The sequence below is a fragment of the Mycobacterium sp. 1165196.3 genome, from assembly GCF_001673415.1.
Lineage (GTDB): Bacteria > Actinomycetota > Actinomycetes > Mycobacteriales > Mycobacteriaceae > Mycobacterium > Mycobacterium europaeum_A.
Map to the genome: position 1 here is coordinate 56,487 of NZ_LZLU01000062.1, position 57,671 is coordinate 114,157.

General features: G+C 68.1%; 48 protein-coding genes, 1 tRNA gene and 1 pseudogene (2 of these 50 cut by a window edge). 31 read left to right on the forward strand and 19 right to left on the reverse strand.

The annotated features are described in order from the left end of the window. The 9 genes from hisD to A5659_RS06125 form a co-directional block, all read left to right on the forward strand. On the forward strand, positions 1-168 hold the 3' end of the coding sequence (gene hisD, locus A5659_RS06085; RefSeq protein WP_067179790.1) for a histidinol dehydrogenase. The gene continues 1,179 nt to the left of window position 1, outside the view; only the last 168 of its 1,347 coding nucleotides appear in the window; its start codon lies off the left edge, out of view; the stop codon is at positions 166-168. Continuing rightward, positions 165-1,364, forward strand: a complete 1,200-nt coding sequence (locus A5659_RS06090; protein WP_067179794.1) for a histidinol-phosphate transaminase — start codon at positions 165-167, stop codon at positions 1,362-1,364. The genes hisD and A5659_RS06090 overlap by 4 nt, the downstream gene beginning before the upstream one ends. After that, positions 1,361-1,978 (forward strand): imidazoleglycerol-phosphate dehydratase HisB, encoded by a 618-nt coding sequence (gene hisB / locus A5659_RS06095; protein WP_066864107.1) that lies wholly within the window; start codon positions 1,361-1,363, stop codon positions 1,976-1,978. Before A5659_RS06090 ends, hisB begins: the two co-directional genes overlap by 4 nt. Next, positions 1,975-2,598, forward strand: a complete 624-nt coding sequence (gene hisH / locus A5659_RS06100; RefSeq protein ID WP_066864106.1) for an imidazole glycerol phosphate synthase subunit HisH — start codon at positions 1,975-1,977, stop codon at positions 2,596-2,598. The genes hisB and hisH overlap by 4 nt, the downstream gene beginning before the upstream one ends. 82 nt (positions 2,599-2,680) lie before the next feature. After that, positions 2,681-3,412, forward strand: coding sequence for a bifunctional 1-(5-phosphoribosyl)-5-((5-phosphoribosylamino)methylideneamino)imidazole-4-carboxamide isomerase/phosphoribosylanthranilate isomerase PriA (gene priA, locus A5659_RS06105; RefSeq protein WP_066877325.1), 732 nt, complete (start codon positions 2,681-2,683; stop codon positions 3,410-3,412). A gap of 6 nt (positions 3,413-3,418) precedes the next feature. Then, positions 3,419-4,219: an inositol monophosphatase gene (locus A5659_RS06110; RefSeq protein WP_066877327.1), complete on the forward strand. Its 801-nt coding sequence runs from the start codon at positions 3,419-3,421 to the stop codon at positions 4,217-4,219. 1 nt (position 4,220) lies between these two features. Beyond that, positions 4,221-5,018 (forward strand): imidazole glycerol phosphate synthase subunit HisF, encoded by a 798-nt coding sequence (gene hisF / locus A5659_RS06115; RefSeq protein WP_067179797.1) that lies wholly within the window; start codon positions 4,221-4,223, stop codon positions 5,016-5,018. Next, the gene (hisI, locus tag A5659_RS06120; RefSeq protein WP_067137847.1) at positions 5,015-5,362 is read left to right on the forward strand and encodes a phosphoribosyl-AMP cyclohydrolase; all 348 of its coding nucleotides are present in this window, start codon (positions 5,015-5,017) and stop codon (positions 5,360-5,362) included. The genes hisF and hisI overlap by 4 nt, the downstream gene beginning before the upstream one ends. Positions 5,363-5,463: 101 nt before the next feature. Then, entirely contained in the window at positions 5,464-6,555 is a 1,092-nt protein-coding gene (locus tag A5659_RS06125) for a calcium:proton antiporter (RefSeq protein WP_066864094.1), read from the forward strand. Between the two features lie 3 nt (positions 6,556-6,558). On the opposite strand, the gene A5659_RS06130 is transcribed toward A5659_RS06125, so the two are convergent. Further along, positions 6,559-7,017: a peroxiredoxin gene (locus A5659_RS06130; RefSeq protein ID WP_066864091.1), complete on the reverse strand. Its 459-nt coding sequence runs from the start codon at positions 7,015-7,017 to the stop codon at positions 6,559-6,561. 63 nt (positions 7,018-7,080) lie between these two features. Here A5659_RS06130 and A5659_RS06135 point away from each other — a divergent pair, with 63 nt between their 5' ends. The 11 genes from A5659_RS06135 (at position 7,081) to A5659_RS06185 (ending at position 19,277) form a co-directional block, all read left to right on the forward strand. Beyond that, positions 7,081-8,613: an anthranilate synthase component I gene (locus tag A5659_RS06135; RefSeq protein WP_066877335.1), complete on the forward strand. Its 1,533-nt coding sequence runs from the start codon at positions 7,081-7,083 to the stop codon at positions 8,611-8,613. Then, on the forward strand, positions 8,606-9,292 hold the full coding sequence (locus A5659_RS06140; protein WP_067179801.1) for a TIGR02234 family membrane protein: 687 nt from the start codon (positions 8,606-8,608) through the stop codon (positions 9,290-9,292). Before A5659_RS06135 ends, A5659_RS06140 begins: the two co-directional genes overlap by 8 nt. A gap of 113 nt (positions 9,293-9,405) precedes the next feature. Next, on the forward strand, positions 9,406-10,224 hold the full coding sequence (gene trpC, locus A5659_RS06145) for an indole-3-glycerol phosphate synthase TrpC (protein WP_066864082.1): 819 nt from the start codon (positions 9,406-9,408) through the stop codon (positions 10,222-10,224). A 70-nt stretch (positions 10,225-10,294) separates the two neighbouring features. Then, positions 10,295-11,557 carry a tryptophan synthase subunit beta gene (gene trpB, locus A5659_RS06150; RefSeq protein ID WP_197497931.1) on the forward strand — a complete coding sequence of 421 codons (1,263 nt, stop codon included), beginning with the start codon at positions 10,295-10,297 and terminating at the stop codon, positions 11,555-11,557. Continuing rightward, on the forward strand, positions 11,554-12,369 hold the full coding sequence (gene trpA / locus A5659_RS06155) for a tryptophan synthase subunit alpha (protein ID WP_067179808.1): 816 nt from the start codon (positions 11,554-11,556) through the stop codon (positions 12,367-12,369). The genes trpB and trpA overlap by 4 nt, the downstream gene beginning before the upstream one ends. Then, positions 12,366-13,907: a prolipoprotein diacylglyceryl transferase gene (locus tag A5659_RS06160; RefSeq protein WP_067179811.1), complete on the forward strand. Its 1,542-nt coding sequence runs from the start codon at positions 12,366-12,368 to the stop codon at positions 13,905-13,907. The genes trpA and A5659_RS06160 overlap by 4 nt, the downstream gene beginning before the upstream one ends. 140 nt (positions 13,908-14,047) lie before the next feature. Further along, positions 14,048-14,440 (forward strand): DUF2752 domain-containing protein, encoded by a 393-nt coding sequence (locus A5659_RS06165; RefSeq protein WP_231997753.1) that lies wholly within the window; start codon positions 14,048-14,050, stop codon positions 14,438-14,440. Positions 14,441-14,506: 66 nt separating this feature from the next. Then, positions 14,507-15,925 carry a pyruvate kinase gene (pyk, locus tag A5659_RS06170; RefSeq protein ID WP_067179824.1) on the forward strand — a complete coding sequence of 473 codons (1,419 nt, stop codon included), beginning with the start codon at positions 14,507-14,509 and terminating at the stop codon, positions 15,923-15,925. A 65-nt stretch (positions 15,926-15,990) separates the two neighbouring features. Further along, entirely contained in the window at positions 15,991-16,866 is an 876-nt protein-coding gene (locus A5659_RS06175) for an acyl-CoA thioesterase II (protein ID WP_156748861.1), read from the forward strand. Between the two features lie 144 nt (positions 16,867-17,010). Then, the gene (locus A5659_RS06180) at positions 17,011-18,411 is read left to right on the forward strand and encodes a bifunctional lysylphosphatidylglycerol flippase/synthetase MprF (RefSeq protein ID WP_067179827.1); all 1,401 of its coding nucleotides are present in this window, start codon (positions 17,011-17,013) and stop codon (positions 18,409-18,411) included. A 128-nt stretch (positions 18,412-18,539) separates the two neighbouring features. After that, positions 18,540-19,277 carry a maleylpyruvate isomerase N-terminal domain-containing protein gene (locus A5659_RS06185; protein ID WP_197497932.1) on the forward strand — a complete coding sequence of 246 codons (738 nt, stop codon included), beginning with the start codon at positions 18,540-18,542 and terminating at the stop codon, positions 19,275-19,277. On the opposite strand, the gene cydC is transcribed toward A5659_RS06185, so the two are convergent. The 7 genes from cydC to A5659_RS06225 form a co-directional block, all read right to left on the reverse strand. After that, positions 19,173-20,900, reverse strand: a complete 1,728-nt coding sequence (cydC, locus tag A5659_RS06190; RefSeq protein WP_067179833.1) for a thiol reductant ABC exporter subunit CydC — start codon at positions 20,898-20,900, stop codon at positions 19,173-19,175. The genes A5659_RS06185 and cydC overlap by 105 nt on opposite strands. After that, positions 20,887-22,500 (reverse strand): thiol reductant ABC exporter subunit CydD, encoded by a 1,614-nt coding sequence (cydD, locus tag A5659_RS06195; RefSeq protein ID WP_067179836.1) that lies wholly within the window; start codon positions 22,498-22,500, stop codon positions 20,887-20,889. The genes cydC and cydD overlap by 14 nt, the downstream gene beginning before the upstream one ends. 62 nt (positions 22,501-22,562) lie before the next feature. Beyond that, a complete protein-coding gene (gene cydB / locus A5659_RS06200; protein WP_067179839.1) occupies positions 22,563-23,603 on the reverse strand; it encodes a cytochrome d ubiquinol oxidase subunit II in 1,041 nt (346 codons plus the stop codon). 33 nt (positions 23,604-23,636) lie between these two features. Continuing rightward, positions 23,637-25,109 (reverse strand): cytochrome ubiquinol oxidase subunit I, encoded by a 1,473-nt coding sequence (locus A5659_RS06205; RefSeq protein WP_066875892.1) that lies wholly within the window; start codon positions 25,107-25,109, stop codon positions 23,637-23,639. 90 nt (positions 25,110-25,199) lie between these two features. Continuing rightward, positions 25,200-25,805, reverse strand: a complete 606-nt coding sequence (locus tag A5659_RS06210) for an HdeD family acid-resistance protein (protein WP_369829361.1) — start codon at positions 25,803-25,805, stop codon at positions 25,200-25,202. Between the two features lie 27 nt (positions 25,806-25,832). Beyond that, on the reverse strand, positions 25,833-27,164 hold the full coding sequence (locus A5659_RS06215; protein ID WP_066866933.1) for an adenylate/guanylate cyclase domain-containing protein: 1,332 nt from the start codon (positions 27,162-27,164) through the stop codon (positions 25,833-25,835). 791 nt (positions 27,165-27,955) lie between these two features. Next, positions 27,956-28,029: transfer RNA gene (locus tag A5659_RS06225), tRNA-Leu, on the reverse strand. A 112-nt stretch (positions 28,030-28,141) separates the two neighbouring features. Between A5659_RS06225 and A5659_RS06230 the strand changes: the two genes are divergently transcribed. After that, a complete protein-coding gene (locus A5659_RS06230; protein ID WP_066866931.1) occupies positions 28,142-28,756 on the forward strand; it encodes an ANTAR domain-containing response regulator in 615 nt (204 codons plus the stop codon). A gap of 125 nt (positions 28,757-28,881) precedes the next feature. Here A5659_RS06230 and A5659_RS06235 read toward each other — a convergent pair whose 3' ends face one another. Both A5659_RS06235 and A5659_RS06240 read right to left on the reverse strand, forming a co-directional pair. Further along, a complete protein-coding gene (locus tag A5659_RS06235; RefSeq protein ID WP_067144506.1) occupies positions 28,882-30,081 on the reverse strand; it encodes a lipid-transfer protein in 1,200 nt (399 codons plus the stop codon). Continuing rightward, a complete protein-coding gene (locus A5659_RS06240; RefSeq protein ID WP_066875901.1) occupies positions 30,078-30,521 on the reverse strand; it encodes a Zn-ribbon domain-containing OB-fold protein in 444 nt (147 codons plus the stop codon). Before A5659_RS06240 ends, A5659_RS06235 begins: the two co-directional genes overlap by 4 nt. A gap of 163 nt (positions 30,522-30,684) precedes the next feature. Here A5659_RS06240 and polA point away from each other — a divergent pair, with 163 nt between their 5' ends. The 3 genes from polA to coaE all read left to right on the forward strand — a co-directional run bounded on the left by polA (position 30,685) and on the right by coaE (position 36,244). Continuing rightward, entirely contained in the window at positions 30,685-33,345 is a 2,661-nt protein-coding gene (gene polA, locus A5659_RS06245; protein WP_197497935.1) for a DNA polymerase I, read from the forward strand. Between the two features lie 228 nt (positions 33,346-33,573). Then, on the forward strand, positions 33,574-35,010 hold the full coding sequence (rpsA, locus tag A5659_RS06250; RefSeq protein WP_066866923.1) for a 30S ribosomal protein S1: 1,437 nt from the start codon (positions 33,574-33,576) through the stop codon (positions 35,008-35,010). A gap of 19 nt (positions 35,011-35,029) precedes the next feature. Then, positions 35,030-36,244 (forward strand): dephospho-CoA kinase, encoded by a 1,215-nt coding sequence (gene coaE / locus A5659_RS06255; protein WP_067143033.1) that lies wholly within the window; start codon positions 35,030-35,032, stop codon positions 36,242-36,244. Positions 36,245-36,251: 7 nt separating this feature from the next. On the opposite strand, the gene A5659_RS06260 is transcribed toward coaE, so the two are convergent. From A5659_RS06260 to A5659_RS06280, 5 genes are all read right to left on the reverse strand, one after another. Beyond that, positions 36,252-36,656, reverse strand: a complete 405-nt coding sequence (locus A5659_RS06260) for a hypothetical protein (RefSeq protein WP_066866919.1) — start codon at positions 36,654-36,656, stop codon at positions 36,252-36,254. A 48-nt stretch (positions 36,657-36,704) separates the two neighbouring features. Then, positions 36,705-37,490 carry an Fpg/Nei family DNA glycosylase gene (locus tag A5659_RS06265; RefSeq protein WP_067025577.1) on the reverse strand — a complete coding sequence of 262 codons (786 nt, stop codon included), beginning with the start codon at positions 37,488-37,490 and terminating at the stop codon, positions 36,705-36,707. 12 nt (positions 37,491-37,502) lie between these two features. After that, positions 37,503-38,501, reverse strand: a complete 999-nt coding sequence (gene ligD, locus A5659_RS06270) for a non-homologous end-joining DNA ligase (RefSeq protein ID WP_067179846.1) — start codon at positions 38,499-38,501, stop codon at positions 37,503-37,505. Then, positions 38,498-38,962, reverse strand: a complete 465-nt coding sequence (locus tag A5659_RS06275) for a DUF402 domain-containing protein (protein ID WP_067179879.1) — start codon at positions 38,960-38,962, stop codon at positions 38,498-38,500. The genes ligD and A5659_RS06275 overlap by 4 nt, the downstream gene beginning before the upstream one ends. Positions 38,963-39,059: 97 nt before the next feature. Then, on the reverse strand, positions 39,060-41,819 hold the full coding sequence (locus A5659_RS06280; protein WP_197497933.1) for an FHA domain-containing protein: 2,760 nt from the start codon (positions 41,817-41,819) through the stop codon (positions 39,060-39,062). A gap of 306 nt (positions 41,820-42,125) precedes the next feature. Here A5659_RS06280 and A5659_RS06285 point away from each other — a divergent pair, with 306 nt between their 5' ends. From A5659_RS06285 to A5659_RS06295, 3 genes and pseudogenes are all read left to right on the forward strand, one after another. Next, positions 42,126-44,201 (forward strand): serine/threonine-protein kinase, encoded by a 2,076-nt coding sequence (locus A5659_RS06285; RefSeq protein WP_067179853.1) that lies wholly within the window; start codon positions 42,126-42,128, stop codon positions 44,199-44,201. Positions 44,202-44,397: 196 nt separating this feature from the next. After that, the gene (uvrB, locus tag A5659_RS06290) at positions 44,398-46,569 is read left to right on the forward strand and encodes an excinuclease ABC subunit UvrB (RefSeq protein WP_066875913.1); all 2,172 of its coding nucleotides are present in this window, start codon (positions 44,398-44,400) and stop codon (positions 46,567-46,569) included. 57 nt (positions 46,570-46,626) lie between these two features. Beyond that, positions 46,627-48,046: pseudogene (locus A5659_RS06295) on the forward strand (MFS transporter). Between the two features lie 18 nt (positions 48,047-48,064). Here the strand turns inward: A5659_RS06295 and A5659_RS06300 are convergent. Continuing rightward, positions 48,065-49,648 (reverse strand): glycosyltransferase family 39 protein, encoded by a 1,584-nt coding sequence (locus A5659_RS06300; protein WP_067179856.1) that lies wholly within the window; start codon positions 49,646-49,648, stop codon positions 48,065-48,067. Between the two features lie 284 nt (positions 49,649-49,932). Here A5659_RS06300 and A5659_RS06305 point away from each other — a divergent pair, with 284 nt between their 5' ends. After that, the gene (locus tag A5659_RS06305) at positions 49,933-50,376 is read left to right on the forward strand and encodes a universal stress protein (RefSeq protein ID WP_066861503.1); all 444 of its coding nucleotides are present in this window, start codon (positions 49,933-49,935) and stop codon (positions 50,374-50,376) included. 26 nt (positions 50,377-50,402) lie between these two features. Here the strand turns inward: A5659_RS06305 and A5659_RS06310 are convergent, their stop codons facing one another. Further along, entirely contained in the window at positions 50,403-51,080 is a 678-nt protein-coding gene (locus tag A5659_RS06310) for an MBL fold metallo-hydrolase (RefSeq protein ID WP_067179859.1), read from the reverse strand. Between the two features lie 142 nt (positions 51,081-51,222). Here A5659_RS06310 and uvrA point away from each other — a divergent pair, with 142 nt between their 5' ends. Beyond that, positions 51,223-54,135 (forward strand): excinuclease ABC subunit UvrA, encoded by a 2,913-nt coding sequence (gene uvrA / locus A5659_RS06315; protein ID WP_066877183.1) that lies wholly within the window; start codon positions 51,223-51,225, stop codon positions 54,133-54,135. Positions 54,136-54,144: 9 nt separating this feature from the next. Here uvrA and A5659_RS06320 read toward each other — a convergent pair whose 3' ends face one another. After that, positions 54,145-54,393 (reverse strand): hypothetical protein, encoded by a 249-nt coding sequence (locus A5659_RS06320; protein WP_067179862.1) that lies wholly within the window; start codon positions 54,391-54,393, stop codon positions 54,145-54,147. Between the two features lie 279 nt (positions 54,394-54,672). Here A5659_RS06320 and A5659_RS06325 point away from each other — a divergent pair, with 279 nt between their 5' ends. Then, positions 54,673-55,389, forward strand: coding sequence for a hypothetical protein (locus A5659_RS06325; RefSeq protein ID WP_067179865.1), 717 nt, complete (start codon positions 54,673-54,675; stop codon positions 55,387-55,389). Positions 55,390-55,514: 125 nt separating this feature from the next. Beyond that, the gene (locus A5659_RS06330; RefSeq protein ID WP_067179869.1) at positions 55,515-56,117 is read left to right on the forward strand and encodes a bifunctional 2-polyprenyl-6-hydroxyphenol methylase/3-demethylubiquinol 3-O-methyltransferase UbiG; all 603 of its coding nucleotides are present in this window, start codon (positions 55,515-55,517) and stop codon (positions 56,115-56,117) included. 21 nt (positions 56,118-56,138) lie between these two features. On the opposite strand, the gene A5659_RS06335 is transcribed toward A5659_RS06330, so the two are convergent. Then, on the reverse strand, positions 56,139-57,671 hold the 3' portion of the coding sequence (locus A5659_RS06335) for a bifunctional diguanylate cyclase/phosphodiesterase (RefSeq protein WP_066861485.1). It continues 333 nt past the right edge of the window; only the last 1,533 of its 1,866 coding nucleotides appear in the window; its start codon lies beyond the right edge, outside the window — the gene reads right to left on this strand; its stop codon occupies positions 56,139-56,141.

Here is a 57,671-nt window from a genome sequence, read left to right on the forward strand (position 1 = left end):
GCCCGGCATTCCAGCGGACTGTCCGTGCAGACCTTCCTGCGCGGCATCCACGTCGTCGACTACACCGAGGCGGCCCTGAAGGACGTGTCCGGACACGTGATCGCGCTGGCCGAGGCCGAAGACCTGCCGTCACACGGCGAAGCGGTGCGGCGGAGGTTCGAGCGATGAGCATCGAGAAGCCCGCGCGCCAACCGACACTGGACGACCTGCCGCTGCGCGAGGACCTGCGCGGCAAATCGCCCTACGGCGCACCGCAATTGGATGTCCCGGTGCGGTTGAACACCAACGAGAACCCGCATCCGCCCAGCACGGCGCTCGTCGACGACGTGGTGCGCTCGGTGGGCCAGGCGGCCGCCGATCTGCACCGCTATCCCGATCGCGACGCGGTGGCCCTGCGCACCGACCTGGCCGCCTACCTGAGCGCCCAGACCGGTGTCGCGCTAGGTGTGGAAAACCTCTGGGCGGCAAACGGTTCCAACGAGATTTTGCAGCAGCTGCTGCAGGCGTTCGGCGGCCCCGGGCGCAGTGCCATCGGGTTCGTCCCGTCCTACTCGATGCACCCGATCATCTCTGACGGCACCCGCACCGAATGGCTGCATGCCGCCCGCGCCGACGACTTCAGCCTAGACGTGGATACCGCCGTGGCCGCGATCACCGACCGCCGGCCCGACGTGGTGTTCGTCGCCAGCCCGAATAACCCGTCCGGACAGAGCGTTTCGCTGCCGGACCTGCGGCGGCTGCTCGACGTGGTGCCCGGCATCCTGATCGTCGACGAGGCCTACGGCGAATTCTCCTCGCAACCCAGCGCGGTCGCGCTGGTGGCGGAGTATCCGACCAAGCTCATCGTCTCGCGCACCATGAGCAAGGCGTTCGCGTTCGCCGGCGGCCGGCTGGGCTACCTGATCGCCACCCCGGCGGTGATCGACGCGATGCTGCTGGTGCGGCTGCCGTATCACCTGTCGGTGCTCACCCAGGCCGCCGCGCGGGCCGCCCTGCGGCACGCCGACGACACGCTGGGCAGCGTGGCGACCCTGATCGCCGAACGCGAACGCGTCTCGACGGCCTTGACCGGCATGGGTTTTCGGGTGATTCCCAGCGACGCCAACTTCGTGCTGTTCGGTGAATTCGCCGACGCGCCGGCCACCTGGCAACGCTATCTGGACGCCGGAGTGCTGATCCGCGACGTCGGAATCCCCGGCTACCTGCGCGCCACCACCGGGCTGGCCGAGGAGAACGACGCCTTCCTGCAAGCCAGCGCCCAGATCGCCGCCACCAAACTGGCCCCAGCCACCTCAGTAGGAGCGATCGCAAGCGCGGCCAAGCCGCGTGCGGCGGGTCGCGACCATGTGTTAGGAGCCCCGTGAGCACCGAAACCCGCCGCGCCCGCATCGAGCGCCGCACCAAGGAATCCGACATCGTCGTCGAACTCGACCTCGACGGCACCGGCCGGGTCGACATCGACACCGGTGTGCCGTTCTACGACCACATGCTGACGGCCCTGGGCAGCCACGCCAGCTTCGACCTGACCGTGCGCACCAAGGGCGATGTCGAGATCGAGGGACACCACACCATCGAGGACACCGCGATCGCACTCGGCCAGGCGCTCGCGAAGGCCCTGGGTGACAAACGGGGCATCCGCCGGTTCGGTGACGCCTTCATCCCGATGGACGAGACGCTGGCCCACGCGGCGGTCGACGTGTCCGGCCGGCCCTACTGCGTGCACAGCGGGGAACCGGATCACTTGCAGCACACCACCATTGCCGGCAACTCGGTGCCCTATCACACCGTCATCAACCGGCACGTGTTCGAATCGCTGGCCATGAACGCGCGCATCGCGCTGCACGTGCGCGTGCTGTACGGGCGCGACCCGCACCACATCACCGAGGCGCAGTACAAGGCGGTTGCCCGCGCGCTGCGCCAGGCGGTCGAGTCCGACCCCCGCGTCTCGGACGTGCCGTCCACCAAAGGGGTGCTGTGACGGCGCACAAGAAGGTCGTCGTCCTCGACTACGGCTCGGGCAACCTGCGGTCGGCTCAGCGCGCGCTCGAGCGGGTCGGCGCGTCGGTCGAGGTGACCGCCGACGCCGCCGCCGCGGCCGCCGCCGACGGGCTGGTGGTGCCCGGCGTCGGTGCGTACGAGGCCTGCATGACGGGACTGCGCGGCATCGGCGGCGACCGCATCATCGCCGACCGGGTGGCCGCCGGGCGCCCGGTACTGGGCGTCTGTGTTGGGATGCAGATCCTGTTCGCCCACGGCGTCGAATTCAGCGTGGAGACCGCGGGCTGCGGGCAGTGGCCGGGATACGTCACGCGACTGCAAGCTCCCGTCATCCCGCACATGGGCTGGAACGTCGTCGAATCCGGGCCCGGCACAGTGCTGTTCAAGGGACTCGACGCCGACACCCGGTTCTACTTCGTGCACTCCTATGCCGCCCAGCAGTGGGAAGGTTCGCCGGATGCGGTGCTGACGTGGGCCACCCACGAGGGCCCGTTTCTGGCCGCGGTCGAGGACGGGCCGCTGTCGGCCACCCAATTCCACCCGGAGAAGAGCGGGGATGCCGGCGCGGCCTTGTTGAGCAATTGGGTCCGGGGATTGTGACGGACCTCGCGCCGGCGCTTTGTGTCAAGCAACCGCCGCGGACGCACGTCACCCGTCGCGTGCCCGGCACACAGGAGGAAATGTGTTGATCTTGTTGCCCGCGGTCGACGTGGTCGACGGCCGCGCCGTGCGTCTGGTGCAGGGCAAGGCGGGCAGTGAAACCGAATACGGCTCGGCGCTGGACGCCGCGCTGACCTGGCAGCGCGACGGCGCCGAATGGATCCATCTGGTGGATCTGGACGCGGCGTTCGGGCGCGGTTCCAACCGCGAACTGCTGGCCGAGGTGGTCGGCAAGCTCGACGTGCGGGTGGAGCTGTCCGGCGGCATCCGCGACGACGACTCGCTGGCCGCCGCCCTGGCCACCGGCTGCGCTCGGGTCAACCTGGGCACGGCGGCCCTGGAAAACCCGCAGTGGTGCGCCCGCGCGATCAGCGAGCACGGCGACCGGGTGGCCGTGGGCCTGGACGTGCAGATCGTCGACGGCGAGCACCGGCTGCGCGGGCGGGGCTGGGAGACCGACGGCGGTGACCTGTGGGAGGTGCTGGAACGCCTTGACGGGCAAGGCTGTTCGCGGTTCGTGGTCACCGACGTGACCAAGGACGGCACCCTGGGCGGGCCCAATCTGGACCTGCTGGCGTCGGTCGCCGAGCGCACCGACGCCCCGGTGATCGCCTCCGGCGGCGTGTCCAGCCTCGACGACCTGCGCGCGATCGCCACCCTCACCGGCCGCGGTGTCGAGGGCGCCATCGTGGGCAAGGCCCTCTACGCCGGGCGGTTCACCTTGCCGCAGGCGCTGGCCGCGGTGGCGGAGTAGCGCCGCATGGACGTGCACACGTTGGTGGCCCAGGCGTCGGCGATCCTCGACGACGCGGCCGAGCCGTTTCTGTCCGGGCACCGCGCCGATTCCGCGGTCCGCAAGAAGGGCAACGACTTTGCCACCGACGTCGACCTCGCGATCGAGCGTCAGGTGGTCGCCGCGCTCGTCGAGGCCACCGGGATCGGGGTGCACGGCGAGGAGTTCGGCGGTTCGGCCGTCGACTCCCCGTGGGTGTGGGTGTTGGACCCCGTCGACGGCACCTTCAACTACGCGGCCGGATCGCCGATGGCCGGGATCTTGTTGGGCCTGCTGCACCACGGCGACCCGGTGGCCGGGCTGACCTGGCTGCCGTTCTTCGACCAGCGCTACACCGCGGTGACGGGCGGACCGTTGCGCAAGAACGGGGTGCCGCAGCCGCCGCTGACCTCCATCGACCTGGCCGACGCGCTGGTCGGGGCCGGGTCGTTCAGCGCGGACGCGCGGGGCCGGTTCCCGGGACGCTACCGGATCGCGTTGCTGGAGAACCTGAGTCGGGTCTCGTCGCGATTGCGCATGCACGGCTCCACCGGACTCGACCTCGCGTTCGTCGCCGACGGAATATTAGGCGCGGCAGTAAGTTTCGGCGGCCACGTGTGGGATCACGCCGCCGGGGTCGCGCTGGTGCGAGCCGCCGGCGGTGTCGTCACCGACCTGGCCGGGCAGCCGTGGACCCCCTCGTCGGATTCCGCGCTGGCGGCGGGTCCCGACGCCCACGCCGAGATCCTGGAAATCCTGCGCGCCACCGGCCGACCGGAAGATTACTGAGATGCCCCCGCGTCCCAAGGGCCTGGCGGTGCGGGTGATCCCGTGCCTGGACGTCGACGGCGGCCGCGTGGTCAAGGGCGTCAACTTCGAAAACCTCCGGGACGCGGGCGATCCCGTGGAGCTGGCGTCCGCCTATGACGCCGAAGGCGCCGACGAGCTCACCTTCCTCGACGTGACGGCGTCGTCGTCGGGACGGGCGACCATGCTCGACGTGGTGCGCCGCACGGCCGAGCAGGTTTTCATCCCGCTGACCGTCGGCGGCGGCGTGCGCACGGTGGCCGACGTCGACGTCCTGCTGCGTGCGGGCGCCGACAAGGTCTCCATCAACACCGCCGCGATCGCCCGGCCCGAGCTGCTGGCCGAGATGGCACGGCAGTTCGGTTCCCAGTGCATCGTGCTGTCCGTCGATGCCCGCACGGTGCCCCCGGGGGCCGTGCCGACGCCGTCGGGCTGGGAGGTAACCACCCACGGCGGGCGCCGGGGCACCGGTCTTGACGCGGTCGAATGGGCTTCGCGCGGAGCCGATTTGGGGGTGGGGGAGATCCTGCTGAACTCGATGGACGCCGACGGCACCAAAGCGGGGTTCGACCTGGAGATGCTGCAGGCGGTGCGTTCGGCGGTCACGGTCCCGGTGATCGCCAGCGGCGGCGCCGGGGCGGCCGAGCACTTCGCGCCGGCGGTCGCGGCCGGCGCCGACGCGGTGTTGGCCGCCAGCGTGTTCCACTTCCGGGAGCTGACCATCGGGCAGGTGAAGGCGGCCATGGCCAAGGCGGGAATCGCGGTAAGGATGGCCCGATGACGCTCGACCCGAAGATCGCGGCCCGGCTGAAGCGCAACGCCGACGGCCTGTTCGCCGCCGTCGTGCAGGAGCGCGGCAGCGGCGACGTGCTGATGGTCGCCTGGATGGACGACGCGGCGCTGGCCCGCACCCTGGAAACCCGTGAGGCGACCTATTATTCGCGGTCCCGCGGCCAGCAGTGGATCAAGGGGGCGACGTCCGGTCACACCCAGTACGTCCACTCGGTGCGGCTGGACTGCGACGGCGACACCGTGCTGCTGACGGTCGACCAGGCCGGTGGGGCGTGTCACACCGGTGACCACAGCTGCTTCGACGCCGACGAGCTGCTGCCCCCGCCGAGCTGACCCGACGGACCAGCCGGCACCGAGCCGTCCAGCATGTCCGGACGTGTCTAGGGTCACCTTCCGCGCGCATGGGGCCATGACATCGACAAGAATGGCAGTCAATGTCGAAATGGTTGTCCTGGAACATCGTTGTGCCGGTGCTTTCCGTCATCGTGCTGGCAGTGATCTGGGGCGAGAAACTGGGACCGGTTCTTGTCGGGGTGGCGGCGCTGTTTCTCATCGGTGCGGTGGTTGCCGCGGTGCACCACGCGGAGGTGGTCGCCCACCGGGTCGGCGAGCCCTTCGGGTCGCTGATACTCGCGGCCGCGGTCACCATCATCGAGGTGGCCCTCATCGTCACCCTGATGACATCCGGCGGCAACGAAGCCGCGACGCTGGCCAGGGACACCGCATTCGCCGCGCTGATGATCACCACCAACGGGATCGCCGGGTTATCGCTGCTGCTCGGCTCCCGACGCTATGGCGTGACCCTGTTCAACGCTGAAGGCGCTGGAGCCGCCCTGGCCTCGGTCACCACGGTGGCCACGTTGAGCCTGGTTTTGCCCGCCTTCACCACCGGGCGCCCGGGCAGGGAGTTCACCCCCAGCCAGCTCGGCTTCGCCGCGATCGCCACGCTCTTGGTGTACCTGCTGTTCGTGTTCACCCAGACCATGCGGCACCGCGATTTCTTTCTGCCGATCGCGCAGAGGGGCCAAAAGCGCGTGTTCGAGGACGAGAGTCACGCGGATCCACCCACCAGGCGGCAGGCGCTGAGCAGCCTGGTGCTGCTGCTCTGCGCGCTGGTGGCGGTGGTCGGCCTGGCCGAGGAGGAATCACCGGCCGTCGAACACGCGGTGGTGATGGCGGGCTTGCCGCAGTCGTTCGTGGGCGTGATCATCGCAGCGCTGGTGCTGCTGCCCGAGACGCTCGCGGCGGCTCGGTCGGCGCGAAAGGGCCGCATCCAGATCAGCCTGAACCTGGCGTACGGCTCGGCGATGGCCAGCATCGGGCTCACCATCCCGACGATCGCGCTGGCGTCGATCTGGCTCAAGGGGCCGCTGGTGCTCGGCCTCGGCGCCATCCAGCTGGTGTTGCTTGCCCTGACGGTCGTGATCAGCATGCTGACGGTGGTGCCCGGGCGGGCGACCCGCCTGCAGGGCGAGGTACATCTGGTGCTGCTGGCCGCCTACGTGTTCTTGGCGATCAACCCCTGACCGCTACGCGCGGCCCCGCAGCGTCGCCAGCGCCTTGTCGGCGTGGCCGTTCATGTTGAATTCGCTGGAGATCACCTCGAGCACCGTGCGGTCGGTGTCGATGACGAACGTCGTGCGCTTGACCGGCATCAGCTTGCCGAGCAGGCCGCGCTTGACGCCGAACTGGGTGGCGACGGCGCCGTCGGTGTCCGACAGCAGCGGGTAGTCGAACTTCTGCAGGTCGGCGAACTTGGCCTGCTTGGGCACGGCGTCGGCGCTGATGCCCACGCGGTTAGCGCCGACCGCGGCGAACTCGGCGGCCAGGTCGCGGAAGTGGCACGCTTCCTTGGTGCAGCCGGGCGTCATCGCGGCCGGGTAGAAGAACAGCACGACGGGCCCGCCGGAGAGCAGTTCGCTGAGCTTGCGCGGCGTCCCGGTCTGATCGGGCAGTTCGAAGTCCGCGACGGTGTCACCAGGTTTCATGGCGGACACGCTACGCCGGACGCTGTCCCGCTCGGGTTTCCACGCGTCTGGAAGGATGGATCGGTGCACGCCCACCCTGCCGCGACGACCTCACGAGAGGCTTTTCGCCAGCTGGCGGCCGAGCACCGTGTGGTCCCGGTGACCCGCAAGGTGCTGGCCGACAGCGAGACCCCGCTGTCGGCCTACCGCAAACTCGCCGCCGACCGCCCGGGCACCTTCCTGCTGGAGTCCGCCGAGCACGGCCGGTCCTGGTCGCGTTGGTCGTTCATCGGCGCGGGATCGCCGTCGGCGCTGACCGTGCGCGACGGTGAAGCCGTCTGGCTGGGCGTGGTGCCACGGGACGCGCCGACCGGGGGCGACCCGCTGCAGGCCCTGCGCACCACCCTGGAGGTGCTGGCCACCGGCCCGCTCGAGGGGCTGCCCCCGCTGTCGGGCGGCATGGTCGGGTTCTTCGCCTACGACATGGTGCGGCGCCTGGAACGGCTGCCCGAGCTGGCCGTCGACGACCTCAAGCTCCCCGACATGTTGCTGCTGCTGGCCACGGATGTGGCGGCGGTCGATCATCACGAGGGGACCATCACGCTGATCGCCAACGCCGTGAACTGGAACGGAACCCAGGACGGCTTCGACGAGGCCTACGACGACGCGATCGCCCGCCTGAACGTGATGACCGCGGCGCTGGGTCAGCCGTTGCCGTCGACGGTCGGCACGTTCGAGCGGCCCGAGCCGCGCTACCGCGCGCAGCGCAGCGTCGAGGAGTACGGCAAGATCGTCGACTACCTCGTCGAACAGATCGCCGCGGGCGAAGCGTTCCAGGTGGTGCCCTCGCAACGGTTCGAGATGGACACCCAGGTGGACCCGATCGACGTGTATCGGATGTTGCGGGTCACCAATCCGAGCCCCTACATGTATCTGCTGCATGTGCCGAATGACGCTGGCGGAACCGACTTTTCGATCGTCGGCTCCAGCCCGGAAGCGCTCGTCACCGTCTGCGAAGGCGTCGCGACCACCCACCCGATCGCGGGAACCAGGTGGCGCGGCGACACCGACGAGGAGGATCACCTGCTGGAAAAGGAGCTGTTGGCCGACGAGAAGGAACGCGCCGAGCACCTGATGCTGGTCGATCTGGGCCGCAACGATCTGGGGCGGGTCTGCGCGCCGGGCACCGTGCGCGTCGAGGACTACAGCCACATCGAGCGCTACAGCCACGTCATGCACCTGGTGTCGACGGTGACCGGCACGCTCGACGAGGGCCGGACCGCGCTGGATGCGGTGACGGCCTGCTTCCCGGCCGGCACCCTGTCCGGCGCGCCGAAGGTCCGGGCCATGGAGCTGATCGAAGAGGTGGAGACGACCCGCCGCGGCCTGTACGGCGGCGTGGTCGGCTACCTGGACTTCGCCGGCAACGCCGACTTCGCGATCGCCATCCGCACCGCCCTGATGCGCGACGGCACCGCGTACGTGCAATCCGGGGGCGGGGTGGTGGCGGACTCCAACGGCCCCTACGAGTACACCGAGGCGACGAACAAGGCCCGCGCGGTGCTCAGCGCGATCGCCGCCGCCGAGACGCTGACCGAACCCGGGTCCGATGAGTGAGGCCGGCGCGGACACCGGTCGGCCGACCGGCCGCTGGCTGATCCGGATTGCCCAGATCGTCCTGGTGGTCGCCGCGGGGGCGTTGTGGGTGGCCTCGCGGCTGCCGTGGGTCGTCATCCGCTCGTTCGACGGGCTGGGGCCGCCCAAACAGGTGACTTTGGCCGGCGGCGCCTGGTCGACGGCGCTGTTGCCGTTGGCGCTGCTGCTGCTGGCCGGGGCCGTCGCCGCCATCGCCGTGCGGGGGTGGCTGCTGCGCGCACTCGCGGGGCTGCTGGCGGTGGTCAGCCTGGCGGTCGGCTACCTCGGGATCAGCCTGTGGGCGCTGCCCGACGTGGCGGTCCGCGGCGCCGAGCTGGCCCACGTGTCGGTGATGACGCTGGTCGGAAGCGAACGGCGGTACTGGGGCGCCGGCGTCACGGTGGCGGCCGCGGCGTGCACGCTGATCGCGGCCGTCCTGCTCATGCGATCCGCGTCGGACTCGCGATCCGCCCGCTCGAGCGCACGAAAGTACGCGACACCGGCGACGCGCCGGTCGATTGTGCAACGCGAAGAGGCCGGCGGGGCGATGCTGGAGCAGCCGGAGACGCCGGGAATGTCGGAGCGGACGATCTGGGACGCGCTTGACGAGGGGCGCGACCCGACCGATCGGGCGGGTGGGTCTGACACCGAGGGTCGGTGACGGGCCGCAAGCCGCGGGCCGCTACCCTTCATTCACGTCGTCGCGATCGGCTGGGGACACCAAAGTGGCCGTGGGATGACAGCGGACGAACAGGGCGAAGGGAAACGACAGGCATGAGTCCGGCAACCGTGCTTGACTCCATCCTCGAGGGAGTCCGGGCCGACGTTGCCGCGCGGGAAGCGCTCATCAGCCTGTCCGAGATCAAAGCCGCCGCGGCGGCCGCGCCGCCGCCACGCGACGTGATGGCCGCCCTGCGCGAGCCGGGAATCGGCGTCATCGCCGAAGTCAAGCGCGCCAGCCCGTCGGCGGGCTCCCTGGCGACCATTGCCGATCCGGCCAAGCTGGCCCGCGCCTACGAAGACGGTGGCGCCCGCATCATCAGCGTCTTGACCGAGGAGCGACGTTTTCACGGCTCGCTCGACGACCTCGACGCGGTGCGCGCGGCGGTCTCGATCCCGATTCTGCGCAAAGACTTTGTCGTGCAGCCCTATCAGATTCACGAAGCGCGTGCGCACGGCGCCGACATGCTGCTGCTCATCGTCGCCGCGCTGGAGCAGTCGGCGCTGGTGTCGATGCTGGATCGCACCGAATCGCTGGGCATGACGGCGCTCGTCGAGGTGCACACCGAAGAAGAAGCCGACCGGGCGCTCAAGGCCGGCGCCAAGGTAATCGGCGTCAACGCCCGCGACCTGGCGACGCTCGAGGTGGACCGGGATTGCTTCGCGCGCATCGCACCCGGGCTGCCCAGCAACGTGATCAGGATCGCCGAATCCGGTGTGCGCGGTACCGCAGACCTGCTGGCGTATGCGGGTGCGGGTGCCGACGCCGTGTTGGTCGGCGAAGGTCTGGTCAAAAGCGGTGACCCGCGCGCCGCGGTTGCCGACCTGGTCACCGCGGGCACCCATCCGTCCTGTCCGAAACCGGCTCGCTAGTCGCTTCGTCACTGAAGAGCCCCTGCGCTGATACGTTGAACGCCATGAGCCATCCCCGCGTAGAGCATTGGTGATGGTGGACCTGTCCCGCCCGGACCTTCCGCATCCGAGCGCAGCCATCGCCGAACCCACCCGCCACGAACCGGATGCGGGTGGCCATTTCGGCGTCTACGGCGGCCGCTATGTCGCCGAGGCGTTGATGGCCGTGATCGAAGAGGTCACCGCCGCCTACGAGAAGGAACGGGTCAACCAGGATTTCCTGGACACGCTCGATTACCTGCAGGCGCATTACGCCGGCCGGCCCTCACCGCTGTACGAGGCGCCGCGGCTGTCCGAACAGGCCGGCGCACGGATCTTCCTCAAGCGAGAAGATCTGAACCACACCGGTTCTCACAAGATCAACAACGTGCTCGGTCAGGCGTTGCTGGCGCAGCGCATGGGCAAGAAGCGGGTGATCGCCGAGACCGGGGCCGGGCAGCACGGCGTCGCCACCGCCACCGCGTGTGCCTTGCTGGGCCTGGAATGCGTGATCTACATGGGTGCGGTGGACACCGAGCGCCAGGCGCTCAACGTCGCACGAATGCGCTTGCTGGGAGCGACGGTCGTCGCGGTCGCCAGCGGCTCGAAAACGCTCAAGGACGCCATCAATGAGGCGTTTCGGGATTGGGTTACCAATGCCGACAACACCTTCTACTGCTTCGGCACCGCGGCCGGCCCGCATCCCTTCCCCGCCATGGTGCGCGACTTTCAGCGGATCATCGGCCTCGAGGCGCGCGCCCAGATCCAGGCCCAGGCCGGACGCTTGCCCGACGCCGTGGTGGCCTGTATCGGCGGTGGATCCAACGCCATCGGCATCTTCCACCCTTTCATCGACGATCCGGGCGTGCGGCTGGTCGGTTTCGAGGCGGCCGGCGACGGTGTCGAAACCGGAAGGCACGCCGCGACCTTCAGCGGCGGCTCGCCCGGCGCGTTTCAGGGGTCGTTCTCGTATCTGCTGCAGGACTCCGACGGGCAGACCATCGAATCCCATTCCATCTCAGCGGGTCTCGATTATCCGGGTGTGGGTCCCGAACACGCGTACCTGCGCGAGATCGGGCGCGCCGAGTACCGTCCGATCAGCGACTCGGAGGCGATGGATGCGTTCCGCGTCCTGTGCCGCACGGAAGGGATCATCCCGGCGATCGAATCGGCGCACGCCGTCGCCGGCGCGCTGAAATTGGGACCCGAATTGGGGCAGGGGGCGATCATCGTGGTGAACCTGTCCGGGCGCGGTGATAAGGACGTCGAGACGGCCGCGAAGTGGTTCGGGCTGTTGGGGTCCAGCGATCGATGACCGTCAAGCAGAGCGAAGCGAGCAGACTTCAGTCGATCTTCGACGGCTGCCGCAACGACAATCGGGCGGCGCTGATCGGTTATCTGCCCACCGGTTATCCCGACGTGCCGACGTCCGTGAACGCAATGACCGCACTGGTCGAATCGGGTTGCGACATCATCGAAGTCGGGGTGCCCTATTCCGATCCCGGCATGGACGGCCCCACCATCGCGAAGGCGACGGAGGCCGCGCTGCACGCCGGCGTGCGCGTGCGCGACACCCTTGCCGCGGTCGAGGCGATCAGCGCCGCCGGTGGGCATGCGGTGGTGATGACCTACTGGAACCCCGTGTTGCGCTACGGCGTTGACGCCTTCGCCCGGGATCTGGCAGCGGCCGGAGGGTACGGCCTGATCACCCCCGATCTCATCCCCGACGAAGCCGCGCAGTGGCTGGCGGCATCCGAGGGGCACGGCCTGGACCGGATCTTCCTGGTGGCGCCGTCCTCGACGCCGCAGCGGTTGGCGATGACGGTCGAGGCGTCGCGCGGATTCGTCTATGCCGCTTCGACGATGGGCGTGACGGGGGCGCGTGACGTCGTGTCCAACGCCGCCCCCGAGTTGGTGGGCAGGGTCAAAGAGATATCGGACATACCCGTCGGTGTCGGCCTGGGGGTCCGGTCGGGAGAGCAAGCCGCCCAGATCGGCAGCTACGCCGACGGTGTCATCGTGGGGTCGGCGCTGGTGACGGCGTTGGGGGACGGGGGATTGACTGCATTGCGCACGCTGACTGAGGAACTCGCGGCCGGTGTCCGTCGGGGGGCGTCCGCCTCGTGACAAAGCTGCTGGCCTACTTCCCGAGCCCGCCGCAGGGTGTCTGGCACCTGGGGCCGTTGCCCATCCGGGCCTACGCGCTGTTCATCATCGCCGGCATCGTGGCGGCGCTACTGATCGGTGATCGGCGCTGGGAGGCGCGCGGTGGCGAGCGCGGCGTGATCTACGACATCGCGCTGTGGACGGTGCCATTCGGCTTGATCGGTGGTCGGCTCTACCACCTGGCCACCGACTGGCGAACCTATTGGGGCCCCGGCGGCGCGGGACTCGGGGCGGCCGTGCGGATCTGGGACGGCGGCCTGGGCATCTGGGGCGCGGTGGCGCTGGGCGGCGTCGGCGCCTGGATCGGCTGCCGCCGGCGCGGGATTCCGCTTCCGGCCTTCGCCGACGCGCTGGCTCCGGGAATCATTCTGGCGCAGGCGATCGGCCGGCTCGGTAATTACTTCAACCAGGAGCTCTACGGCCGCGAAACGACGCTGCCCTGGGGTCTGGAGGTGTTCTACCGCCGCGACCCCACCGGGTACATCGACCCGCATTCGCTGGACGGCATCTCGACGGGCCAGATCGCTTTCGTGGTGCAGCCGACGTTCCTCTACGAACTACTCTGGAACCTGCTCATTTTCGTGGTCCTGATCTATGCCGACCGGCGCTTCACGCTGGGCCACGGCCGGTTGTTCGCGCTATATGTGGCGGGCTATTGCGTCGGGCGGTTCTGCGTCGAGCTGCTGCGCGACGACACCGCCACCCACATCGCGGGCATCCGGATCAACTCGTTCACATCGACTTTCGTGTTCATCGGTGCCGTGGTGTATCTGATGGCGGCGCCCAAGGGGCGCGAAGATCCCGAGAGCCTGCGCGGCAACGAATACCTCGAGGAGGAAGAGGCGCAGGCCGAGTCGGACGCCGAGCCCGCGACGGTGGCGGCGACGACGGCTGCCGCCGGTGCCGGCGCCGTTGCCGCGGCCGATGCGCCGGCAGGCCGCGAAGAGGCGGCGGACTCCGACGAGATCCCCGCCGCCGAGCCGGAAGTCGAAGAACCGGTGGCGGACTCGGCGGAGGCCGTCACCGAGCAGCAACCCGCCGAGGGCCAGGCCGAAGAGCCCGAGCCCGAGGAGGAATCCGAGGAACCGGAGGTTGAGGCGGCGGCGGACGAGGCCGCGACCGAGACCGTGGCCGCGGATTCCGGTGCGGAGGAAGCCGACGCGGCCGAGCTCGAGGCAGCGGAGCTCGAGGCCGACGACGAGGAACCGGAAGAGCTCGAAGCCGAGGAACCCGAAGCGAAAGACGAAGAGCCCGAAGCTGAAGAGGCCGAGGCCGAAGAGCCGGAAGCCGAAGCCGAGGAGCCCGAGCCCGAAGAGCCCGAAGCTGAAGAGGCCGAGGCCGAAGAGCCCGAAGCTGAAGAGCCGGAAGCCGAAGAACCGGAATCCGAAGAGCCGGAAGCCGAGAAGCCACAGCCCGAACCCGCCACCGAAACGGCCCCGGCTAAACCGGAAACGCGCCGGCGCTGGGGCTCGCGCCTGCGCAACCGCCTGGGCCGCTGACCGCCGAGTGCCGCCCCATTTCATCGGCCCGGGCGCACCGGATCTGGCATCCTGAAAAGCGTGACCACCGCAGGGTCAGCTGCTCGATGACCCAACCCCACTCGCCCGCGCACGCCCCGGGACACTCCCATCCGGATGGGATGGGGCGTCATCGCCTCGCCATCTCGGCCGGAACCGGCCTGGCGCTGGGCGGCGCGCTCACCTATGTCGCCCTGGCCGACCCCCACAGTCCCAGTTCGATCTACCCGCCGTGCCCGTTCAGGATGCTCACCGGCTGGAACTGCCCGTTTTGCGGTGGGCTGCGGATGACGTATGACCTATTGCACGGTGACCTGCTGGCCGCCGTCCACGACAACGTCTTCCTGCTGGTAGGAATCCCGCTGCTGGCAGTGTGGGCGCTGGTCCGCCGCGCCCGCGGCAGGGCTTTGCCGTCGCGCGCGGCGTTGCTGGTGGTCGTGGCCGCGACGATCGCGTGGGCGGCGCTGCGTAACCTGCCCGCCTTCCCGCTGTTTCCCACCGTTCTTGGTGGGTAAGAGCACACTGCCCGGCGTCCGCCATCTGCGGGCCGTGGGGGTCGCACACGACTATGCTGGGTCGGCGTGAGTAGACGCGGAAAGATCGTCTGCACCCTTGGCCCTGCGACCAATTCGGATGAGTCGATCCAGGCCCTGGTTGAAGCCGGAATGGACGTTGCCCGGCTGAACTTCAGCCACGGCGACTACTCGGATCACAAGGCCGCTTACGAGCGCGTCCGTTCGGCTTCCGACGCCACCGGCCGCGCCGTCGGCGTACTCGCCGACTTGCAGGGCCCCAAGATCCGGTTGGGGCGTTTCGCCACCGGTCCCACCTACTGGGCCGACGGCGAAACCGTCCGGATCACCGTGGCGGACTGCGAGGGCGACCACGACCGGGTGTCGACCACCTACAAGAAGCTGGCCACCGACGCCGCCGTCGGCGACCGGATTCTGGTCGACGACGGCAAGGTCGGCCTGTTGATCGAAGGCATCGAGGGCGACGACGTCATCTGCACCGTCGTCGAGGGCGGGCCGGTCAGCAACAATAAGGGCATTTCGCTACCCGGCATGAACGTGTCCGCACCGGCCTTGTCGGAGAAGGACATCGAGGACCTCACCTTCGCGCTGGAACTCGGCGTCGACCTGGTCGCGCTCTCCTTCGTGCGTTCGCCATCCGACGTCGAGTTGGTGCACGAGGTGATGGACCGGGTGGGCCGGCGGGTGCCGGTGATCGCGAAGCTGGAGAAGCCGGAGGCCGTCGACAACCTGGAAGCCATCGTGCTGGCGTTCGACGCCATCATGGTGGCCCGCGGTGACCTCGGTGTCGAGCTGCCCCTGGAAGAGGTTCCGCTGGTGCAGAAGCGGGCCATCCAGATGGCCCGGGAGAACGCGAAACCCGTCATCGTCGCCACCCAGATGCTGGATTCGATGATCGAGAGCTCACGACCCACTCGCGCCGAGGCCTCCGACGTCGCCAACGCCGTCCTCGACGGCGCCGACGCGGTGATGCTGTCCGGGGAAACCTCGGTGGGCAAGTACCCGATGGCGGCCGTGCGGACCATGGCGCGCATTATCTGCGCCGTCGAGGACAATTCGACGGCCGCCCCGCCGTTGACGCACGTGCCCCGCACCAAACGCGGGGTGATCTCGTATGCGGCCCGCGACATCGGCGAGCGGCTGGACGCCAAGGCGCTCGTCGCGTTCACCCAGTCCGGCGACACGGTCAAGCGCCTCGCGCGCCTGCACACCCCGCTGCCGCTGCTGGCCTTCACCGCGTGGCCCGAGGTGCGCAGCCAACTCGCCATGACCTGGGGCACCGAGACGTTCATCGTCCCGATGATGACCTCGACCGACGGCATGATCCGCCAGGTCGACAAGTCGCTGCTGGAACTAGGTCGCTACAAGCGTGGCGACCTGGTGGTCATCGTCGCCGGTGCGCCACCTGGCACAGTAGGGTCAACCAACCTCATCCATGTGCACCGGATCGGGGAGGACGACGTCTAGCGCGAGGAGAGCGTGTGCCGGCCGGCTGTGAGCCCCAGGAGCCGTACGCGGCGGAACAAGCCGCAATACCGACCCATTCGGACTTCACCGAACTGCTGGCGACACTCGACCTCGAGCGCGTCGAGGACGACCTGTTCATCGGCTCGCATCCGAGCAAGAACCCCATGCGAACATTCGGTGGTCAGCTCATGTCGCAGTCGTTCGTCGCGAGCAGCCGCAGCCTGGTTCGTGACGACCTGCCGCCGAGCGCGCTGTCGGTGCACTTCATCAACGGGGGCGACACCGCCAAGGACATCGAATTCCGCGTGACCAGGCTGCGCGACGAGCGCCGCTTCGCCAACCGGCGCGTCGATGCGGTGCAGGACGGCACGCTGTTGAGCTCGGCGCTGATCTCCTACATGGCCGGGGGCCGCGGCCTCGAACACGGCGTCCAGCCGCCGGAGGTGGCCGAACCGCACACGCAGCCCACCATCGGCGAACTGTTGCGCGGTTACGAGGAGACCGTTCCGCACTTCGTCAACGCCCTGCAGCCCATCGAATGGCGGTACACCAACGACCCCGCCTGGGTGATGCGCACGAAGGGCGAGCGGCTGCCGCACAATCGGGTCTGGGTGAAGGCGTTGGGAGAGATTCCCGACGACCCCGTATTGCACACGGCAACAATGGTGTATTCGTCGGACACCACCGTTTTGGACTCGGTTATCACCACGCACGGTCTTTCCTGGGGATTCGACCGCATATTCGCCGCGTCGGCCAATCATTCCATTTGGTTTCATCGGCAGGTCGACTTCAACGACTGGGTGTTGTACTCCACATCGTCACCGGTCGCGGCCGATTCGCGCGGGCTGGGCACCGGGCACTTCTTCGACCGGTCCGGCCTGCCGCTGGCCACGGTGGTGCAAGAAGGCGTGCTGAAATACTTCCCTTCTTCCCGTCGTTAAAACGTGACCCGATAGCCGCGAAATCTCCGCGCTAATTCCGCCTTGTAATGGCCGTGATGCGGCGTAGCTTTAACGTAGCCGGGTATTCGGTGCAGAGGCGGCAACCAAGCCGCCCAGCTGTTGTCAGCGCATCGGGAGGTGGGTGTGAACGGGCCGGTGGTGGGCGTCACGGTAGCGAGGCCCCGCGCGCGCGAACGCGTTGTCGTTTCGGTCGATTCACTCGCGGCCCGCTTGCTCGGCGCCCTGGCGCTGTTCGGCGCGGCGTGCTGGCTCATCGAGATCCTCGCCCGCCACCACAGCCAACCCAGTTGGCAGTACACCGACCGGTTGGCGTGGTCGTTGACGGTGCTGGTGGCGGTGGCCTGGATGGCCCGCGGCATCTTTTTGGGCCGGCCCGTGACCACGATGCACGCGGCCGCCGCGGCCTTCTTCGTGCTGGCGGGACTGGGTTTGCATGTGTTGTCCTTCGATCTGCTCGGCGACGTGGTGATCGCCAGCTCGGGCATGGTGTTGATGTGGCCGACGACCTCCCATCCGCGGCCGGGTGACCTGCCGCGGTTGTGGAAGTTGATCGACGCGACCGCCGGCGATGCGTTGGCGCCGTTCACCATGCAGACCGGCAAGAGCTACCACTTCACCGCCGACGGGACCGCGGCGCTGGCCTACCGGACGCGGCTGGGGATCGCCGTGGTCGGCGGTGACCCGATCGGTGACGAGGCGCACTTCGGTGAACTGGTGGCCGATTTCGCCGCTTTCTGCCACGCCCATGGTTGGCGCATCGCCGTGGTGGGCTGCAGCGAACGGCGGCTCGGCCTGTGGAGCGATTCGGCGGTGCTGGGACAAACGTTGCGGCCCATCCCGATTGGGCGCGATGTGGTCGTCGACGTGGCCGGCTTCGACATGGTGGGCCGCAAGTTCCGCAACCTACGTCAGGCGGTGCAGCGCACCCACAACTGCGGCGTCACAACCGAAATCGTGTCCGAGCAGGAACTCGATGAGGAGCTGCTGGCCGAGCTGACCGAGGTGGTGCGGGAGTCGTCCAAGGGCGCCCACGCCGATCGCGGATTCCACATGAACCTCGACGGCGTGCTCGAAGGCCGGTTCCCCGGCATCCGCCTGATCATCGCCAGGGACAAGACGGGCAAGGTGCAGGCGTTCCACCGGTACGCCACCGCCGGCGGCGGCAGCGACATCACCCTCGACGTGCCATGGCGCCGGCGCGGCGCTCCGAACGGGCTCGACGAGCGGCTCAGCGTCGACATGATCATGGCCGGCAAAGAGGCTGGGGCACAGCGGGTCTCGCTCGCCTTCGCGGCCTTCCCAGAGATTTTCGACGCTACGAACCGGGGCTGGACCCAGGGCCTGCTCTACCGGTTGACCCACGTGCTCGACCCGCTGATCGCCCTCGACTCGCTGTACCGGTACGTGCGCAAGTGGCATGCCCTCGACGCCCGGCGGTATGCGGTGATCTCCGTGACGCAGATCGTTCCGCTATTGTTCGTGCTCCTGTCGCTGGAGTTCATGCCGCGCCGGCGACACCTCTGAGTGCCTGCGCCGCAACTGTGATGTCGGAAAACGGCTAGCGCTGCGTCGTCCCGGACGGTTGGGTGGGGACCGCACAAGAAGTCAGCTGCGAATTCGTCCGGGAGTTTGTCGACACCATGACAGACAGCGTGAATCTTCGCGATGAAGCCATGCGCGCGTTCATCTCTAGCCTGTCCGGATTGCAGGCATCTGCGCCGACCTGGTGCTCCGGCTGGAGCGCCCACGAACTCACCGCCCATGTCACCGCCGCCGCGGCGGAACGTGCCGACCTCATCGAAGAATATCTGGCGGGCCGACCGACAAGGGCGACGCGCTCGTGGGAGGTGCGCGAGCCGCCGTTTCGGGCGTTGCCCGACCCTGTTCTCCGAAAACAATTGGTGGAACACGCCGCTCGTTTCGAGTCGGGGGTCGCCGCCCTCGACGCGGGGGACACCATCATGTACACGGGCTGGGAGATGACCGCACAGCGGTTAGAGATGCACAGCCATAGCGAAGCGGTGCTGCACCGGTGGGATCTCGTGGGCGACGACGACCTCAGCGTCCGACTGCTCTCGGATCCGGCCATGATCACCCACGCGCTCGCGGCATTCAACGCGCTGCCGGCCCTGGTGGAAGCTTGTCGCTGGCGCGACGCCGGCGCGATAACCCGGCCGGTGACGCTACGAAACGGCCATCGGCCCGGCGTCGTTGTGGTACCGGGAAACGGAGTGTCGGCAACGCCGGCCGAAGCCGGCATTGTGATAGAACTCGCGCCGCACGAGTTACCGCTGGTCTTGTGGGGACGCTGCCCGCCCAGGTTGCGCGACCCGAGCGTCAACGCGGAGACACTCGACGACGTCTTGCGGCGCCTGCTGAACGACGGGTAGTTCGGGGCAGTCAAAACCCTCGGGCAGGTGGTGCGTCGCCACCACCACCGTCCGCCGCGGCGACATCAGCCGCGAATCGGGGGCCAACAGGTCGCGCAGTATCCGTTCGGCGTCGGTGACGTCAAGGTGTTCGGTCGGCTCGTCGAGCAGCACGATCCGCGCGGGGGAGATCACCGCGCGGGCCAGCAACAGCCTCCTGCGCTGGCCGGCCGAAAGGGCCTGCGCGCCGCCGGTGAGCACCGTGGACAGGCCATCGGGCAGGGCGGCGAGCCAGGGGCCGAGGCCCACGACGTCCAGTGCTGCCGTCAGTTCGTCGTCGGGGCAGTCCCCGCGCACGACCAACAGGTTGTCGCGGACGGTGGTGGCGAAGATGTGCGCGTCCTCGGCGAAAAACCCGACGGCGCTGCGCAAGTCAACCTCATCGAATTCGTTCAGGGCGATGCCGTCCAGCGTGACCCGCCCGCCCAGCGGCGGCAACAAACCGGCCAGGGTCATCAGCAGGGTCGTCTTCCCGGAACCGCTGGCGCCGGTGACAGCCAGCCTCGCACCCGGCGGCAGGTCGATCGCTGCCCGGGTGGACCGCGCCGCGCCGTCGTGGCCGGAACGCACGTCGGCCGTCAGCCGTCCGGCGCCGACCGGTGTGGGTGCGCTCCCCGTGGGGTTTTCGGGCCCCGACGGGGTCAGATCGAGCAGGCGGCGCGCGGCGATCCGTGACCGCGTCAACTGGATCGCGGCGGCCGGCAACGGCGTCATCGCCTCGAAGGCCGATAGCGGCAGCAGCATCACCACCGCCAGGGTGGTCGGCGCGACCGCGTGCGCCAACCCGATCCCGCACACCACCGCGCCCAGCACGCTGGCCCCGATCGCCGCGGTGGGCATTGCCTCGGCGATGGCGGCGGGTTTGGCGGCGGCGTCCAGGGCATCGCTCCACGCGCGTTGCCGGCGTTGCGATTCGGCGATGACCCCGGGAAGCAGGCCGGCGACCCGGAGCTCCGGGGCATGCTCGAGGGCCAGCATCGCCGACGTGTCGCGGTCGGAATGATGCTGGCGCGCAACGTCTTCCTGGGTCGCGGCGGCCCGACCCGCGAGGCGGGGAGCGACGAACCCGGCGATCAGCAGGCAGACGGCCAGCACGACGGCCGCCGCGGGCGAAATCGCGGCAACGACCACCGTCGCCGCCAGGGCCAGCACCGCCGCGACGCCGATCGGCACCAGGGCGCGCACCAGGACGTTGGCCAGTTCGTCGACGTCGGTCCCGACCCGGGCCACCAGTTCACCGCTGTGCAGCCGGACGGCGGCCGCCGCGGGCCCGCGCGCCAGCCGCCGGTAGATCTGTACCCGCGCGGCGCCGGCCGCGCGCAGAGCCGTGTCGTGGGTGGCCAATCGTTCGCAGTAGTGCAGCACGCCCCGGGAGATCGCGAACATGCGGACCGCGACCGCCGCGACCGACAGGTCCAGCACGGGCGGCATCTGCCAGGCGCGGGTGATCAGCCACGCCGAGACACCGGCCAGCGCCAGCGCGCTGCCCAGCGAGAGCACCCCGAGCGCGATGGCCGCCAGGACGCGGGGCCACCGGGGGCGCAGCAGTGTCACAGCGTGCACCAGCGGATCACGCCGGGGCATGACGCAGCCCCCGCTCGGCGACCACCTCGACGATCCGGTCACCGATGGCCAGCACCGGCGCGCGGTGGCCGACGACGATCACGGTCGCACCGGCCCGGGCCCGTTCGGCGATGGCTCGCAAGACGCGTTGCTCGGTGGGTGAGTCCAGGTGTGCGGTCGGCTCGTCGAGCAACAGCACGGCGGCCGCCGAGCCGAGCGCTCGGGCCAGGCCCAGCCGCTGGCGTTGCCCCAGCGACAGCCCGACACCGCCGCGTCCGAGCACGGTGCTGCCCCCATCGGGCAGCTCGGCGAGCACGGCGTCGAATCCGGAATCGGCGCAGGCCTTTTCGACGTCGTCGAGTCGTCCGAGCAGCGCCAGGTTGTCGTCGACGGTGCCCGGGACCAGCACCGGGCGTTGCGGCAGCCAGGACAGTTGCGCCCACCAGCCAGCCGGCTCCAGCTCGGCGACGTCGACGCCGTCCACGATGATCCGGCCCGACGAGGGCATGCCGATGCCGGCGATCGCCTGCAGCGCGGTGCTCTTGCCGGCGCCGTTACGCCCGGTGAGCACCGTCACCGAGCCGGGCTCGATGACCGCGTTCAGGTCGCGCGGCGCCCGGCCGTCGCGGCCGTCCACGCTCAGATGCTCGAGGCGAATCCGCGCGCCGCGCGCAGCGACCGTCCGGGTGCGGGCCGGCGCCGACGTCGGGCCGCCGATGAGGTCGAACGCCGCACCGGCGGCGGCCGTGCCGTCTTGTGCGGCATGGAATTCCACGCCGACGCGGCGCAACGGCCAGTACACGTCGGGCGCCAGCAACAGCACCGTCAGGCCGGTGGTCAGGGTCATCTCGCCGAACACCAGACGTAGGCCGATCCCGACCGCGATCAACGCCACCCCAAGCGTGGCCAGCAGCTCAAGCACCAGGGCCGACAGGAATGCGATCCGCAAGGTGGCCATGGCCGAGCGGCGGTGCGCGGCGGCCAGTTCGGCGATCCGGTGTTCCGGGCCCGAGCTGCGGCCCAGCGCCCGCAGGGTCGGGATGCCGGCGATCAGATCCAGCAACCGGGCCTGCAGCGTGGTCATCGCGGTCAGCGCGGCCGCGGACCGCTCGGCGGTTGCCAGCCCGATCAGCACCATGAAGATCGGTATCAGGGGCAGCGTGATCGCCACGACGGCCGCCGATTTCAGGTCGTAGGCCGCGATCACGGCCACCGTGGCGGGGGTCAGGATGGCGGCGAGCAGCAATGTCGGCAGGTAACCGGTGAAGTAGGGGCGCAGACCGTCGAGGCCGCGGGTGACCACGACGGCGGCGGCGTCGCGTTGCGCCGCGAGGTCACGGGGTTGCCGGTCGGTGACCGCGGTGAGCACCTGATCGGACAGGTCGGCGATGACAGCGCTGGCTCCGCGTTGCCCCAGGCGGGCCTGCAGCCAGTGCGTCACCGCACGGACTATCCACAGCGCCAACAGGATTGACAGCGGGCCGAGCCACCCATGCAGGCTCCGGGCGGAGGTGTCGCCGACGACGCGCGCGACGATGCCCGCCAGCACGATCGCCGAGCCGATCGCGCAGCCGGAGATCAGCACACCGCAGCCCACCACGGCGAGCAGGTAACGGCGCAACGCCGCCGAGGCCCGCCACAGTCTCGGATCGAGCGGTGCCCGGTTGGTGCGGTCGCTACTGCTCAGGTCGCGCGCCTTGCCAGGCCGACGGGCGCCGGTATCCGGTCAGCCGAGATGCGTTGCCGGAAAATCCAATACGACCACGCCTGGTACACCACCGTCAGCGGGGCCATCAGGGCCGTCACCCACGTCATGACCTTGAGGGTGTAATGCGTGGAGGAGGCGTTGTAGATGGTCAGGCTCCACTGCTTGTCCAGCGTCGAGGGCACCAGGTTCGGATACAACGAGCCGAAGAGCAGGATCACCACGGCCGCCACCACCACCGCGACGCAGGTGAACGCCCAGCCGTCGGATGCGCGTCGCCACACCAGCAGCACCGCCGCCAATTGCGCCACCACCGCCGCGGCCAGCACCAGCCAGGTCCAGTTCTTGCCGTGCGCCAGTTGGGTCCAAAACCCGAATGCCGCAACCAGTCCGGTGGCCGGCAGCGACAACCAGACACCGAACCGGTACGCGTCGTCGCGGATGGCGCCCGAGGTCTTCAGGGCGACGAAGGTCGCCCCGTAGAACATGAACAACGCCGCGGTGGCCAACCCACCCAACAGGGTGTAGGCGTTCAGCACGTCGGTGATCGACAGGTGGATGTGCCCGTCGGCACCCACCGGCAGGCCGCGCACCAGGATGGCGAACGCGACACCCCACAGGACGGCCGGCAGCCAGGACCCGGCCGCGATGCCGACGTCGGCCCAGCCGCGCCATTTCGTGTCGTCGATCTTGCCGCGCCATTCGATCGCCACGGCGCGCACGATCATGCCGAACAGGATCGCCAACAGCGGCAGGTACAGCGTCGAGAACACGGTGGCATACCAGGCGGGGAAGGCGGCGAACATCGCTGCGCCGCCGACGATCAGCCACACCTCGTTGCCGTCCCACACCGGCCCGATGGTGTTGAGGGCCGTACGCCGCAGCGGTTCCGGTTCACCGATGCCGACGCGCGCGAACGGCTCCATCAGCATGCCCACGCCGAAGTCGAAGCCCTCGAGGACGAAGAAACCCAAAAACAGCATCCCGAGGATGCCAAACCACAACTCCTGCAGTCCCATCGTCTCAACTCCTTCCGGCGTCGGTAAGCCTGGTCAGTACGCGAAGGACAGGGGTGCCACCTCGTCGTCGCTGGGCGCTTGCGGGGGAGCGGGTTCCGCGTCGTGCTCCAGCGGGCCTTCGACGACGTAGCGCTTGAGCAGGAAGAACCAGAGCACCGCGAGTACCGCATAGACGAGGGTGAAGGTCACCAGCGAGGTGATGACCATGCCGGGCACGTGATTCGACACCCCCTCGCGGACCGTCATCCGAACCAGTTGATCGCCAGTGGGATTGGGCGCCACCACCCATGGCTGGCGGCCCATCTCGGTGAACACCCACCCCGAGATGTTGGCCAGAAACGGCGTGGGGATGGTGAGCAGGGCGAACCACGACAGCCACCGGCTGCGGGGTGTCCGGCCGCCGCGGGTGACCCACAGCACGGTCAGGGCGAACAACACCGGGATGGCCAAAAATCCGATCATCGCCCGGAAGGACCAGTAGGTGACGAACAGGTTCGGCCGGTAGTCGTCGGGGCCGAAGCGCTGCTGATACTCCTGCTGCAGCTCGTCCACGCCGCGCAGCGTCACGCCGCTGAACTTGCCTTCGGCCAGGAACGGCAGGACGTAGTGCACCTTGATCACCTCGGCGACGCTGCCGCAGTTGTTGTGCGTTCCGATCGTCAGCACCGAGAAGTCGGGGTCGGTTTGCGTGTGGCACAACGCTTCCGCGGACGCCATCTTCATCGGCTGCTGGACGAACATCAGCTTGCCCTGACGATCACCGGTGAAGAACAAGCCGACCGTGGCGATGAGCACGACCCCGCATCCGAGGATGGCCGCGGGGCGAAACATGGTGCGCGCGTCGGCTTGTGCCTCGGGCGTGGTGGAACCGGGCCTGCGCGAGCGCACCATCCACCATGCGCTCACCGCGGCGACGAACGTGCCCGCGACCAACAGCGCGCCGGTGACGGTGTGCGAAAACGCCGCCTGCGCAGTGTTGTTGGACAACAGGGCGAAGATGTCGTCCAGTTCGGCGCGGCGCGTCGCGGGGTTGTAGTGCGCGCCGACCGGGTGCTGCATGAACGAGTTCGCCGCGATGATGAAGAACGCCGACGCATTGACGCCGAACGCGACGATCCAGATGCAGGCCAAGTGGATCAGCTTCGGCAGCCGGCTCCAGCCGAAGATCCACAACCCGATGAACGTGGACTCGAAGAAGAAGGCGAACAACCCCTCCATCGCCAGTGGCGCGCCGAAGATGTCGCCGACGAACTTCGAGTACTCCGACCAGTTCATGCCGAACTGGAATTCCTGGACGATCCCGGTCGCCACGCCGATGGCGAAGTTGATCAGGAACAGCTTGCCGAAGAACTTGGTCAGCCGGTACCAGGCGGTGTTACCGGTGGCCACCCACACCGTCTGCATGATGGCGATCAGCGGCGCCAGGCCGATGGTGAGCGGCACGAAGATGAAGTGGTAGACGGTAGTGATACCGAACTGCCACCGCGAAATATCGACGACATTCATCTGTCATCTCCCGAAACTGCGGAGGCCCGATCCAAACGGCTACGACAGAGTGTAGTAGACGAGCGGTGCCGCCGCCACCGGCGGCCCTACTCAGCTGGCGAGGGTCTTGGAGGCCTTGCGGATTCCGAACGACGAAATGATCTCGAAGACGCCGATGACGACGAACCACGCGCCGACCACGATCGCCAGGGTGACGATGGATTGGAACGGGGACGCCAGCACGACGATGCCGGCGAGCAGGCTGATCACGCCGACGAAAATGTTCCAGCCCCGCCCCGGCAGGTGCGGGTCGCTGATGGCCGAAACCGTTGTGGCGACTCCGCGGAAGATGAACCCAATGCCAATCCAGATGGCCAACAGCAGGATTGCGTAGCCCTGACCGAAATGACGGAATGCCAGTAACGCCAAGATCAATGACGCTGCGCCGCTGATGAACAGCAGGATCCGGCTGCCCGCCGAGACGTGAAGCGAGAAGGCGAAGACGACCTGCGCGACACCGGTAATCAGCAGATAAACGCCGAAGGCGACGGCGGCGACCAGGATGGAAATTCCCGGCCACGCCAGCACCAGGACACCGAGGACAAGAGACAGAATTCCCGACAGCAGAGCGGATTTCCACAGATGCGGCAGCAAGCTTGGAACGGGGCGGGTTCCAGGAGAGCCAGGGGAGATAGTCATGGCCGCAGTCTGGCACAAACGTGCGTCGTGGTACAGGGACTTTGGTCAGACGTGAACGGTGCGTGGATCCTCGGCACGCAGGTCGGTGGGTTCTTCGCCTGCCTTGCGCCCGATTAGATACCACGTGCGCATAACGCCCTTGCCCTTGATCTCGATGCGGCCGCGCTCTTGCAGCACGAACTCGTTTTTCAGACGCTCGTACATCGCCTGGGGCACTTGGATGCGGCCCACCGAATCGGTGGATTCCATCCGCGAGGCGACGTTGACGGCGTCGCCCCACACGTCGTAGAAGAACCGGCGCGAACCCACGACGCCGGCCACGACGGGTCCGCAGGCCATGCCCATCCGCAGCGGGACGGCCTGGCCATGCGGATCACGCAGTGTCGCAGCAACATTGGCCATATCGAGAGCGAAATCGGCCAGGGCGAAGGCGTGATCCGGCCGCGCCCGCGGCACGCCGCTGACCACCATGTAGGAGTCCCCGCTGACCTTGATCTTCTCCAGGCCGTGTTTGTCCACCAACTCGTCGAAGGCGCCGTAGAGCCGGTCCAGGAACTGCACCAGGTCCGCCGGCGCCGTGCTGCTGGCGCGCTCGGTGAAGCCGACGATGTCGGCGAACAGCACGGAGGCCTCGTCGTACTTGTCAGCGATGACGTTTCGGTCGGCGCTCTTGAGACGCTCGGCGATGCTGCCCGGCAACATGTTGGCCAGCAGCGCTTCCGAGCGCTGGTATTCGGATTCCATCACCGACTCGGCGCGCTGGGTATCGCGCAGCGCGTACCACACGGTGATGAACACCATGACGCAAGCGGAGATGATGGTGACGACGAACATCATCGACTGCGCCCAGGCCGGCACCAGGCCGGTGTCGCGGGGAACGAGAAATTCCAGGGCGATGATCAGGGCGGCGGCGATGGCCGCCACGATGGCGGCCAGCACGATGTGGTCCAGCCCCAGCACCAGCACCACCAGGCAGACGCCCACCACCAAGAAGAATTGGCCGCCCGATGCCGTGCCCGAGTCCCAACAGGTGGCGGCGACCGTGACGTAGGCCGTACCGATGAACGTCAGCGGTGCGACCAGTTCACCGAACCGGTGCAGCCACGGCACGCTCGCGAAGATCAACGCCGAGACGACGTTGACGAGGACGATCTGCCAAATCCAGGCGCCGGTGACCACCTGCAGTACCACGAAAGTGGTGCAGACCACGACGGCGAGCCAGGCCGCGATCGAGAGCACGCGGAATTCACGCGCGGCGCTGTCGGCGTAGTGCTGACTGCGGGCGCGCGACTGAGCGCGCGCCGCGGCCACGCAGTCCGGGCGCCCCGACGAGCCGTCTGGGCATCTTGGTGGGGCACCACACTTCTTGGCCGCCACGGGTGCCAGCCTAACCGCTGAGCAGCGCCCTCGGCTGCCGTCTTGAAAGAAAATCCTGGTTTTCGCCCCCGTAAGTTTCTGAGTCTGATAACAGTTCTTGTTATCGGGTTGTAATCGGGTTTAGGAGTCATTGGTTCGGGTTATTTAACACGTGTTTGACAGGGCTTATGGACACGTGATCGCCTCGACTAAGGGGTGCCGCATGGCGGGTCTCAAGAGGTTTGTTCTTGCCTCAATCCTGGTTTCCACCGCGTTTTTGATGCAGGGCTGTAGCGCCGCGTGCAGCGAGCCCAGTTGGCTACTGCGGGTCGCCACCGATTCCATCGGTAACTACTCGCCGGGAGCGGACGTGTCGGCCTCGGGCCAGATGTGCGTAACCCGCTCAATCGGCGATTGATCTGGCGCACTTGCCGTTTGGTCGCTTGCTCGATCATGCGACCGCACGCTCGCGGCGGCTTGGTCGGTCGCCGGCACCGGTAGCGGGGTGACGGCCGGAGGCGCCGATGTGTGTCGACGCCGCGCGCCACGGGTCCGCAGAACACGCTCCACTGGTAGCCCGGATCGAATGAATTCAAATGAGCGCGTATTCGCGTGGCTTTCCCGGAATGCGCCGAATTACGTATTAATGCGTGCAGTTTATTAAAACGCGGGACCGAGCACATACCATTGGAATGTTTTTGGGCGAATTCGCAGACCGCTTGTACGCACGAATGCCGCAATACTTCAACTGTGGTACCGGAAAAGGCTGTAGGCCTGTCGGCGGTCCCGCTCGAAGGTGCCGAACGCTTGTGTGCCCTCGGTGAGATTCGAACTCACACTGGACGGGTTTTGAATCCGTTTCCTCTGCCAGTTGGGATACGAGGGCGTGCGGCCTCTTACCTTAGAGGCAGCCTCCCACCATAGAGGATCAGGAGTGCTCACCCGTCTCACCGCCCCCGAGGTCGCTGGTCTGAGGCGTTCACGACACAATATTCGTCATGACAGGCCCCACGACCGACACCGACGCCGCTGTGCCGCGCCGGGTCCTGATCGCTGAAGACGAAGCGCTCATCCGCATGGATCTCGCCGAGATGCTCCGAGAGGAGGGTTACGAGATTGTCGGGGAGGCCGGCGACGGGCAGGAAGCCGTCGAGCTGGCCGAGCGCCACCAGCCGGATCTGGTGATCATGGACGTCAAGATGCCGCGCCGCGACGGCATCGACGCGGCCTCGGAGATCGCCAGCAAGCGGATCGCCCCGATCGTCGTCTTGACCGCCTTCAGCCAGCGCGACCTGGTGGAGCGGGCGCGCGACGCCGGCGCGATGGCCTACCTGGTCAAGCCCTTCACCATCAGCGACCTCATCCCGGCCATCGAACTGGCCGTCAGCCGCTTCAGTGAGATCGCCGAGCTCGAACGCGAGGTGGCCTCGTTGTCCGACCGGCTGGAGACCCGCAAGCTCGTCGAGCGCGCCAAGGGGCTGCTGCAGAGCGAACAGGGCATGACCGAGCCCGAGGCCTTCAAGTGGATTCAGCGGGCCGCCATGGACCGCAGGACCACGATGAAGCGGGTGGCCGAGGTCGTGCTGGAGACCCTGGGCAGCTCTGACGAGTAGCTTCCCCGGCCGTCGAGCGTGAACCCACGGCTTTCGGTGTGAACTGAGGGCGCCGACACGCCGAGGGCGGCCGCCGTGGCTTCACACCGAAAGCCGTTGTTTCACACTCGAAACGGCCGCAACCGTTAGCGGGCGACGATCACCGACGAGCCGTGGCCGAACAGGCCCTGATTGGCGGTGACGCCCACTTTCGCGTTGTCCACCTGCCGGCCGGTCGCCTGGCCGCGCAGCTGCCAGGTCAGCTCGCAGACCTGAGCGATCGCCTGGGCGGGAATCGCCTCGCCGAAGCACGCCAGCCCACCCGACGGGTTGACCGGGACCCTGCCGCCGATCGTGGTCGCGCCGCTGCGCAGCAGCTGCTCCGCCTCGCCCTTGGCGCACAGCCCCAGGTGCTCGTACCAATCGAGTTCCAGCGCGGTGGACAGGTCGTAGACCTCGGCCAGGCTCACGTCCTCCGGGCCGATGCCCGCCTCGGCGTAGGCCGCGTCCAGGATCTGATCCTTGAACACCCGCTCCGGGGCGGCCACGGCGGCGGTGGAATCCGTTGCGATATCCGGCAATTCGGGAAGGTGCTGGGGATACTGCGGGGTGACCGTGCTGACCGCGCGCACCGACGGCACGCCCTCGAGCGAGCCGAGGTGCTTGTGGGCGAACTCGGCGCTGGCCACGATCAGCGCCGCGGCGCCGTCGGAGGTGGCGCAGATGTCGAGCTGGCGCAGCGGGTCGGACACCACCGGGCTGGCCAGCACGTCCTCGACCGAAGATTCCTTGCGGTAGCGGGCATTCGGGTTCTGCAGGCCGTGCTGGGAGTTCTTCACCTTGACCGCAGCGAAGTCCTCGGACGTCGCGCCGTAGAGGTCCATCCGGCGGCGCGCGAGCAGCGCGAAGTACACCGGGTTCATCGCGCCGATCAGGTGGAAACGCTGCCAGTCGGGGTCGTTCTTGCGCTCACCGCCGACGGGGGCGAACGCGCCCTTGGGCGTGGTGTCGGCGCCGATGACCAGCGCGACGTCGCAGAACCCGGCCAGAATGTGGGCGCGGGCGCTCTGCAGCGCCTGCGAACCGCTGGCGCAGGCGGCGTAGCTGGAACTGACCGGCACACCGTTCCAGCCCAGCTTCTGGGCGAACGTCGACCCGGCGATGAAGCCGGGGTAGCCGTTGCGGATGGTGTCGGCCCCGGCGACCAGCTGGATCTGTTGCCAGTCCAGCCCGGCCTCGGCCAGCGCGGCGCGCGCGGCGACCACGCCGTATTCGGTGAAGTCGCGGCCCCATTTGCCCCAGGGGTGCATGCCGGCGCCCAGGATGTAAAGCGGTTCCGGGCTCATTTCGCGATCCTCCAACCGTGCACGGTGCGCGCCACGCCGTCAGCGTCGGTGAACAAGGTCATGGTGGTCAGCTCCATCTGCATGCCGACCTTCAGATCGGCCGCCAGCGTGCCCTCGACGACCTTGCCGAGCACAATGATGCCCTCGTCGGCCAGCTCCACCGCGGCGATGGCGAACGGCTCGAACGGGTCGGCCGCCGGGTAGGGCGCGGGCGGCGGGTACCGGTTCTCGGTGTAGCTCCACAGCGTTCCCCGGGTCGACAGGGCGACGGACTCCAGGGTGTCGCTGGCGCAGGCCGGGTTGGGGCAGTTGTTCTCCCGCGGCGGGAAGACATAGGTGCCGCACTCGGGGCACTTGCTGCCGATCAGATGCGGGTTTCCGGCGTCATCGGTGGCGAACCATCCGTCGATCGCGGGTTCTGGACTGGTGACCTCTGGCACCCGGCCAGACTACCCAGCCCCAACGCAAAACTGAAACGTGTTGCAGTTCTGCCGCGGGCGCGGTCGGGACGCCTGCCTCGTCACACCGGGTGCCTAGAGTGAGACCGTGCCCGCCACGAAAACCACCCCCAAGGCCAGCGAGGAACAGACCACGCCGACGCTCATGCTGCTGGACGGCAACTCGCTGGCGTTTCGGGCGTTCTACGCGCTGCCCGCCGAGAACTTCAAAACCCGCGGCGGGCTGACCACCAACGCGGTCTACGGCTTCACCGCCATGCTGATCAACCTGCTGCGCGACGAGGCCCCGACCCACATCGCCGCCGCGTTCGACGTCTCGCGTCAGACGTTTCGCTCCGAGCGCTACCCGGAGTACAAGGCCAACCGGTCCGCGACGCCCGACGAGTTCCGCGGCCAGATCGACATCACCAAGGAAGTCCTTGCGGCGTTGGGCATCACGGTGCTGGCCGAGGAGGGGTTCGAGGCCGACGACCTCATCGCGACGCTGGCCACCCAGGCCGAGCGCGAGGGCTACCGGGTGCTGGTGGTCACCGGCGACCGCGACTCGCTGCAGTTGGTCAGCGACAACGTGACCGTGCTGTATCCGCGCAAGGGGGTCAGCGAGTTGACCCGCTTCACCCCGGACGCCGTCGTCGAAAAGTACGGGCTGACCCCGCAGCAGTACCCCGACTTCGCCGCACTGCGCGGTGACCCCAGTGACAACCTGCCCGGCATACCCGGCGTCGGGGAGAAGACCGCCTCCAAATGGATCGGCGAGTACGGATCGCTGCAGGCGCTGGTCGACAACGTCGACTCGGTGCGCGGCAAGGTCGGCGACGCGCTGCGCGCGCATCTGCCCAGCGTGATCCGCAACCGCGAGCTGACCGATCTGGTCAAAGACGTGCCGCTGGCCCAGACCCCGGACACGCTGCGGCTGCAACCGTGGGATCGCGACCAGATTCACCGGCTCTTCGACGACCTGGAGTTCAGGGTGCTGCGGGACCGGTTGTTCGAAACCCTGGCCGCGGTGGAGCCCGAGGTCGACGAGGGCTTCGACGTGCGCGGCGGCGCGCTGGAACCCGGCGAGCTGGCCGTGTGGCTGGCCGAGCACAGCTCGGGCAAGCGGTTCGGACTGGCCGTCGTCGGGACTCATCTGGCCTACGACGCCGACGCCACCGCCCTGGCCATCGTGTCCGCCGACGGCGAGGGCCGCTACATCGACACCGCGACACTGGATCCCGAAGACGAAGCGGCACTGGCGTCTTGGCTGGCCGACCCCGGTCCGCCCAAGGCGCTGCACGAGGCCAAGCTGGCGATGCACGACCTGGCCGGGCGGGGCTGGACGCTGGCCGGCGTCACCTCCGACACCGCGCTGGCCGCCTACCTGGTGCGCCCCGGCCAGCGCAGCTTCTCCCTCGACGACCTCTCGCTGCGCTACTTGCGCCGCGAGCTGCGCGCCGAAAACCCTGAACAGCAACAACTTTCGTTGCTCGACGATGACGAGGGCGTCGACGACCAGGCGGTGCAGACGCTGATCCTGCGCGCCGTGGCGGTGCTGGATCTGGCCGAGGCGCTCGACGAAGAGCTGGCCCGAATCAACTCCACCTCGCTGTTGAGCGGCATGGAGCTGCCGGTGCAGGCCGTGCTGGCCGGGATGGAAAACGCCGGCATCGCAGTCGATTTGGACCTGCTGCAAGAGCTGCAAAGCGATTTCGCCCACCAGATCAGGGATGCGGCCGAGGCGGCGTACGCGGTGATCGGCAAACAGATCAATCTGGGCTCGCCCAAGCAGTTGCAGACGGTGCTCTTCGACGAGCTGGAGATGCCAAAGACCAAGCGCACCAAGACCGGATACACCACCGACGCGGACGCGTTGCAGTCGCTGTTCGACAAGACCGGCCATCCGTTCCTGCAGCATCTGCTGGCCCACCGCGATGCCACCCGGCTCAAAGTCACCGTCGACGGGTTGCTGAACTCGGTGGCCTCGGACGGCCGCATCCACACCACGTTCAACCAGACCATCGCCGCGACGGGCAGGTTGTCGTCGACGGAGCCGAATCTGCAGAACATCCCGATCCGCACCGAGGCGGGCCGGCGGATCCGCGACGCGTTCGTCGTCGGCGAGGGCTACAGCGAGCTGATGACGGCCGACTACAGCCAGATCGAGATGCGGATCATGGCCCACCTGTCCAAGGACGAGGGCCTCATCGAGGCGTTCAACACGGGGGAGGACCTGCACTCCTTCGTCGCGTCGCGGGCGTTCGGCGTCCCGATCGAGGAGGTCACCGCGGAGCTGCGCCGCCGCGTCAAGGCGATGTCCTACGGCCTGGCCTACGGCCTGAGCGCCTACGGGCTGTCCGCCCAGCTCAAGATCTCCACCGAAGAAGCCAAAGATCAGATGGAGCAGTACTTCGCCCGGTTCGGCGGGGTGCGCGACTACCTGATGGACGTCGTCGAACAGGCTCGCAAGGACGGCTACACATCGACGGTCTTCGGCCGCCGTCGCTACCTGCCCGAACTGGACAGCAGCAACCGCCAGGTGCGCGAGGCCGCCGAGCGGGCCGCGCTCAACGCGCCCATTCAGGGCAGCGCGGCCGACATCATCAAGGTGGCGATGCTCGAGGTCGACAAGGCGATCAAAGCCGCCGGGCTGTCTTCCCGGATCCTGCTGCAGGTGCACGACGAGCTGCTTTTCGAGGTCGCGCCCGGCGAGCGGGAACAGCTGGAAGCGCTGGCGCGCGAAAAGATGGGCGGCGCCTACCCCCTCGACGTCCCGCTGGAGGTGTCGGTGGGTTACGGCCGTTCGTGGGACGCCGCGGCGCACTAGCGCGGCGAACGAAGCTTCCGAGGGGTGTAATCGCTGCTTGATCGGCCGCCGAATGCGAGGCCATGGCGGAAAATCGGCTGACAATTCGCCGTGGCGTCACGTTCGGGACATCCGTTCGGCCGCCGTCAACCGCGCTGGGTTTGGCCAGCATGTGCCCAGTCGAGTAGCCTCGACAGGTAAATCCTGAATTGTCCCTACGACCAAACCTGTCCGGAGCAACCCAACAATATGCCGAGTCCCGCCGTCACCTCGCCGCAAGTAGCCGTCAACGACATTGGCTCGAGCGAGGATTTTCTCGCCGCAATAGACAAAACGATCAAGTACTTCAACGATGGCGACATCGTCGAAGGCACGATCGTCAAAGTGGACCGGGACGAGGTGCTCCTCGATATCGGCTACAAGACCGAAGGGGTCATCCCCGCCCGCGAACTCTCCATCAAGCACGATGTCGACCCCAACGAGGTCGTTTCCGTCGGTGATGAGGTCGAAGCCCTGGTCCTCACCAAGGAGGACAAAGAAGGTCGCCTGATCCTGTCCAAGAAGCGCGCGCAGTACGAGCGCGCCTGGGGCACCATCGAGGCGCTCAAGGAGAAGGACGAGGCCGTCAAGGGCACCGTCATCGAGGTGGTCAAGGGTGGCCTGATCCTCGACATCGGGCTGCGTGGCTTCCTGCCCGCCTCACTGGTGGAGATGCGTCGCGTCCGCGATCTGCAGCCGTACATCGGCAAGGAGATCGAGGCCAAGATCATCGAGCTGGACAAGAACCGCAACAACGTGGTGCTGAGCCGCCGCGCGTGGCTCGAGCAGACCCAGTCCGAGGTGCGCAGCGAATTCCTCAACCAGCTGCAGAAGGGCGCCATCCGCAAGGGTGTCGTCTCCTCGATCGTCAACTTCGGTGCATTCGTCGACCTCGGTGGGGTGGACGGCCTGGTGCACGTCTCCGAGTTGAGCTGGAAGCACATCGACCACCCGTCCGAGGTCGTCCAGGTCGGCGACGAGGTCACCGTCGAGGTGCTCGACGTCGACATGGATCGCGAGCGGGTTTCGTTGTCGCTGAAGGCGACTCAGGAAGACCCGTGGCGCCACTTCGCCCGCACCCACGCCATCGGCCAGATCGTGCCCGGCAAGGTCACCAAGCTGGTTCCGTTCGGTGCGTTCGTGCGCGTCGAGGAGGGCATCGAGGGCCTGGTGCACATCTCCGAGCTGGCCGAGCGCCACGTGGAGGTCCCCGACCAGGTGGTCGCGGTCGGCGACGACGCGATGGTCAAGGTCATCGACATCGACCTGGAGCGCCGCCGAATCTCGTTGTCGCTCAAGCAGGCCAACGAGGACTACACCGAAGAGTTCGACCCGGCGAAGTACGGCATGGCCGACAGCTACGACGAGCAGGGCAACTACATCTTCCCCGAGGGCTTCGATTCCGAGACCAACGAATGGCTCGAGGGATTCGAGAAGCAGCGCGCCGAGTGGGAGGCCCGCTACGCCGAGGCCGAGCGGCGGCACAAGATGCACACTGCGCAGATGGAGAAGTTCGCCGCTGCCGAGGCCGCCGGGCACGCCGAGCAGTCGCCGGGCAACGGTGCGCGGGAGGAGAAGGCGGGCGGTTCGCTGGCCAGCGACGCCCAATTGGCGGCGCTGCGGGAGAAACTCGCCGGCAACGCGTGACGCCGTCGGCGACCACGCCATGCTGCGTATCGGGCTGACCGGTGGCATCGGCGCCGGCAAGTCGGCGCTGTCGTCCACGTTCGCGCGCTGCGGTGCCGTCATCGTCGACGGCGACGTCATCGCGCGCGAGGTGGTCGAGCCCGGCACCGAAGGCCTGGCCGCGCTGGTCGAGGCGTTCGGCAGCGACATCCTGCTCGCGGACGGATCACTGGATCGTCCGGCGTTGGCCGCCAAGGCTTTCCGTGATGACGAGGCACGCAAGACGCTGAACGGGATTGTCCACCCCCTGGTGGGCAATCGCCGTTCGGAGATCATCGCGTCGGTGCCCGAGGATTCCGTTGTGGTCGAGGACATTCCGCTGCTGGTGGAATCCGGGATGGCTCCGCTGTTCCCGCTCGTCGTCATCGTGTACGCCGACGTCGAGGTGCGGCTGCGGCGGCTGGTCGATCAGCGCGGGATGGCCGAGGAGGATGCGCGGGCGAGGATCGCCGCGCAGGCCAGCGACGAGCAGCGCCGCGCGGTCGCCGACATCTGGCTGGACAACTCGGGCAGCCCGGAAGACTTGGTGCAGCGCGCCCAGCAGTTGTGGGACCACCGCATCGTGCCGTTCGCCCACAACCTGAGCCAACGGCAGTACGCGCGCGCACCAGCGCGGTTGGTGCCACCGGACCCGACCTGGCCGGACCAGGCGCAACGGATCGTCAACCGCCTCAAGACGGCCTGCGGTCACCGGGCGTTGCGCGTCGATCACATCGGGTCGACGGCCGTGCCCGACTTCCCGGCCAAGGACGTCATCGACATTCAGATCACCGTCGAATCCCTTGCCGAAGCCGACGAACTCGCCGAGCCGTTACTTGCCGCCGGTTATCCGCGCCCCAAGCACATCACTCAAGATTTCCCCAAACCCGACGCGCGCAGCACCGTAGCGCGATACGACCACAGCGACCACGAGGCGTTGTGGCACAAGAAAGTTCATGCTTCGGCCGATCCCGGGCGGCCGACCAATGTGCACATCCGGGTCGACGGCCGGCCCAATCAGCAATTCGCCTTGCTGTTCCGGGACTGGCTCAAAGCCAATCCCGCTGTGCGCGCCGAGTATCTGACCGTAAAACGCAGAGCCGACAGCACTGGTGGCGGAGACATCCTGCGCTATGTCGCCGCTAAAGAGCCGTGGTTCCTCGACGCCTACCGGCGGGCCTGGGAGTGGGCCGACTCGACGGGCTGGAAGCCCTGAGGCGAATCTAGGGCAAGGGTGCGCCGCACTGCAGCGCCCCGTTCATGGGATCGGCGTTGCCCGCGACCGGTCTGACCATCTGGTCGGACTGGACGAAAACGTTGTCGTCCACGTCGATTTCGCAGTGCACGTTCGCCGCATACGGGAAGCGCACCACGATGCGCATGCCGGCCTGCTGCGGGTCGGGCAACACCGTGTCGGCCTCGAATGCGTTGCCGGGCACCGAGCTAAGCCCGGCCGTGTTCGTCTGACCGCCGTTGATCACGAAGGTGGCCTGGCTCCCGGTCGTGACGCCATCGATCCTGGCCCGATAGGTGATGTTGTGCAGATCCGCCCGTGCGACCGCCGGATTCACCACGGCGAGGGCGGTCACGGCGGCGATCGGCAGCAGCCCGCGGGCCTGGCAGCTCATAGCGGCTGACATTACAACCAGCCTGATCGGGGGGCCACATCGATTGCCCTACGGCTGGCAGCGCGGACACCACAGCGTCGTGCGGCCGCCCACCCGGCCACGTTCCAGCCGGGTGCCGCAGCGTGGGCAGTGCGGGTCCGGTTCGTCACGCACCCCGGTCAGCCAGCGCGGCAGGCCCGGCACCCGGCCATGGCGCACCGCGGTCCGCAGCACCCGAGTCATCGCGCCATGCAGGCCCTGCACGTCGTCGTCGTCCAGCTCCCTGATCGGAAGGGTGGGCCGAAGTCTGGCCCGCCAACAGATCTCGTCGGCCAACAGGTTGCCGAGCCCGGCGATCACCGACTGGTCCATCAGCGTGGGCTTGAGCTGTCGCGACCTGGCCGATCGCGCGGCCAGCGCGTCGCGGAACTCCCGCAGGCGCAGGCCCAGCGCATCGGGGCCCTGTGGGCCCGTGACATGTGCGATGTCGTGCGGATCGTCGGCCAGCCACACCCCGCGCAATTTGCGCAGGTCGGCATAGCGCAGTTCGCCCTCGTCCAGCGCGACGGTCAGTCGCTCGTAGGGGTCATGGGCGGCGCCGTCGGCGGCGTAGTACGGGCGGCCGGTCATCCCGCTGTGAATCAGCAGCGTCGACCCATCGGTGGGCAGCACGAGCCACTTGCCGTGCCGGCGCGGATCGGCGAAGCGGTGCCCGGTCAACCGGCCGGCCAGCGCCTTCGCGGTCACGTTGCGCAGCACCCCGGGATCGTGCACCTGCACGTGCCGGATCCGCCGTCCCGGCAGTGCGGCGGCCAGTTGCCGCCGAAACCCTTCCACGTCAGGCAGTTCAGGCATGCGGCCACCGCATCAGCATGTCTCCCTGACCACCTCGGTCGGGTCCTTATCGGTGCGCATGCCGAGATAGCGCGGGTGGCGGAGCTTTCCGTCGCGGGTCCACTCGGTGAATCCGATCTCGACCACCATCTCGGGGCGAACCCAATGCGCGCCGGCCTCGCGCACCGACCCCCGGGCGAAGGGCGATTGGTCTTGCGCGAGCGTCGATAACCGGTCGTGCAAGCGGTGCAGCGTGGCGTCGTCGAAACCGGTGCCCACCTTGCCGGCATAGCGCAACTCATCGCCGTGGTAATACCCGAGCAGCAACGCGCCTAACTCCACCCGGCTGCCCTTCGGGCCGGTGTAGCCGCCGACCACGAATTCCTGGTCGCGCACGCATTTGAACTTCAGCCAGGCGCGTGAGCGACCGCCGTCGTAGGGGGAGTCGGCCAGCTTGGCGATCACCCCTTCGTCGCCGCGCCCGCACGCCGCCTGGTAGGCGGCGATGCCGTCTTCGACCCGGTGCGGGGCGTAACGCAGCGGGTCGGCGAAGTCGATTGCCTTGCGCAGCAACCTCTTACGCCAGAGCAGCGGCACCTCGACCGTGGATTGGCCGTCGAGATGCAGCAGGTCGAAAACGTAGTAGAAGACGCGCACCGGGGATGCGCGGGCCAACTCGGGGTCGGTGATGCCCAGCCGGCCCTGCAGCCGGGCGAAGCTGGTCCGGCGGCCCTCGAACGCCACCACCTCGCCGTCCACGACGAAGCGAGTGGTGCGCTGGCCGGCGAGCGCATCCACCAACTCGGGGTAGGTTCCGTTGAGCGTCTGACGATTCCGCGACAACAGCCGCAACCGGGCGCCGTCGCGAAACGCCAGGCAACGCATGCCGTCGAACTTGCGCTCGAAGATCCAGTGCGGATCGGAGAACCGATCCTCGGTGAGCGTGGCCAGCGTCGGCGGCCGCCAGCCCGGCACGGGTTCCTCGCGCAGCGCCGCGCGCACCGCGCGAGGCAGACCGGCGAAGTCCGTCATGACACGTGGTCCGGCGACGCGGCGCGCCCACGCCAGGTCAACCGCATGCCGTGGTGCGCCAGCCAGCGCGACAGGTCATAGCCGTTGCGGGCCAGCCCGTCGACGGCGGTCACCGCCCGCTGCACCGCCTGCGCGGCGACCTCGGGGGTGAGCAGGCCGTGGCGGACGGCGTCCAGCAGCTCGTCGACATCGGTGAGTTCCGCCCCGATCCCGGTGCGGACCTCGATGTCCAGGTAGTGATCTTCGGAATGCCACGCGGTGGGGCCGGGCTGGTATTCGCCCACATCCAGGTAGACGTCCAGGTCCCTTTCATGCCCGGGATTGAAATGAAACACCGTGGCGCGCAACCCCAACGACGGCAGCAGCCACGACTCGAGGTAATGAAACTGCGCGCGACCGGGGGTGGGCCGGGCGATGTAGAGGCCCCACGGGTGCACGGCATATTCGTCGACGGTCCGCACGATGCCCTTGGGATCGGTGTTCGTGCGGGCCACCAGGTCGAACGTCTCGTGCTTCGGCGGGTGAATGGTGTCACCCTACCGCCGCCGGGCCGCCTCGTTACCGGCGCAACCGGATCTTCCATCGCACGAACCCGGCGTAGAAGATCGACAGCGCGGCCAGCATGCCCATGTCGAGCAGCCAGATCTTCGGCGTGTGCTGCCAGAACCGATCCTGTGACAGCAGGGTGTCGGGCACCAGGTGACGCAGGTCCACCGTCGACGATGCCGCGGCGTAGCCCCAGCGCGCCGGCATCGCCCACGACAGCTGGTTCAACCCGAGGCGGCCGGTCACCGGCACCATCCCGCCGCACAGCACCAGCTGCGCCATCACGGCCACCACGAACAGCGGCATGATCTGCTCGCTGGAGCGCACCAGCGACGAAATCGCCAGGCCCAGAATGGCCGAGGCGACGCACGTCGCCGCGACGGTGGCGAACAGTTCGACGGTGGCCCCGACGGTCGAGTGGCCGAACAGCACCGCGCCGCGCGTCGGGGCGCTCTTGCCGATCACCACGATCGCCGTGACGATCGCCGACTGCAATAACGCGAACCCGCAGAACACCGCGCTCTTGGCCAGCAGGTAGGCGGTGGTCGACAAGCCCACCGCCTGCTCACGCTGGAAGATGGCGCGCTCGCCGACCAGGTCGCGAATTGTCAAGGCGGTGCCCATGAATGCCGCGGCCGGCATCAGCAGGGCCAGTATCTGCGCGGCTTCGTCGGGTGTCCCCGCGTTCGGCGCGGGTGCGTGAAATCCGTTGCTGCCCGGCACGGTCAGCGACAGCGAGCCCAAAATGAACGGCAGCAGCGCCAGGAACACGAAGTAGGCGCGGTCGGCGATCACCAGGCGCACCTGCCGCCGGGCGATCGTCGAGATCTGACGGCGCACGCTGGTGTGAACCGGTTCCCCGAGGCTGCTCGGCTCGTCGGTCTTGTCGGGCAGGTACCGCTGCGGCCGCTTCTGGGCCTCGTTCTGTTCCAGGAAGCGGCGGTTGGCCTCGTCGGGGTCGGCGCCGACCTGGGTGAAGATCTTCGCCCAGTTGGTGGTGCCCATCGCCCCACCGATCTGGTCGGGCGCGCCGCAGTAGGCGGTCTTGCCGCCCGGGGCCATCAGCAGCACCTGGTCGCAGACGTCGAGGTAGGACAGCGAGTGTGTCACCACCAGCACCACCCGGCCGGCATCGGCCAACTGGCGCAACATCGTCATGACCTGCAGGTCCAGCGCGGGGTCCAGCCCCGAGGTCGGCTCGTCGAGGATCAGCAGCGACGGGCCGGTCAGCAGTTCGAGCGCCACCGAGGCGCGCTTGCGCTGCCCGCCGGACAGCTTTTCGACGCGGGTGTCGGCGTGCTTGGTCAGGTCGAGTTCCTCGAGCACCTGGGCGACGACGTTCGCGCGGTCTCTCTTGCCGGTGTCGGGCGGCAGCCGCAGCTCGGCGGCGTAGCCCAGCGCCTGGTTGATGGTCAGCTGGCGATGCACCACGTCGTCTTGGGGAACGATGCCGATCCTGCTGCGCAGCGATGCGTACTCGGCGTGAATGTTGTGTCCCTCGAACGTGACTGAGCCCGACGTCGGGGTGGTGTAACCGGCGATTAGCCGGGCCAGTGTGCTCTTGCCGGCGCCCGAACCGCCGATCACGGCGGTCAGCGTCCCGGGGCGCGCGGTCAGCGAGATGTCGTCGAGCAACTGCTTGCCGTTGTCGACGACGTAGGAGACGTCGCGCACCTCGAGGCCGCCGGTGCGGGTGGCGGCGCCGCCGCGTTCGGTCAGGGTGCCGTCGCGGAACACCAGGTCGACGTTGCCGATGGTGACGATGTCGTCCTGCGACAGGATGGCCGACCCGACCCTGGTGCCGTTGACGAACGTCCCGTTGACGCTGTTGTCGCGGATTTCCGTGCCCAGCTGGGTGGGAACCAGGGTGGCATGCTGGCGCGACGCCAACACGTCGGAGACGACGATGTCGTTCTCGGGGGCGCGGCCGATCGTCATGGCGCCGGCGGTGCCCGCCGCCGAGGACGCGCGCGGCGAGAGCAATTTCACAAAACGGGTCGCCAGGTTCGACACGTCGGCCGTCTTGGCGTCGATCACGGTGAATTCCGCTGCGGGCGTTGCGGATGGCTGTGGTGGCGCCTCGGTTTCGCCCGCGGCGGGCGGGCTGACCTGCAGCCTTGCCGGTGAGCCCGGGTCGATGACGGTCCGCTCCTCGGGCGGTACGCCGCGCGGCGCCGGTGCCGGCGGCACGCGGGGCGGTGGCACCTGGCGAGGCGGCACCGTCGGCTGTCGCGGGGGCGCGTTCGGCGGCCTCGCCGGCTGCCGGGGTGGCACCGGGCGCGACGGCGCGCCCTGCGGGCCGCCGCGAGCGGGACCCCTGTTCTGGCCGCCGGTTCGGCCCTGTGGGGGCCGCGGCGGATGCGTCGGATTCGTTTGCTCGGCAAGCGCAGTCCATGCCAGCGTCGGCGGCCCGGAGTCGTGACTCGGCCTGGGCCGCGGCGGCTGGCCGGCATGACCCTGCTGGGGCCCGATCGCGAAGGTCAGGCGCGGCCCCTGGGGGTTGCCGATGTGAATGCTCTGCCCGTCGTGGATATCGACCACCGGCATCCGGTAGCCGTTGAGGTAGGTGCCGTTCAGCGAGCCGTTGTCGATTGCCAGCCAACGGCCTTGGTCGAACCGCACGATCAGATGCGCGCGGGAAATTCGTGGATCGGCGATGCGCACATCGGCCTGCACGTCGCGCCCGACGACCACCTCGTGGCCCGCCGCGAAGGATCGTTGGGACCCGTCATGCCGAATTGTCAGAATGGGCGGGGCGGGTCGAGTCACCACTCAAGTATCGGCCAGCGTTGGCAGTGCGCTCTATTGGAGCCACCTGTGACTTCCCTTTGTCTCGATTCGGCCACTCATAGCCCTTTCATAGCCTGCTGAGACGAATCGCCTACTGGCGTGCGGCATTATTCGAACGGGAGGGGTGCAATAAGGGTTGCGTCCGCGCGCGTCGAGCACACTGTGGTGCCGGCAAGCGACGAGACGCAGAGGGCCCAATCGCGATGCGCACGCCCAGGGTGCTGCGATCCGCAGCACAGCGCGGCGACACCAGGGGGCGGTGCCGGAAAACGAGGGGGCAGGGCATTGATGAACGAGCACAAGGGAACTACTCGGCGCATCGGCGCCGGACGGCGGCTGTTGAGCAACCCGCGACAAGCCCGTGCGGCGTTGCGCGCGGGGTTTCACTCGTTGCCCGCCATGCCGATCGGCCAGCTGTTCCGCCGGATACCACCGGTCGATTCGGCCCCGAACGCGGAACCCGTGGCCGCCCAACAACTCAACGAGTCCAGCGGGCAGCGCCTGGCGGTGGGCAACGGCGCATCGTTCGCCGGCTACACGATTTTGCGGCAGCTCGGTGCGGGCGGCATGGCCGAGGTCTACCTGGCGTTGCATCCCCGGCTGCCCCGCCGCGACGTGATCAAGGTCCTCGCCGAGGCGGTGACCGCCGACCCCGAGTTTCGCGAAAGATTCAATCGCGAGGCCGATCTCGCCGCGACGCTGTGGCACCCGCACATCGTGGGTGTGCACGACCGGGGCGAATTCAACGGGCACCTGTGGATTTCGATGGACTACGTCGAGGGCACCGACGCCTCCCGGCTGGTCAAGGAGAACTACGCCGAGGGGATGCCCATCCACGAGGTGTGCGCCATCGTGCAAGCGGTGGCGGGCGCGCTGGACTACGCCCACGACCGTGGACTGCTGCACCGCGACGTCAAGCCGGCCAACATCCTGCTCACCCATCCCGAGGCGGGAGAGCGCCGAATCCTGTTGGCGGACTTCGGGGTCGCGCGCCACCTGGGTGACATCAGCGGGATCACCGAGACCAACGTCGCCGTCGGAACCGTGGCGTACGCCGCGCCCGAGCAGCTGACGGGTTCGCCCATCGACGGCCGGGCCGATCAATACGCTTTGGCCGCAACGGCTTTCCACCTGCTCACCGGGGCGCCGCCGTTTCAGCATTCCAACCCGATCGCGGTGATCAGCCAGCACCTGCATCAGGAACCGCCGCGGCTCAGCGATTTTCGCCCCGACCTCGCCGAGCTCGACGAGGTGTTCGCCCGGGCCCTCGCCAAGCGCCCCGAGGACAGGTTCGACCGGTGCCGCGCGTTGGCCACCGCCGTCAGCGAGTCGTCCGGGGCCGCCTCCGAGTTCGGCCGTGGCGTCGCGCCCCGCGCCGTGGTGGCGACGGAGCATCGCCGGCGCGGTCCCGCCGGCGTCATTGCCGTTCTGGGCCACCGTTTTTCGTCGAAAACCCGATGGGCGGCCGCGCTGGTGTGTGCGGTACTGATCGCCGTCGCGGCGACCTGGTCGATCCTCTACTCCTTCCAGCCCGGCCCGCCGCCGAGCAACCCGGCGCTCGCCTCCAAGCCGTCGGTGCCGGCCGCGAGTGCCGCGCCCACCGCGGGCGGACCCGTGCTCAACGGGACGTATCGGCTGGCCTACGACCAGGCCAAGCGCACCACCAACGGCATCTCGATCCGGCACGACGGCGCCGCCACCAACTGGTGGGCCTTCCGGTCGGTGTGCACCACCAACGGATGTGCGGCCACCGGCACCCAGCTGGACGACGCCACTCACCAGGTGGCCAACACCACCGATGGCGGACAGACCGACACCCTGCGCTTCGTGGGCGGCTACTGGCAGGGTGCGCCCGTGCAGCAGCGGGTGGGCTGCACCCAGCCCAACGGTCAGGTGCGGGCCACCCAGCAGGAAACCGTCGCCTGGTCGCTGGCGCCGCAGGCGGACGGCACGCTGCGCGGCACGGAGACCGAGACGGTGCTCAGCAACGAATGCGGGGCCCAGGGAGCGGTGGTGCGGGTGCCGGTGGTGGCCACCCGGGCGGGCGATGCGCCCGCGAAGGTGGCGCTGGGCGATCCCACCCAGGTCATCAACACCTCGACCACCGCGTCGGCACCGGCGCCGCCGGTGCTCGGCGGGTTGTGCAGCGACGTCGGCAAGGTGGCCTACGACCCGACCAACAACGAGCAGATCGTCTGCGAGGGCAGCAGCTGGGCCAAGGCGCCGATCACGATGGGCGTGCACGCCGCGGGCAGCTCCTGCGACCGGCCGGGCACCTCGGTGTTCGCCATGAGCACGTCCAGCGACGGTTATCTGCTGCAATGCGATCCGGTCACCCGGACCTGGACGCGTCCGGCGGGGTAGTCGGTCTCGCGGGGCGGGTCGGTCTCCAGGTACCACGACGTGAGTTTCAAACTCGCTAGCGCATGCGCTGGCACGTTTGGGGTAAGCGTTGTCCTTCCGGACAGGTATGGACGTGACGGATGTGGCGAAGGTGCCCCGCCGACCTGGTAAAACCACCGCCACGGCACTTGTCGGTGATCGGTTCTACCCTGGTGGCATGGCATTCGCCACGGAACATCCCGTAGTAGCGCATTCGGAGTACCGCCCGGCCGAAGAGGCCGTGGAGGGGTTGGTGCGCGTCGGCGGCCGCTTCGAGGTCGTCAGCCCGCACCAACCCGCCGGGGATCAGCCGGCCGCCATCGAGGAGCTGGAACGCCGGATCAGGGCGGGGGAGCGCGACGTCGTGCTGCTCGGCGCCACCGGCACCGGCAAGTCGGCGACCACCGCCTGGCTCATCGAGCGGCTGCAGCGGCCCACCCTGGTGATGGCGCCCAATAAGACGCTGGCCGCGCAGCTGGCTAACGAGCTGCGAGAGATGTTGCCGCACAACGCTGTTGAATACTTCGTCTCGTACTACGACTACTACCAGCCCGAGGCGTACATCGCGCAGACCGACACCTACATCGAGAAGGACAGCTCGATCAACGACGACGTGGAACGGCTGCGGCACTCCGCGACGTCGTCGCTGCTGTCGCGCCGCGACGTGGTCGTGGTGGCGTCGGTGTCCTGCATCTACGGCCTGGGCACCCCGCAGTCGTATCTGGACCGCTCGGTCGAGCTCCGGGTCGGCAACGAGGTGCCCCGGGACGGTCTGCTGCGGTTGCTGGTCGACGTTCAGTACACCCGCAACGACCTGTCGTTCACCCGCGGCTCGTTCCGGGTGCGCGGCGACACGGTGGAGATCATCCCGTCCTATGAAGAGCTGGCGGTGCGCATCGAATTCTTCGGCGACGAGATCGAGGCGCTGTACTACCTGCACCCCCTGACGGGTGACGTCATCCGCCAGGTCGACTCGCTGCGGATCTTCCCGGCCACCCACTACGTCGCCGGCCCGGAGCGGATGGCGATGGCGATCTCGACGATCGAAGCCGAGCTGGCCGAGCGGCTGGCCGAGCTGGAGGGCCAGGGCAAGCTGCTCGAGGCGCAGCGGTTGCGGATGCGCACCAACTATGACATCGAGATGATGCGCCAGGTCGGCTTCTGCTCGGGCATCGAAAACTACTCAAGGCACATCGATGGCCGGGGCCCGGGCTCACCGCCGGCCACGCTGCTGGACTACTTCCCGGAAGACTTCCTGCTGGTCATCGACGAATCGCACGTCACCGTCCCGCAGATCGGCGGGATGTACGAGGGCGACATGTCGCGCAAACGCAACCTGGTCGAATACGGCTTCCGGCTGCCGTCGGCGTGCGACAACCGCCCGCTGACCTGGGAGGAGTTCGCCGACCGGATCGGGCAGACGGTGTACCTGTCGGCCACCCCCGGTCCCTACGAGCTCAGCCAGTCCGGTGGCGAGTTCGTCGAGCAGGTGATCCGGCCCACCGGCCTGGTCGACCCGAAGGTCGTCGTCAAGCCGACCAAGGGCCAGATCGACGACCTGATCGGCGAAATCCGCAAGCGCACCGAGGCCGACGAGCGGGTGCTGGTGACCACGCTGACCAAGAAGATGGCCGAGGACCTCACCGACTACCTGCTGGAGATGGGCATCCGGGTGCGCTACCTGCACTCCGAGGTCGACACGTTGCGCCGGGTCGAGCTGCTGCGTCAGCTGCGGCTGGGCGAATACGACGTGCTGGTCGGCATCAACCTGCTGCGCGAGGGGCTGGACCTGCCCGAGGTGTCGCTCGTGGCGATCCTGGACGCCGACAAGGAGGGCTTCCTGCGGTCATCGCGCAGCCTGATTCAAACCATCGGCCGCGCCGCCCGCAACGTCTCCGGTGAGGTGCACATGTACGCCGACACCATCACCGACTCGATGAAAGAGGCCATCGACGAGACCGAACGGCGTCGGGCCAAGCAGGTCGCGTACAACGAGGAGCACGGCATCGACCCGCAGCCGCTGCGCAAGAAGATCGCCGACATCCTCGACCAGGTCTACCGCGAGGCCGACGACAGCGAGACCGTGGAGATCGGCGGGTCGGGCCGCAACGCGTCCCGTGGCCGGCGGGCGCAGGGCGAGCCCGGTCGCGCCGTCAGCGCCGGGGTGTTCGAGGGCCGCGACACGGCCAGCATGCCGCGCGCCGAACTAGCCGACCTGATCAAGGACCTGACCGCGCAGATGATGGCCGCCGCGCGCGACCTGCAATTCGAGCTGGCGGCCCGGTTCCGCGACGAGATCGCCGACCTGAAAAAGGAACTGCGGGGGATGGACGCCGCCGGCCTGAAATGAGTTTGCTGGCAACCGATCTGCGGCTGTTGTCGCCGCGGCACCCCATACGGTGGAGGAGTGACCGACGCGGCGACTATCACCGGCGGCTGGCGTGAGCTGCTGGGCCCGAGGTATCTGAGGACTTCCATCCTGCTGGCCGGCGGGGTAGCGCTCTACGCCACCAACGAGTTCCTGACCACCAGCTTGTTGCCCAACACCATCGCGGAAATCGGCGGCAGCCGGCTCTACGCGTGGGTGACGACCCTGTATCTCGTCGGGTCGGTGGTCGCGGCGACGATGGTCAATCCGATGCTGCTGCGCATCGGCGCGCGTTCGTCATACATGCTGGGCCTCGTGGTGTTCGGCGTCGCCAGCCTGGTCTGCGCCGCCGCCCCGACCATGCATGTTTTGATTGCTGGCCGGGCGATGCAGGGGGTGGCCGGCGGCTTGCTGGCCGGGCTGGGTTATGCGGTCATCAACTCCGCCCTGCCCCGCTGGTTGTGGACGCGGGGCTCGGCGCTGGTGTCGGCGATGTGGGGCGTGGCGACCGTGGTCGGGCCCACGACGGGCGGCCTGTTCGCGCAGTTCGGCATCTGGCGCTGGGCGTTCGTCGCGATGGCCGTCCTGACCGTGCTGATGGCCCTGTTGGTGCCGGTCGCGCTGGCCCGGGTCAGCCCGACGACCGGCATCCCGAGGATGAAGGTGCCGGTCTGGTCGCTGCTGATCATCGGCGTGGCCGCGCTGGCCGTCAGCGTCGCGCAGATTCCGCACAACACCGTCGCGACGTTCGGGCTGCTTGCGGCCGGCATCGTGCTGGTGGGCGTGTTCGTGATCGTCGACTGGCGCATGCACGCGGCCATCCTGCCGCCCAGCGTGTTCTCGCCCGGGCCGCTGAAGTGGATCTACCTGACCATGGGCGTGCTGATGGGCGCGGCGATGGTGAACACCTACGTGCCGCTGTTCGGGCAGCGGCTGGCCCATCTGACGCCGATCGCGGCCGGGTTCCTTGGGGGCGGCGCTCGCCCTCGGCTGGACGGTCAGCGAGATCGTCAGCGCATCGCTGGAGAACCCACGAACCATCGGGTGGGTGGTCATGGTGGCGCCGCTGGTGGCCGCGTCCGGCCTGGCATTGGGGGCGGTGGCCCGGCGCGGCGACGGGTCGGCCGGCACCGCCGCGCTGTGGGCGGTCGCGCTGCTGGTCGCCGGCATCGGGATCGGGATGGCCTGGCCGCACCTGTCGGCCCGCGCGATGGCGTCGGTCGCCGACCCGGCCGAAGGCGGCGCGGCTTCCGCGGCCATCAACACCGTCCAGCTGACCTCCGCGGCGATCGGCGCAGGATTGGCGGGCGTCGTCGTCAACACCGCCACCGGCGGCGAGGGGATGGCCGCGCACCTGCTCTTTACGGTGTTCACCGCGTTGAGCGCCGCCGGCGTGGCGGTGTCCTACGCCGCGACGCGCGCCACCCGCCAAGCCCAGCCGGTCGGCACCGGGCGTTGAGCTCGGTCGGCGGCGAAATCACCGCGTGGACTTGACAACCTGCGAGTAGTGGAATTGCCACCGTTCGACGATGTGGAAGCCGAGGTAGCCCGGGAATCGGTACGCCGGGGCGCGCCCGAACGCGGATCCGGGCGGTAGCGATGGGCCGGCTTGATGGTCCGGCAGCGAATTGTCCCTATTGGTGATCGTCCAGATCGCCGGGCATTTGTTGATTTTGGCGGTCGTCAGCCACACGGCGACGTGCCCGTCCCACAGCGATCCGACCTTCGGCCCGTAGACGCCGCGCTCGACGTCGATCAACGACCGGAAGGCCGCCGGCCGGGTGGCCAGCAGCGCGCGAATCGGGCCGGGCTTCCACGGGACGGTGTTGTCCACCATCAGGCAGTCGCCGGGGGCCGCGTGCGAGCTGATCAGATCGGCCACCTGGCTGTAGTCCCAGCCCTCCTTGGCGTACGGCCACCGTTGCACGAACAGGTAATTCGGCACGGCGGCGACGGCGAACAACAGCACCGCGCCGGCGATCGGCCACGGCCGGCGGGCGACGGTGACGATGCAGACGGCCAAGACGACGGCCATCGCGGGTGCGGTGAAGATCAGGTAGCGCGGGTAGTAGATCGGCTCGATGACGGCCGAATACACGACGACCAGCGCGGTGGGAATCACCATCCACGCCGTGGCGATGACCAGCAACCGGCGGAGGTCGCCGGCCGGGGCCGGCACGCCGGCCAGCCGGGTCGCGACCGCCGCGACGATCAGCACCGCGCCGGCGATCGCGAACGCCACGCTGTGGTCGAAGTACTGGCGCAAGATGATGTCGAAGGCGTAATGCCAGCTGACGGGATAGATCCAGTTCACCTGCCACACCTGGTGGTGCGCGAACAGGATGAACGGCGTCATGGCCGCCACCGCGGCAACGGAGCCGGCGGTCCACCAGAGCGCCGGAGCTTTGCGCGCGCCCTTCGGGGCGAGCAGCGGCAGCAGGGCGCCGTACACCGGCACCAACAGCACCAGGTTGAGGTTGAGCAGGATCGCCAGCATCAACCCCAGCGCGTACCAAACCCAGCCGCGCGGCCGGTTGCGCCGAACGGCGGCGACGAACAACACCGTCAGCCACACCGCCGCGGCGGCCACGAAGGCGTACGGCCGGGCCTCCATGCCCGCCCAGGTGGTGCGCGGCAGGATGGCGAAGACCGCCCCCGCGCAGACCGCGGTGGGCCGGGTGGAGAACTGCCTGGTGAAGACCGTGACCCCGGCCGCGGCGGCACCGACGGCCAGCGAGCTCGGGAAACGCGACCAGAACTCGGTGGGCGGGAACAGGGCGAACCAGCCGTGCATCAGCAGGTAGTACGCCCCGTGGACGGCGTCGATGTGGCTGAGCAACCGCCACAACTCCGGCAGTGTCCGGCTCGCCGATGCCGATATCGTCGCCCCCTCGTCGAACCACAGCGACGGCCGACAGGCCCAGGCGGCGCTGACAACGGTGGCGAACAGGGCGATCGTGCAGGGATCCAGCAACCTGCCGCGCGTGCCCCCGGGCCCGGGCTCGGCGCCGACATCCCCGGCGCGCGGCTCGAGAGTGGGCTCGAGGGTGGGCATGGACATGATGGTTGTTACTTTAGGGCGCGGCTCATGTAACGGCTCACAAACTGCGCCCGGCGCATTCATTGTTCGTGCCGACATTGGCGAAAAGCGGCTTAATGCAATGCCTTCCATGGTGGCCGCACGCTTTTGATTGTTTTGCCATTGCCGATATTGTCCGTTGGCCCAGCCAGTGACCGCAAATAGCGGGCGCGCCACGCCGCGCGGTGTGGCTAATCTGCCTCCTGCGCAACGAGCAAACGCGCTACTGTCTTGGGTTGGCTGACCAACCGAAACTGGGAGGGTAAATGGGCGCCTATCGGACTGTGGTGGTAGGAACCGATGGCTCGGATTCGTCGATGCGCGCGGTAGAGAAGGCGGCACAGATCGCCGGTTCGGACGCCAAGCTGATCGTGGCGTCGGCGTATTTGCCCCAACACGAGGACGCCCGGGCGGCCGACGTCCTGCGCGACGAGAGCTACAAGGTTTCGGGGACCGCGCCGATTTACGCGATTCTGCGTGACGCCAAGGACCGCGCCCACGCCGCCGGTGCGCAGAATATTGACGAGCGCCCCATTGTCGGGGCCCCGGTCGACGCGCTGGTGCACCTCGCCGAGGAGGAACAGGCCGATCTGCTCGTGGTCGGCAACGTCGGCTTGAGCACGATCGCCGGCCGGCTGCTGGGATCGGTGCCGGCCAACGTCTCGCGTCGGGCCAAGACCGACGTGCTGATCGTGCACACCACGTCCTAGCGTCCTAGCGTCCTGGGGCCGCGCGGTTACCAGCCCCGCTCGCGCCATTCGCCCAGGTGGGGACGTTCGGCGCCCAACGCCGTGTCGTCACCGTGGCCGGGGTAGATGACGGTGGAGTCGTCATAGACGTCGAACACCCGGGTGCTGACGTCCTCGATCAGCTGGGTGAAATCGCCGGGCTGCCAAGTTTTGCCGACGCCGCCCGGGAACAGGCAGTCGCCGGTGAACAATTGGGTGACGCCGCCGGTCGCCGGGCCGTCCAGGGCCAGCGCGATCGATCCCGGGGTATGCCCGCGCAAATGGATGACGTCAAAGGTGAGCTCACCGATCTGCACGGTGTCACCGCCCGACAGCAAACGGTCCGGTTTGACCGGCAGCGGCTCCGCGTCGATCTCGTTGGCGGCGGTCGGCGCGCCGGTGGCGGCGGCCACCGCCTCCAGCGCCTGCCAGTGATCGAAGTGCTGGTGACTCGTCACGATCAGCGACACCTTCGGCGCGTGCTGCCGGATCAGGTCGATCAGGACGTCCGCGTCGTTGGCGGCGTCGATCAGCAGTGTTTCGCCGGTAGCGGAACAAGTGATCAGATAGGCATTGTTGTCCATCGGGCCGACCGAGACCTTTAGGATCGTGGCGCCGGGTAGGGTCCGGCGGGCCGCGGTGCCGGGGTCGACGTGTCCGGTGTAGTTGTCGTCCACTGCAGTCATACCGGTCACGCTACTGGTCAAAACTTGCTTGTCGGTATGGACACATAGCATGGAATGCGCCGTGCGCGATTCCGGTTCGGGATGCGCGCGGGCCTACCAGGAGGCCACGAGAAGTTGCCGGAAAGTTCTGAGAGGGGCAGCGTTGGCTGACCGTCTGATCGTCAAGGGCGCCCGCGAACACAACCTGCGCGGCGTCGATCTCGACCTGCCCCGCGACGCGCTGATCGTCTTCACCGGGCTGTCGGGCTCGGGCAAATCGTCGCTGGCCTTCGACACGATTTTCGCCGAGGGGCAGCGCCGCTACGTGGAGTCCCTGTCGGCCTACGCCCGCCAGTTCCTGGGCCAGATGGACAAGCCCGACGTCGACTTCATCGAGGGCCTGTCCCCGGCGGTGTCCATCGACCAGAAGTCCACCAACCGCAACCCGCGATCGACCGTCGGCACGATCACCGAGGTCTACGACTACCTGCGGCTGCTCTACGCGCGGGCCGGCACGCCGCACTGCCCGATCTGCGGCGAGCGGATCGCCCGGCAGACCCCGCAGCAAATCGTCGATCAGGTGCTGGCGATGCCCGAGGGCACCCGATTCCTGGTGCTCGCCCCGGTGGTGCGCACCCGCAAGGGCGAATTCGCCGACCTTTTCGAGAAGCTCAACGCCCAGGGCTACAGCCGGGTGCGGGTCGACGGCGTCGTGCACCCGTTGACCGACCCGCCGAAGCTGAAGAAGCAGGAAAAGCACGACATCGAGGTGGTGGTGGACCGCCTCACCGTCAAGGCGTCCGCCAAGCAGCGGCTGACCGATTCGGTGGAGACCGCGCTGAACCTGGCGGACGGCATCGTGGTGCTCGAGTTCATCGACCACGAACACGACGCGCACAACCGGGAGCAGCGGTTCTCCGAGAAGCTGGCCTGCCCCAACGGGCACGCGCTGGCGGTCGACGACCTGGAACCGCGGTCGTTCTCGTTCAACTCGCCCTACGGCGCCTGCCCCGAGTGCAGCGGCCTGGGCATCCGCAAGGAGGTCGACCCCGACCTGGTGGTGCCCGACCCCGAACGCACCCTGGCCGAGGGCGCGGTGGCCCCGTGGTCGACGGGCCACACCGCGGAGTACTTCACCCGGATGATGGCCGGGCTCGGCGACGAGCTGGGCTTCGACGTCGACACCCCGTGGCGCAAGCTGCCGGCCAAGGCCCGCAAGGCGATTCTCGAGGGCTCCGACCACCAGGTGCATGTGCGGTACCGCAACCGGTACGGGCGCACCCGGTCCTACTACGCCGATTTCGAGGGCGTGCTGGCGTTCCTGCAGCGCAAGATGGCGCAGACCGAGTCCGAGCAGATGAAGGAACGCTACGAAGGCTTCATGCGCGACGTGCCCTGCCCGGTGTGTGAGGGCACCCGGCTCAAGCCGGAGATCCTGGCCGTGACCTTGGCTGCGGGGGACCGGGGCGCGAAGTCCATCGCCGAGGTCTGCGAGCTGTCGATCTCGGACTGCGCGGACTTCCTGAACGCGCTCACCCTCGGCGTCCGCGAGAAGGCGATCGCCGGGCAGGTGCTTAAGGAAATCCAGTCGCGGCTGGGCTTTTTGCTCGACGTCGGGCTCGAGTACCTGTCGCTGTCACGCGCCGCGGCGACGCTGTCCGGCGGTGAGGCGCAACGCATTCGGCTGGCCACCCAGATCGGGTCCGGTCTGGTCGGTGTGCTCTACGTGCTCGACGAGCCGTCCATCGGGCTGCATCAGCGCGACAACCGCCGGCTCATCGAAACCCTCACTCGGCTAAGGGGTTTGGGCAACACGCTGATCGTCGTCGAGCACGACGAGGACACCATCGCGCACGCCGACTGGATAGTCGACATCGGCCCGCGGGCCGGTGAGCACGGCGGCAAGATCGTGCACAGCGGCACCTACAGCGAGCTTTTGGCGAACAAGGACTCGATCACCGGCGCCTACCTGTCTGGCAAGGAACGCATCGAGATGCCCGCCAGGCGGCGCCCGGTCGATAAGCGGCGGCTCACCGTCGTCGGCGCCCGCGAGCACAACCTGCGCGGCATCGACGTCTCGTTCCCGCTCGGCGTGCTCACCTCGGTGACCGGGGTATCGGGTTCCGGCAAATCGACCCTGGTGAACGACATCCTGGCGGCGGTGCTGGCCAACCGGCTCAACGGCGCCCGGCAGGTTCCCGGCCGGCACACCCGGGTCACCGGGCTGGACCACCTGGACAAGCTGGTCCGGGTGGACCAGTCACCGATCGGCCGCACGCCGCGGTCCAACCCGGCCACCTACACCGGGGTGTTCGACAAGATCCGCACCCTGTTCGCGGCCACCACCGAGGCCAAAGTCCGTGGCTATCAACCGGGCCGGTTCTCGTTCAACGTCAAGGGCGGCCGCTGCGAGGCGTGCACCGGCGACGGCACCATCAAGATCGAGATGAACTTCCTGCCCGACGTGTATGTGCCGTGCGAGGTCTGCCACGGCGCCCGCTACAACCGGGAAACCCTCGAGGTGCATTACAAGGGCAAGACCATCTCCGAAGTGCTGGACATGTCCATCGAGGAAGCGGCGGAGTTCTTCGAGCCCATCACCGGCATCCACCGCTACCTGCGCACCCTGGTCGACGTCGGGCTGGGCTACGTGCGGCTCGGCCAGCCCGCGCCGACGCTGTCCGGTGGCGAGGCGCAGCGCGTCAAGCTGGCCGCGGAGCTGCAGAAGCGCTCGACCGGGCGCACCGTCTACATCCTCGACGAGCCCACCACGGGCCTGCATTTCGACGACATCCGCAAGCTGCTCAAGGTCATCAACGGCCTTGTCGACAAAGGCAATACGGTCATCGTCATCGAACACAACCTGGACGTGATCAAGACCTCGGACTGGATCGTCGACATGGGGCCCGAAGGTGGCGCCGAGGGCGGAACCGTTGTCGCGGAAGGCACTCCGGAGGACGTCGCCGCGGTGCCCGAGAGCTACACCGGCAAGTTCCTCGCCGAGGTGATCGGCCGGAGCCCGGCGGCATCGGGCGCCCCGCAGCGATCGAACCGGCGTCGCAAAGTCACCGCCTGAGCCCGCGCGTCAACTGTTCTCGGGCTTCATCGCGTCGCGGATCTGGGCCAGCCGCTCGGCCGCGGCGCGCCGGCGTTCGTCGTACTGTTCCGAGACCGAACGGCCCTCGGCTGATTCCGCATCGAGCTCGGCGGCGCCTTGCGCCGTCGCGTAGCGGGCCTCGATCTGGTCGCGCACCGACTCGAAGGTCGGCACACCGGAGTCGTCGTACTCCGGGCCGGATCGGGCGGCGCCGGAAGTGGTGGGTTCGTCGGGCATGCCGTCACGGTACTGCCACGAGCGGCCGAAATGTCGCAACGTCCGTGGGCGGGGCCGCAGTGCCGAAATCGGCCCCGGGGCACAGTGGCAGCCCGCTGTGTCAAAACAAATGCGAGACAAGCTCGATATCGCAACATCATTGGCCGCGCAGTGCGGCCGTATTCGGCCGTTTATGTCACAATCCCCTTGGTTAATTTGTCGCGAGTCGAATTAACAAATGGCTCAAGACCCGTTCAAAAAAATTACTCGGTAGTAACCGCAAATAGGTGGAGGTCACGGATGGAAGCGGCACAACTCACGGGAATCGGGATTGACGCCCCGTGGTCGGACACCGGGTTCGGCTGGCGCGATCACGCGACGGGATGCTGGGTCACGGCGGCCACGCCGCAGGCAGAGCCCGTGCTGTGGAATCAGTACCTGGACGGCGCGCTGGACAGTTATCGGCGGCACGGGCTGGAGTGGGTGCTCGCCGTCGACCAGATTCGGGACGGCGCCGACACGGCATTGTTTTTTGTCGTGCTCGATCCACAAGGGCGGGTGGTCGGAGGCACGCGGGTGGTAGGGCCCCTGCGCTCGCCGGAAGACTCCCACGCTCTCGAGGAATGGAAAGGCAATCCGGGACTTCCCTTGCTGCGCCATATGATTTCCAACCGGCTTCCGTTTGGCGTCGTGGAGGTGAAAAGCGCGTGGACCAATTCTCGCGAATATGGCAATCGGGCGCTGTCCACGGTGCTGGCGCGTACCGCGCTGCCGATGATGACGCTGTTGGGCGTTCAGTTCGTGATGGCCACCGCGGCTGCGCACGTGCTCGAGCAGTGGCAGTCGTCCGGGGGCGTCGTGGCCAACCGGGTAACCGCGGCGGCGTATCCCACCGACGACTACCGGACCAAGGTGATGTGGTGGGATCGCCGCACCCTTGCCACACATGCCGAGCCCGGACAATTCAAGCTGATGTGCGCCGAGAACGCCGAAATCCTCAGCCGCATCTCGGCATAGCACGAAATGACGTGGTGCCGAGGCGTTCCCGGTTGCCCGCGCAAGTGTGCTGGGTCGCGGCATCCCGCCGGTGAAACCGGGAAGGCGATGTCGGGCCGGTTGGCGCGAATGTCATCATTGCGGCTATGGCTTCTCGACACACGCGATTTCGGTTCTTCTACCGGATCGGCTTCACGCCGTGGGAGGGCCACCCGATCGGCCAAGGTCTGCGGGATCTCGTCGAGGGAACTTCAGACACGCCCGCGCTGCCCACCGGGCGGGCCCTCGACGTCGGCTGCGGCACCGGGGACTGCGCCGTCTACCTCGCCCAGCAGGGCTGGCAGGTCATCGGGGTCGACTACGTCGCGAAACCGCTCGACAAAGCGCAGGCGAAAGCCGGCAAAGCCGGTGTCGCGGTCGACTTCGTGCGCGCCGACGTGACGCAGCTGAGTCAGTCCGGGATCGGAACAGGCTTCGACCTGATCGTCGACAACGGCTGCATCCACAACATGAGTGGCGCCGACCGTGACGCGTACGTCCGGGAAGTCGGCGCCGTGGCGGCACCCGGCGCGCGGCTGTTCATCGCCGCGTTCCCTCCCGGGGGCCGATTCGGCGTGCCGGGCATCGGTCACGCCGAGATCCAACAACGTTTCACGCCCGACTGGACGCTGTTGTTCACCGGCGACGAGCAGGAGCTCGACGACCGGAAGACCCCGGCGTATTACTACCTGCTCCAATATCGCGCCTGAGCGCCCGCGCGTTCGGCGGGTTTAAACCGCGTTCCCCGTTCCCGAGAACCGGGTGGTGGAGAAGTTCATCGGTATGGCGCGCTTGGCCAGGAGCGACTCCATCGCCGTGCTGTCAAGCGGGCGGGACAGCAGAAACCCTTGTGCGCGATGGCATCCCAGGCTGAGCAGCCTCTCGGCCGCCGCCACGGATTCCACCCCCTCGGCCACGACGTCGAGCCCGAACGCGTCGGCCAGGGCCATCGTCGAGCGCACGATCGCCAGGTCGCCGGCGTTGGTGTCCAGGTTCTGGACAAACCCCTTGTCGATCTTCAGCGAATCGACGGGCAGAGATTTCAGATAGGTCAGCACGCTGTAGCCGGTGCCGAAGTCGTCGATGGCGATCTGTACCCCGACGTCCTTCAATCCGAACAACGTCTGACGTGTGGCGTCGATATCTTGGACCACAACGCTTTCGGTGATTTCCAAACAGACGGTGCTGGGATCGAGCCCGAACTCGTCGAGGGTGGCCGCGACGGTGTCAACGATACCTGCGGTGACGAGCTGCACGGGGGAGACGTTGATTCGAAGCACCGTGCCGTTGCCGACACCGTGTGACCGCCAGAGCCCGAATTGCGCACACGCCGAGCGCATTACCAGACGCCCCAGTTTGGCACCGAGGTTGATCGATTCCACGACCTGGATGAACGAATCGGGCATCAGTAGCCCCAGAGTCGGGTGTTGCCAACGGATCAGCGCCTCGGTGCCCAGGATCTTCCCGGTGCGCATGTCGAACTCCGGGAGGTAGTGCAGGACCAATGCGCCGCCACCGCCCTCGATCATCCCTTCCAGGTGCAGCTCGATGTCGTTGCGGATCATGTCGGTTGTCGACATTTCCGGGCGGAAGGTCGCGACGTTGTTCCCGCCGGATGCCTTGGCCGACCGGGTGGCCTGGTCGACCCGCCGGAGCAGGTCCGACGTGGTCTCGTCCCCGGGTACGCCGGTCGCGACGCCGATACTTACGGTGCGACTGAGCATCTCACCGTCGATGGGGATCGGTAGGTGGACCCGCTCGTGCAGCGAGCTTGCGAACGTTTCGGCGGCCTCGACGTCCATGGCCCCGGCGGGCACGATGCCGAACTCGTCGCCGCCGAAGCGGGCGATGACGGAGGGAATCTCGGTGGTCTCGCGCAGCAGCGCGGCGAACTTCTCGATGAATCGATCGCCGGCGTCCTGGCCGAGGCGACCGTTGATGACCTTGAAGCGGTCTATGGCGAGGAACACGACCGAGACCGGGCCGGGCTGTCCCTTCGCGAGCCGGTCGTCGAGGTAGGCGATGAGCGCCCTGCGGTTCAGCAGTCCGGTGAGTTCGTCGTGCTCGGCGAGGTAGTGAATTTGCTGTTCGGCGACGACGCGGGCCTGCAGTTGCGCGAACAGGGCGGCGATCGCCTGTAGCGCGTTGAGTTCTTCGGATAGCCATTCCCGGTCGCCGAGCTTGCCGAAGGCGAGCGTGCCGGTGGTGACGTCGCCGGACAGCAGCGGAACGGCGGCCAGCGAGACGGCGGGAGCTCCGGTGCC

What these genes read in the sequence shown, in the direction of transcription:
- A5659_RS06090 (WP_067179794.1), top strand. Translation starts at nt 165, where the DNA reads ATGAGCATCGAGAAGCCCGCGCGCCAACCGACACTGGACGACCTGCCG.
- A5659_RS06110 (WP_066877327.1), top strand. Translation starts at nt 3,419, where the DNA reads ATGGACGTGCACACGTTGGTGGCCCAGGCGTCGGCGATCCTCGACGAC.
- hisF (WP_067179797.1), top strand. Translation starts at nt 4,221, where the DNA reads ATGCCCCCGCGTCCCAAGGGCCTGGCGGTGCGGGTGATCCCGTGCCTG.
- hisI (WP_067137847.1), top strand. Translation starts at nt 5,015, where the DNA reads ATGACGCTCGACCCGAAGATCGCGGCCCGGCTGAAGCGCAACGCCGAC.
- A5659_RS06125 (WP_066864094.1), top strand. Translation starts at nt 5,464, where the DNA reads ATGTCGAAATGGTTGTCCTGGAACATCGTTGTGCCGGTGCTTTCCGTC.
- A5659_RS06130 (WP_066864091.1), bottom strand. Translation starts at nt 7,017, where the DNA reads ATGAAACCTGGTGACACCGTCGCGGACTTCGAACTGCCCGATCAGACC.
- A5659_RS06140 (WP_067179801.1), top strand. Translation starts at nt 8,606, where the DNA reads ATGAGTGAGGCCGGCGCGGACACCGGTCGGCCGACCGGCCGCTGGCTG.
- trpC (WP_066864082.1), top strand. Translation starts at nt 9,406, where the DNA reads ATGAGTCCGGCAACCGTGCTTGACTCCATCCTCGAGGGAGTCCGGGCC.
- trpA (WP_067179808.1), top strand. Translation starts at nt 11,554, where the DNA reads ATGACCGTCAAGCAGAGCGAAGCGAGCAGACTTCAGTCGATCTTCGAC.
- A5659_RS06165 (WP_231997753.1), top strand. Translation starts at nt 14,048, where the DNA reads ATGGGGCGTCATCGCCTCGCCATCTCGGCCGGAACCGGCCTGGCGCTG.
- cydC (WP_067179833.1), bottom strand. Translation starts at nt 20,900, where the DNA reads ATGCCCCGGCGTGATCCGCTGGTGCACGCTGTGACACTGCTGCGCCCC.
- cydB (WP_067179839.1), bottom strand. Translation starts at nt 23,603, where the DNA reads ATGGGACTGCAGGAGTTGTGGTTTGGCATCCTCGGGATGCTGTTTTTG.
- A5659_RS06205 (WP_066875892.1), bottom strand. Translation starts at nt 25,109, where the DNA reads ATGAATGTCGTCGATATTTCGCGGTGGCAGTTCGGTATCACTACCGTC.
- A5659_RS06230 (WP_066866931.1), top strand. Translation starts at nt 28,142, where the DNA reads ATGACAGGCCCCACGACCGACACCGACGCCGCTGTGCCGCGCCGGGTC.
- A5659_RS06235 (WP_067144506.1), bottom strand. Translation starts at nt 30,081, where the DNA reads ATGAGCCCGGAACCGCTTTACATCCTGGGCGCCGGCATGCACCCCTGG.
- polA (WP_197497935.1), top strand. Translation starts at nt 30,685, where the DNA reads ATGCTGCTGGACGGCAACTCGCTGGCGTTTCGGGCGTTCTACGCGCTG.
- rpsA (WP_066866923.1), top strand. Translation starts at nt 33,574, where the DNA reads ATGCCGAGTCCCGCCGTCACCTCGCCGCAAGTAGCCGTCAACGACATT.
- coaE (WP_067143033.1), top strand. Translation starts at nt 35,030, where the DNA reads ATGCTGCGTATCGGGCTGACCGGTGGCATCGGCGCCGGCAAGTCGGCG.
- A5659_RS06260 (WP_066866919.1), bottom strand. Translation starts at nt 36,656, where the DNA reads ATGAGCTGCCAGGCCCGCGGGCTGCTGCCGATCGCCGCCGTGACCGCC.
- A5659_RS06265 (WP_067025577.1), bottom strand. Translation starts at nt 37,490, where the DNA reads ATGCCTGAACTGCCTGACGTGGAAGGGTTTCGGCGGCAACTGGCCGCC.
- ligD (WP_067179846.1), bottom strand. Translation starts at nt 38,501, where the DNA reads ATGACGGACTTCGCCGGTCTGCCTCGCGCGGTGCGCGCGGCGCTGCGC.
- A5659_RS06285 (WP_067179853.1), top strand. Translation starts at nt 42,126, where the DNA reads ATGAACGAGCACAAGGGAACTACTCGGCGCATCGGCGCCGGACGGCGG.
- uvrB (WP_066875913.1), top strand. Translation starts at nt 44,398, where the DNA reads ATGGCATTCGCCACGGAACATCCCGTAGTAGCGCATTCGGAGTACCGC.
- A5659_RS06300 (WP_067179856.1), bottom strand. Translation starts at nt 49,648, where the DNA reads ATGTCCATGCCCACCCTCGAGCCCACTCTCGAGCCGCGCGCCGGGGAT.
- A5659_RS06305 (WP_066861503.1), top strand. Translation starts at nt 49,933, where the DNA reads ATGGGCGCCTATCGGACTGTGGTGGTAGGAACCGATGGCTCGGATTCG.
- A5659_RS06310 (WP_067179859.1), bottom strand. Translation starts at nt 51,080, where the DNA reads ATGACTGCAGTGGACGACAACTACACCGGACACGTCGACCCCGGCACC.
- A5659_RS06320 (WP_067179862.1), bottom strand. Translation starts at nt 54,393, where the DNA reads ATGCCCGACGAACCCACCACTTCCGGCGCCGCCCGATCCGGCCCGGAG.
- A5659_RS06325 (WP_067179865.1), top strand. Translation starts at nt 54,673, where the DNA reads ATGGAAGCGGCACAACTCACGGGAATCGGGATTGACGCCCCGTGGTCG.
- A5659_RS06330 (WP_067179869.1), top strand. Translation starts at nt 55,515, where the DNA reads ATGGCTTCTCGACACACGCGATTTCGGTTCTTCTACCGGATCGGCTTC.